This is a genomic window from Photobacterium profundum (genome assembly GCF_003026285.1).
GTDB lineage: Bacteria > Pseudomonadota > Gammaproteobacteria > Enterobacterales > Vibrionaceae > Photobacterium > Photobacterium profundum.
The window spans coordinates 1-57,671 of sequence record NZ_PYOD01000011.1 but is presented as its reverse complement, the minus strand read 5'-3'; the positions used below and the strand labels follow the sequence as shown (position 1 = coordinate 57,671).

The window sequence follows — 57,671 nt, the reverse complement described above, 5'->3', positions numbered from 1 at the left end:
CGATGCAATGATGCAGGGGTAAGATTATCCATTGACTGGGCTAATCCCATTAACTCTAACATCGCAACATTACTCTGTTGCTCATATTGCCCTTGTAAGGGTTTGAGCAATAGTTTTTTACCTAATCCAATAGCTTCTGAAGGTAATTCAAAACCTCCATTAGCAATCACCCCTGCGCATTGATGCAATCGATGATGAAAGCCTTCTCGGCTTAATCTTCTAAAACAAATATTTTCATCATCAAAATCTGACTCAATGCAGGGGTGGTAACAATAAAATTTCACATGGTTGAAGCGCGATAACAGCGCTTGTACTTGCACCACATTTTCAAAAGGAAGGTACACCAACACGCTACCATCATTAGTGATCTGCAGCTGTGTGGTTGATGGGACGATTGGAGGTAATATCATCTGCCCAAAATGATGCCAATGTAAACCTAACTGCTGCGAGGTCGGAGCAAAATAACGTGTTACACCGCGATCAAACCAAGATTCATTGACCTTGGGAATGGCATGAAGAAATGCACACTGGTGGCTAATGCCGATGCTGTGGACTTTTTGTTGCTTGGCTGCCCACGCTGTAATCGGTTCAAAGTCATTGAGAACTACATCGTAATGCCTAAGATCACACCCTTTCACATCACTTAAAAATTGACTTGGTTGACTCTGTATTACTGTTTTCCAACGTTCAACTTGCCCATTTTCTGAAACAAATGTTAGCCCCGCTGATGACTGGTAGTGACCAAAACAATCCATATCAAAATAGTGTTCTGACGCTCGTCCTGAAAAGTAGAAATCAACCTCTGCACCTAGCTGTTTAAACGCGCGAGCCATTTCCCTTGCTCGAGATATATGGCCATTACCAGTGCCCTGCACACCATACAAAATTTTCATAATGCCCCCTTTACAATATCAAAACAGACAACGCCCAATAACGCACCAGCAATAATATCCGAAATAAAATGCACGCCGAGTAATACCCGAGATAACCCAATCATTATTGCCCAAGGCCATACTATCCATGCCCATTCTGGATAATATGACGATATCAAAGAGGCCATAATAAACGCAGCTGCGGTATGCCCAGACGGTAAACTGTATTTATCTGGTGGCCTAATAAAGCTAGGTAACTCACTGGGACGGTCACGCTTGAATATATTTTTTAATAATAAATACATTGGCAATTCAAGCGTAAATGTTAGTAAACCAATCCCTAACACTTGTCCACCATGAGTGCGATCTATCATCCAGACCAATAAACCAAATATTGCATACAAAGGCCCATCCCCTGAACGCGAAACTAATAGGCTTAAGCTTGCCATTGGTTGATTGAACCGATGACATAAACACAAACTAGAAAATGCATAATCAAATCGCTGGATAGGCGCTAATACTGTCATGATCGTATTCCTTTCGTTCACGGTTCTAATTACCGTACTGGCTGTACGTTTTTTAGACTTATGACCCAGATTAGAAAATCAATATGACAAAGGGGTGAAGATTCAAAGGAGAGAAAATGACAATCCTCTCGAGGCATTAAGTCGTTAGCGTTAAATACCGAACTTTTGGATTAACCATATTGGCATTAACGATAAAAGCTAGCATAAAAAAACGAAGCATCACTTTCGTCATGCTTCGCTTCTTAATTGTTTTTTCGTGAGGTTTAAACCACTAATGTTTGATGTTTTTTCACTAAGCCAAAATCAGCTAAAATGGCGTAAGCCGCAGGTATCATGAACAGTACCAACAAGGTCGAGGTGAAAATACCAAACACAATGGAAATAACCAAAGGCTGTATCACCTGTGCCTGTAAGCTCGTTTCTAATAGCAGAGGTAATAAACCAGCAGCCGTCGTCAGCGATGTTAAAAAGACAGCTCTGAAACGTTCTCGGCTGGCTTTTACGACTGCATCATGCACTGAATCACCATCATCAACATGATGTCGAATGTATTGCACCAGCAAAATTGAATCGTTTACCACAACCCCTGCTAATGATACGAACCCCATAATACTTGGCATACTTAACGCGTGACCTAACAACCAATGCCCCCACAACACCCCTATCAAAGCTAATGGAATGGCTAGCAACACGATGAAAGGTTCAAGGTAACTTCGGAACTGAAAGCTCAGTATGACAAAGACACCAAAGATCCCCATCGCAAAACCAACCCCCATCGATTGTCCGGTTTCTGCGGTATCTTTTGCCTCGCCTTCAAAATTGAAACGTAAATTTGGGTACTTCAGTTTTAACTGAGGCATTAAATCGTTACGAAACGCTTTTAAAATTTCAGTCGAGCTTACTTTGCTACTTTCTAAATCAGCAAAGACACTCAAGGTTCGTAAACCATTTACCCGCTGAATTCGCACATAATTTCGTTGATATTCTAATATCGATATAGAAGCTAATGGAATTTGGCTTCCATCACTTAACATTATTGGAAAACTTGACAGGGTTTGTAAGTTCGCGGCTTCCTGTTTGTCAAACCGTACTTCGACCTCAATATTTTCAGGGCCGATTTGGATTTCATCTGCTGTTTGACCAAAATACGCAGCACGCAATTGGCTCGCAATCATTTGCCCGTCAACCCCAAAGCTTTCGGCCCCCGGACGCAGTTTTACCAGCACCTCTTGCTTGCCCATTCGCATGTCATCAAGAATGCCAAACACGCCATCAAATTGACTGAGATATTGCTGAATATCAATAGAGGCAGCTTTCAATTCAGTGAGATCATCGTTTTGCATCTGAATTTCAACCGCTCGCCCACCGGGGCCCATCACGGGTTGCTTAAACACCAAAGAAACAGGATCGGCAATGGTGCCTATTTCATCTCGCCACGCAGCAACAAACTCATCGATCACCGTATTTCGAGATTCTGCACCACGCAAATCTAGCCGTACGGTGGCAACATGTGGGCCGCTCTCATCAGCATCTGGATTAAAATTATATTGCTCGGTAATATGTTCGACAAGGGTATTGCCGCCCTCTTGTTTGTCGCTCCATTCCACATTGAGTTTTTCCGCGGCGGTAACAATTGTCTGTACGACCTTCTCAGTTTGAGCCAATGACGAACCGGGTGGCAATATCACCCTAGCTTCTGCTATATCACCATCAAGCTCAGGGAAACCGACAAACTTTAGCGCCCCACCAGCCAATAATGACAGCGAAATAAACAGCATCGCAATCACACTGCCTAAGAATAAATAACGCCAACGCACCACAGCTTCAACCGCAGAAACTAACTGATTATTACGAAAGGAATCAAACTTATTTAAAAACCACACTTTAAAAGCAATATCTGGTTTTTCATTCTCTTTTTGCTTTTGTAACGAATGGCTTAGGTGGCGCGGTAAAATTAAAAAAGCTTCCACAAGACTCAATGTAAGCACCAAAATAAGCACCTGAGGCACCACTTTCAACACTGCCCCCATTTCCCCTTCAAGAAACAATAAGCTACCGAAAATACACACAGTGGTTAAATACGACGATAAAACACCAGGGAAAACTTTTTTCACCCCATTTGTCACCGCATTGGTGATAGATTGCCCCCGCTCAAGGTGCGCCGCGATAGATTCAGCAATCACGATGGCATCATCCATCATGATCCCGATTGCCATCAGTAGAGCGACTAAAGACATGATGTTGATGGATAAACCAAGCCCAGCCATCAGAAATAAGCTACCAAGAAAAGCAACAGGTAAGCCAGCCGCCACCCAGAACGAATATCGGAAAGTGAAGAACAACCACATAGTGGCGAAAACCAGCACAACCCCTTGCCAACCATTACGTACCATCATGGTAAGCCGATCCCACAGCACTGATGACAAGTCGTTGGTCATACTCAGGGTAACCCCGGTGGGTGCTATTTTTCTTTCGTCTTCAACAAATTGCTGTACACGGTCTTTAATGCGCAATGCATCATCGGCTTTGTTTTTACTGACTTTCAAAATGGCGGATGGCTTACCATCAAATAAGATCTTTTGTTCATCAAGTTCGAAACGATCAGTCAGGGTGGCAATATCCCCCAGACGTAATACCCCACCATCGCTATCAGCACCAATCACTGTATTGGCCAAAGCGGTCGGCGTGATCTTTTGCTCATCAAAACGGATCAATAAATTCTTATCACCTAACTCAATGTTTCCACTGGGTAACTTGATGTTTTGCCGTGCTAAACGATCGGCAATATCACCCACACTTAATCCGAGTTGACGAATTGCCGCTTCTTTTAGTTCAATCCGGATCTGATGATCTGAAAAGCCCCCCACCGCAACCAACGACACACCATAATCCAATTTCAGTTTGCGCTTCAGATCTTCGGCATAGGCTTTAAGTTGTGGCCAGCTGGTATCAGCACTGATCGCCACATCCACAACGGGTTCATTCCAATCCAATTCACGTACGATCGGAGATTCGATTTCATTCGGAAAATCATTAATGGCGTTAATCTGTGTTTGCACATCCACTAACATTCGCGATACCACATCACTATTTGTTAATTTCAATACTAAGGAGGCAGATCCTTCAACAGCTTCACAGCGCGTTTCCACGATATTGGATAAGCCATCAACCGCATCTTCCATTCGCATACAAATACTTTCTTCGACTTCTTGGGGCGAAGCGCCAGGATAAATAACAGATGCAATAATATAAGCGGGGGAAAACTCAGGAAATGTCTCACGTTTAATTTGCGGCAGTGCCACTAAACCCAGCAGCAACAGCGCTAGCATTAATAAATTAGCCGCAGTGGGGTGGCGCGAAAAATAACGAATCATTGGGCTTTATCTCCTAATGCTTCGTTATTTTGGTCGATCTTTTTACCGTTACGTGTCACGACTTTCACAGCCATACCCGATACCGCTGGTAATAAATCATTGAGTATCAACAACTGCTGATCAACCAGATCGCCTCCAACTGCCACCATGCCATCACGACGGAATAAAACGGTCACCGTTTGAATTTTTAGCGCGTTATTATCAACGGTATAAATTTTATCGCCATGAAGCGCACGCTCAGGAATAACCCAATGAAGGTTAGCTTGCCCTTCAATTTTCGCCTCAACAAACATGCCATTGACTAAGGGAGGCGCCGACTCGGGCACTAATGCGCTATAGTCTTGTTTTACTTCAATAATCACTCCTACAGTAGCTTGAGTAACACTCACGGTATCACTAATGCGAGTGACCTTTGCTGGCCACAACTGCTGAAAACTACCGCTGGATAATTGAATACTAGCGGTGAGCGCCAGCTGATCTGCCCGCGGGCGTCCATCGGCATGGGCTGTATATTGGGTTAAGCTTGATGCCAAGACTTGCATATCGTGCAGAGCAACTTGCGCATCCACTTCGACCTTCTCAATGCCATATGCGACTAACATCGATTGCTGAAGATTAACCACTTGATTTTGTTCAATATCAACATTTGATATACGTACATCAATGGGTAAAGTGATCACCGTTTTTTCTAATGATCGTTTTGCCTCAGCAACGCGTGACTCATTCACATATAGCTGAGCTAACGTAACATTACGTTCATTAGGTAAAATAAATAATTGATTTTCAATGTCTTGAACTGTTTTTTGATTCGATAACCAAGATTGCTTTTCTAAATCCAGTTCAGATTGTGAGGTGAGCCCTTTTCGGCGTAACTCCTCTTTACGGGTCACTTCTTTCTTACTGATCACTAAACGATTTTTTTCAATTTTTAACGTGGATTTTAAGTTCACTTCCTCTTGCATCAGCTTGGCTAATTGCGCTTGGCTAGAACGTAAATCAGCCTCTGCTTGTGCTAATGTCAATTCATAATCAAGGGGATCAATTTTTACAATCACCGTTCCCGCATCCATCACTCGACCTTTTTCTAGGTTAGGGTGGCGATAAATTACTTTTCCGGTGACCTCAGCAATAGCTTGCCATTCAACTTTAGGCTTTATTCGTCCAAAACCACTGACTAAAGGCGCCATTGGTTGTTGTTGTAATTGGATAACATCGACAGCACGTTCTCGACTAGCTGCCGCTTTTACAGAAGGGGATGGACGCAACTTTATTGCCAACACTAAAACCATGATGCCAAATAAGATGGCTGGAACTAACAGTAACTTCCTGTTTAATTTCATGCTGAACTGTCCTCTATTTCAGCTAAGATCCCTTGCGTTAATACTCTTACATTATGGTCTGCTAATTCCATTAAGTACGCTTCATCTAATTTAATACCTTGCAATTCAAGCATGGCGGGAGGTGCTACAAATGGAAAGACCATCATGCTAATAAACGTCATTCTGGCTTTATCAGGGTTAATACCTTCTCGCAATTGCCCTTTCAACTTCATAGGCTTAAACATCAATTCCGTTGCCGAATCTGCAATATTACTAAACATATTTTCAATCGTTTGCCGCTGCAATGCACCGGGCTCCATCATCATGGCGCGAGAGATCAACTTAGGCAGGTCCGGGTTTGGTGCCATAATGCGGTAATAAGTTCGCATTAATTCACCAATACTTTCTATGTCTCCCTTGTTTAACACCTTTGCAAATTGACTTTGAATAGGCTCAACAGTTTCACGTAGCATGGTTTCAAACAACCCTGCTTTGTTACCGAAATAATAACGGATGAGGGCCACATTAACATCAGCACGGGTTGCGATCATACGCGTAGACACTTTACTGTATGGCAGTGCGACAAACAGTATCCTCGCTTGATGAATCAAGCGCTGTCTTGCATCAGATTCTCCCGTCGGACGTCCAGCCTTTCCTGCCATAATCTTTTATCTACCTTTTTGATATTCAAATGCATCAGTCGTTTATAATGTCGATATCACACCATAAAATGACGTCCCTGAATTTATTAATCACTTGATTAATAATTTACTCGATCAGCTGTAATTTCGTTCACTTATTTATTCACTCCAATTTAATCAAATGATTAATTAATGACTGTGACTCCCTTTGCACCCTGAAGATTCCTCACCACTTTCATCACTCAACTGTTACAAGAATGGAAACAATAAAATAAGGTATTCGTATCAAACTCGGATTCCGATTCATTAAAGTAATACCATGTCAAAATAGCCACCTGGTCGAACCTGAATTAAAAACATATTAAAATCATAAGATTAATCATAACCGACAAATAAATAATCAATTAATGGTTGACGACCGTCCTATCTATTTGGTATTCATTTGTTAATCAATTTTGTGGAAGTCATTTAAAAAATGAAAAATCGTTTCTCTTTACTCTTAAGCCTCCTCCTTATCGTGAATAATTCGCGCGGGTAGCTTATAGGTGAGAAACACCACATAAGAATCTAAAAACCCGCGCAGTCTGCGCGGGTTTTTGCATATTACAGAGCCAGCGCAAGCGGATGCAGACTAAGCCTTACACAGGCAGGCCAATAAAAAGGAAGTAGCAATGAAAGATCAGGTCATTATTTTCGACACCACCCTACGCGACGGTGAACAGGCTCTATCCGCTAGCTTAACGGTAAAAGAGAAACTACAGATTGCCTATGCGTTAGAGCGTTTAGGGGTTGATGTTATCGAAGCCGGCTTCCCTATTTCATCGCCAGGTGATTTTGAGTCGGTGCAAACCATTGCCAAGCACATTAAAAACAGCCGCGTATGTGCGCTGTCTCGTGCCGTTGCGAAAGACATTGATGTTGCCGCTGAATCACTAAAAGTGGCGGAAGCTTTCCGTATCCATACTTTCATTTCTACTTCTACTATCCACGTACAAGACAAACTGCGCCGCAGCTATGATGATGTTATCGAAATGGGTGTTGCCGCCGTTAAACGTGCACGTAACTATACCGATGACGTTGAATTTTCTTGTGAAGATGCAGGCCGTACGCCCATCGATAACCTGTGTCGTATGGTTGAAGCGGCAATCAATGCCGGTGCTCGTACCATTAATATTCCAGACACTGTTGGCTACACGTTGCCAAACGAATTTGGCGGTATTGTCGCGCAACTATTTGAACGTGTTCCGAATATCGATAAAGCCATTATCTCAGTACACTGTCATGACGACCTAGGCATGTCTGTTGCGAACTCAATGGCAGCAGTCCAAGCAGGTGCGCGTCAGGTAGAAGGCACAATCAATGGTTTGGGTGAACGAGCAGGAAACTGTTCACTAGAAGAAATTGCGATGATCATTAAGACGCGTTCTGATTTCTTGGGTGTCGAAACCAACATCAAGCACGAAGAAATTCACCGTACCAGTAAAATGGTTAGCCAACTGTGTAACATGCCAATTCAGGCTAACAAAGCAATTGTCGGTGCGAATGCCTTTAGTCACTCATCTGGTATTCACCAAGATGGCATGATTAAAAATAAGAACACCTACGAGATCATGACCCCCGAGTCGATTGGTCTTAAAAATCAAGCGTTGAACCTAACCAGCCGCTCAGGTCGTGCCGCAGTGAAGAACCACATGGACATACTGGGTTATATCGATGGTGATTATAATCTGGATACCTTGTATGCCGACTTCTTGAAGCTTGCCGATCGTAAAGGGCAGGTTTTCGATTACGACTTAGAAGCACTGATGTACTTCGCCAATCTACGTGATGAAGATGACCACTTTAAGTTGAACTACCTAAGCGTTCAATCTGGCAGCATCATGGCAACCACCAGCATTAAATTACAGTGTGGTGACGAAGAGAAATGTGAAGCCGCTGTTGGCAATGGTCCTGTAGACGCGTTATACCAATGTATCTACCGCCTAACCGGTTATGAGATTGCGCTAGATAAATTTGACCTTACCGCGAAAGGTGAAGGCGAAGACGGCTTAGGCCAAGCAGACATTATTGCGAACTATAAAGGTTGCAAGTACCACGGTACCGGTTTAGCTACAGATATCGTTGAAGCATCAGGCCAAGCACTGCTTCACGTAATCAATAGCATTTACCGCGCAGAACAAATTGCAGAAATTAAACAGAAATCAAAAATGGAGACAGTATAACCATGGCAGGTACATATAAAATTGCCGTTTTACCGGGTGACGGTATTGGTCCAGAAGTCATGCTACAAGCGCATAAAGTATTGGATGCGGTTGAAGAAAAGTTCGGTTTTACCCTTGAACGTTCTGAGCACGATGTCGGCGGTATTGCGATTGATAACCATGGTTGTCCATTACCAGAATCAACAATGAAAGGCTGTGAAGAATCGGATGCAATTCTGTTTGGCTCGGTCGGTGGTCCTAAGTGGGAACACCTAGCACCTAACGATCAACCAGAGCGTGGTGCGCTATTGCCACTGCGTAAGCACTTCCAGCTATTTTGTAACCTACGCCCAGCACAAATCCACAGTGGCTTAGAAGGTTTCTCACCACTACGTGCCGACATTTCTGAACGTGGTTTCGATATCGTGGTTGTTCGCGAACTAACAGGTGGCATCTACTTTGGTCAACCTAAAGGACGTGAAGGCGAAGGCCCGCAAGAGAAAGCATACGATACTGAAATCTACCACCGTTACGAAATCGAACGTATTGCACGCATTGCCTTTGAATCTGCAATGCTGCGTGAAAAGAACGTGTATTCAATTGATAAAGCGAACGTTCTGCAGAGCTCGATCTTATGGCGCGAAGTGGTTGAGGAAGTGGCTAAAGACTACCCAGAAGTCACGCTGAACCACATGTACATTGATAACGCAACCATGCAGCTGATCAAAGACCCGTCTCAGTTTGATGTGATGCTGTGTTCTAACATCTTTGGTGACATTATCTCTGATGAATGCGCCATGATCACAGGTTCAATGGGCATGCTGCCTTCTGCGAGCCTTAACCAAGACAAATTTGGAATGTATGAACCAGCAGGTGGCTCAGCACCAGATATTGCAGGCAAAAACATTGCTAACCCTGTGGCACAAATTCTATCAGCAGCGTTAATGCTACGTTACAGCCTTGACGAAGAAAAAGCCGCACGCGCTATAGAGCAAGCCGTATCTCAAGCGCTAGAAGCAGGCGAACTAACCGCTGATCTAGCAGGTAAAGCTGCAGCACTAAGTACTAGCGAAATGGGCGATAAAATCGCAGCTTATATTCGTCAAGCTTAAGAGTCATCGCTAAGTACTCGATATCAATTGTACCTGCCGTTAAACACGCATATAAAAAGTGAAACGGCAGGTATTAATGACAAGGAACATCGAACAATGTCAGCAAACACCGGAACATCAAAAACACTGTATGAAAAAGTCTACGATGCCCACGTCGCGGTAGCTGCAGAAGGTGAAAACCCAATACTGTATATTGACCGCCACTTGGTACACGAAGTGACGTCACCGCAAGCCTTTGATGGTTTACGTGAGAAAGGTCGCAAGGTTCGCCAAATAGGTAAGACCTTCGCAACCATGGATCATAACGTTTCAACCCAAACAAAAGATATTAATGCATCGGGTGAAATGGCACGTATCCAGATGGAAACCCTAGCAAAAAACTGTGAAGAGTTTGGTGTCACCCTATATGACCTAAACCATAAGTATCAGGGCATTGTGCATGTCATGGGACCAGAGCTAGGCATCACTTTACCGGGTATGACCATTGTTTGTGGTGACTCTCACACTGCCACTCATGGTGCATTTGGCTCATTGGCATTCGGTATTGGTACCTCAGAAGTTGAACATGTACTTGCAACGCAAACACTGAAGCAAGCACGTGCTAAAACCATGAAAATCGAAGTGGTTGGTAAAGTTGCAAGAGGCATTACCGCTAAAGATATCGTACTGGCAATCATTGGTAAAACAACGGCAGCTGGCGGTACAGGTTATGTGGTTGAATTCTGTGGTGAAGCCATTACTGATCTAACGATGGAAGGTCGTATGACAGTCTGTAACATGGCGATCGAGTTAGGTGCTAAAGCTGGCCTTATTGCCCCAGACCAAACCACTTACGACTACATTAAAGATCGTAAATTCTCACCGATAGATGCAAACTTTGATGCTGCCGTCGAGTACTGGAACACGCTGAAAACCGATGATGATGCCCAGTTTGATGCCGTTGTTACGCTAGAAGCTAAAGATATCAAACCACAAGTCACTTGGGGCACAAACCCAGGTCAAGTTATTGCTATTGATGAATTAATTCCTAGCCCTGAGAGCTTCAGCGAACAAGTTGATAAAACATCAGCTGAAAAAGCACTGGCCTACATGGGATTAGAAGCAGGCAAGAAATTGTCTGATTTCGATATTGATAAAGTCTTTATTGGTTCTTGCACCAACTCGCGTATCGAAGACATGCGTGCAGCCGCTGCGATTGCCAAAGGGCGTAAAGTTGCAGCAAATGTTCAGGCATTGGTTGTTCCAGGATCTGAGCAAGTAAAAGCACAAGCTGAGAAAGAAGGGTTAGATAAGATCTTCATTGAAGCAGGTTTTGAGTGGCGCCTACCGGGTTGTTCAATGTGTCTAGCGATGAATAATGACCGCTTAGGACCTAAAGAACGCTGTGCTTCAACAAGTAACCGTAACTTCGAAGGTCGCCAAGGCCGTGATGGTCGAACTCACCTAGTCAGCCCTGCGATGGCAGCAGCAGCAGCATGTGCTGGTCACTTTGTTGATATCCGCGACTTAGATAACACAACGGCTTAATCAGGAAGGAACAAACAATGACAGGTTTTAAACAACACACAGGATTAGTGGTTCCACTTGATACCGCCAATATTGATACAGATGCCATCATTCCTAAGCAGTTTCTGCAGAAAGTGACTCGTACAGGCTTTGGTCAGCACCTTTTCAATGATTGGCGCTTCCTTGATGATGCTGGACAACAAGAAAACCCCGACTTCATTATGAATGCACCCCGCTATCAAGGTGCAAGTATTTTGTTGGCACGTGAAAACTTCGGTTGTGGTTCATCGCGTGAACACGCACCGTGGGCACTGGCTGATTACGGCATTCAGGTGATGATAGCACCAAGCTTTGCAGACATTTTTTACGGCAACTCAATCAATAATCAAATGGTTCCGGTTCGTCTAACCGATCAAGAAGTTGATGAGCTGTTCCAATATGTTGAAGCTAACGAAGGTGCCAAGATCAACGTTGATCTTGAAACGATGCAAGTCACGGCAAATGATAAAACTTATTCATTTGAGATCGATGAATTCCGTCGTCACTGCCTATTAAATGGATTAGATAACATTGGCTTAACGCTACAACATGCAGACAAGATTGCAGAGTATGAATCTAAAATTCCTGCATTTTTGGTTTAACCATTTTTCTCGAAATACACTAAGCTAATTTCTATAATGAAAAATGAATAACAAAAAAGCACTTCTTAATCGAAGTGCTTTTTTTATACTTCATATTTTTATGCAATATAATCTTCTTATACAAGGTCTTATCAATAACGACTCTGCGAAATCGCACTTAATTATATGAACTTAGGGAAGAGAACGACAATGCGCTCACTTATTTCTATCACCTTATTACTGTTTTCAACCCTGACTTTTGCAGCCCCCAAAGCTGAATTATGGGCATATTGGCAACCCAGTAATAACGCCAATTCAGCTCAAATCTCTCATGCCCGTTGGCAACAGATATTAGATAAATACTTAGTCACTGAAGCCAAGCAAACCCTGTTCCGCTACAGTGCTGTTACCACAAACGACAAAGACAACCTTGATCGATACCTGCGCGATCTTGCCAGAATAGATCCTCGCCAATACAGCAAAGATGAACAATTTGCCTATTGGGTGAATTTATACAACGGCCTTACCGTCCAGCTGATCCTTGATAATTATCCGGTAAAATCCATAACCAAACTCGGTGGGTTCTTTAGTTTTGGTCCGTGGGATGACACGTTAATCACCATTGCTGGTCAGCAATTAAGCCTCAATGACATTGAACATCGGATTTTACGTCCGATCTGGCGTGATCCTCGCATTCATTACGCAGTGAATTGTGCCAGCTTTGGCTGCCCAAATTTATTGGATACCGCGTTTAATGGGCAAAATAAAAATACTCAACTCGAAAAAGCAGCGACTGATTTCATCAATAGCAGCAAAGGCGTGAGTATTACAGGAAACCAAGTACGACTTTCATCAATATATGATTGGTTCAGCAGTGACTTTGGTAATCAATCTGAGCTACAAACGCATTTAAACCAATATCGAAAAGGACACGATATCCAATTAAATTCGGTAAGTTATGGTTATGATTGGTCACTTAACCAAGCGAAATAACGATATAATCTAGCAAAGTAATCCAGAAAAATCGTACGATTAAACATCCATCTATCGCACTTTCACACTCATGTAGACGGTACGATCTCATCATTCCTGTGCAATCTACTAGCAACTGCTTACTTGCACGATTACAATAACAACCGTTCTCATTGGGGAGCCCGTATTTATACAGATGCACGTCGCAACTAAAGTACAGGCTGAGATTGCACTGCAGAACCCACAGAACCTGAACCAGGTCATGCTGGCGTAGGAATTGAGAAAAGAAGGTCGCTTCACTTTTTAGTGCGTGTTTTATGGTTTATCGTATTAAGCATAAAATACACACTTCAAAATAATCATACGTAAGAGCATGATGCTCATACCTTCTCACCCTACGCGCATTTGAAATATTTCCCCTCGCAGGATGCAAGGGCATCAGGAGCGTATCTTGAAAAAATCACTACCACTATTATCTCTAGCGTTAATTGCAATGCCAGCGCTAGCAAATGACAACACCCTAACGGTATATACCTACAGCTCATTTGCATCAGATTGGGGCCCTGGCCCTACAATCAAAAAAGCATTTGAAGCCCAATGCGACTGTACTATCGATTTTGTCGCATTAGATGATGGTGTTTCAATATTAAATCGCGTGCGTCTGGAAGGTAAAAACACCAAGGCTGATGTGTTATTAGGCTTAGATAACAACTTAATGACCGAAGCTAAAAAGACTGGATTATTAGCGGAACATAACATCAATACCAGCAAAGTGATTCTACCTAATGGCTGGACAGACAAAACATTTGTGCCTTATGACTATGGCTACTTTGCATTTGTCTACGATTCTGAAAAGCTAGCGAATCCACCCAAAAGCTTAGCTGAATTAGTAAAGCGTGATGATATTAGTGTGATCTACCAAGATCCTCGTACCTCGACACCCGGCCAAGGTTTGATGTTATGGATGAAATCAGTATACGGTGATAAAGCCCCTGCAGCATGGCAACAGCTGGCAAAAAATACCGTAACAGTCACCAAAGGTTGGTCTGAAGCATATAATATGTTCCTTAAAGGTGAATCTGACATGGTGCTGTCTTACACCACCTCACCGGCTTACCACATCATTGCAGAAAAAGACGCGAAATATAAAGCGGCTAATTTTAGCGAAGGTCATTATATGCAGGTGGAAGTCGCGGCTAAGCTAAAAGCGGCAAACAATCCGAAACTTGCCGATCAATTTATGGCATTCATTTTGAGTGATGATTTTCAATCAGCCATGCCAACGGGTAACTGGATGTATCCAGTTACCAAGCAAGCACTGCCAGATGGTTTCAATCAATTAACCGTACCAGCACAAGCACTTGAGTTCAATGCAGATGAAGTTGCAGCACAGCGCCGCTCGTGGATCCGTGAATGGCAGCAAGCATTAACCCAATGATGAATAACCGTTTTAGCACCACACTTCCCGGCGTATTCAGCGCCGGATTGATTCTTCTGTTGGTGATCAGTGCTATTGCAGCATTGATCAGCCAAGCATCCGAGTTGAACCCTTTCCTTATTTGGCAGGATCCTTATCTTCGACATGTCACTGTATTCAGTTTTACTCAGGCATTTCTCTCTACAGTATTAAGCCTGATCCCTGCGATACCCATTGCTTATGCCTTATCACGTCGCCAATTTGTTGGGCGTAACTTGTTGCTCCGTTTATTTGCGATGACCTTAGTTATTCCCGTGTTGGTCGCAGTCTTTGGCTTGCTCGCCATTTATGGAAAAAGTGGCTTATTGGCTGAACTTTTTGGTTTAATCGACCAACCGCTTCCCTTTAGTATCTACGGCTTAAACGGTATTTTACTTGCGCATGTTTTCTTAAATTTACCGCTAGCAACCCGTTTATTATTACAAAGCCTCGAAGGTATTCCAGCCGAACAACATAAGCTTGCCGCCCATTTAGGCTTAACCGGTTGGAATAAATTCCGTTTCATTGCTTGGCCACGTTTACGTCAGCAAATGCCCCATGTAATAGGCTTAGTGTTCATGCTGTGCTTTACCAGCTTCGCCGTTATTATGTCGTTGGGTGGTGGGCCAAAAGCCACCACCATTGAGCTCGCGATTTATCAAGCATTACGCTACGACTTTGATTTAGCAGCTGGCGCTATTCTTGCCATTTGGCAAATGTTGATTTGCTGTAGCTTAGTCTTGTTTACTCAACGCTTTACTAAACCCCTTTCAACGTTGTCAGGCTCAATAGAACAATCGCCACAGAATTACACCGATAGCAAATATGAAAAAATCTGGGATGGCTTCTGGATTAGCTGCGTTTTATTGTTAGTGATCCCACCACTTTTGGCCGTTATTGGGGCTGGCTTAAACAGCCAACTATTTCAACAATTAAGCCAACCAGCATTGTGGCAAGCTGTGACTAATTCATTAAAAATTGCCATGTTGGCGTGTTTTTTTGCAACCTCTGCGGGTATCGCTATTTTATTAGCCAGCCGACATTGGCGGATCCAGCAACAGAAATTTAAAGCTGATGGTATAGAGTTGCTTGGCACTATGATTTTAGTCACACCTAGCCTGGTGTTGAGTACGGGAATATTTCTTTTGCTACGCCAATATACCGATGTCTTTGCGACAGCATTCTGGGTGGTAGTTACAGTGAATGCATTGATGGCACTACCCTATGTGATTAAGACCTTAAGCCAACCCATGTTGCACGTTGCTCAACAATATAATCCTTTATGCCACAGCCTTGGAATGAGCGGCCTGTCACGCCTGAAGTTGGTAGAGTGGCGAGCCTTACGTAAACCCATCGCACAGGCATTAGCCATTGGTTTTGTTTTATCGTTAGGTGATTTAGGCGCAATCGCTTTGTTTGGTAGCCAAGATTTCCAAACGTTGCCCCTGTATTTATTCCAGTTACTGGGTAGTTATCAAATGGACGCTGCGGCTGTTGCTGCTTTGCTATTACTACTGCTGAGCTTAGGATTATTTAGCCTCGTCGAATACGCATTGATAAGCAGCCCTAAAGCACAGAACTCTCACCGTAATCCGTTTAAAAGCACTAAAGCAGGACATCGATAAGTGAATACGATCATGATACAGCTCGATCAACTAAATCATTGCTATACCCATCAGGGGAATGCCTCTCACAATGAATCATTATTGATGTCTTTCGATCTTATCGCCAATAAAGGCGATATCATCGCGTTAATCGGCCCCAGTGGTGCAGGTAAAAGTTCATTGCTTGCCATGGTTGCAGGTTTTCTTAAACCAGATAGCGGTGAACTGCACCTCAACGGTAGCCTCATCACCACACAAGCACCTGCCGAACGTCCGTTATCGATGTTATTTCAAGAACATAATTTATTCCCACACTTAACAGTATTTGAAAATATCGGTTTAGGTATTCATCCAGGATTAAAGTTATCACACCAAGAGAAAGAGAATATTGTGGTGGCTGCCTCAAGAGTCGGGGTCAGTAAGTACCTTGACCGTTTGCCGGAACAACTTTCTGGCGGTCAAAAGCAACGCGTCGCATTAGCGCGTTGTTTAATTCGCCAGCGCCCGTTGTTATTACTGGATGAACCTTTTTCGGCGTTGGATCCCGCATTGAGAAAAGAAATGCTGGAGTTGGTCAAACATATTGCACGAGAGCAAAAAATCACCGTATTAATGATCACTCATAGCCCAGAAGATGCGCTAAAAATATCGAACAAATGTGCTTTTATTCATAATGGACAAATTCGCGTGTTTGGCCCAACCCAACAAGTGCTGGGTGAGCCAAAAGATGAAGCTTTAACACAATATTTAGGATTTTAAATAAGAAACGTTGAGAGTATTAAAGATTTTCTTCCGCAAATTCAGCAAGACGACTGCGGACGACCCCGTTAAGGTAGATATTGGCACTACCTTCAAAATTCTTAAAGCGTTCAACAATATAGGTAAGACCCGAGGTAACGGGTGAAAGATAACTGGAATCGATCTGCGCTAAGTTCCCCGAGCAGACCAGCTTGGTGCCTTCACCACATCGGGTGATGATGGTTTTAATTTGAGAGGCAGTTAAATTCTGGCATTCATCCAGTAATACAAACGCATTCTGAATAGAGCGACCACGCATGAAGTTTATCGATTTGAACTGAATATTGGCTTTATCAAAAATATATTTCATTGAGCCATCAGTACACACATCATTTTTATGTAATGCTTCCATAGTATCGGTTACCGCCGCTAACCATGGCATCATTTTTTCTTCTTCAGTGCCGGGTAAGAAGCCAATCGACTCGGCTATTTCCGGCGTATTACGTGTAACAATTATCTTGTCATACATGCCTTTTTCAATGACCTGCTCAAGCGCGGCCGCCATCGCCAATATAGTTTTACCACAGCCCGCAGGGCCAGTAAGGATCACTAAATCAATGTCGGGATCTAACATGGCATCAAGCGCCATACCTTGATACACATTTTTAGGGTGGATTCCCCATGCTTGACGGTGCATCAACCGATCATGACCAATATCTTTAACGGTAACGCTATCATCATCAATACTTTGGATTCGACCAGTAAAATCACCGCCATCGTCTAATAAGTATTGATTAATAAACGGAGCTTCAAATAGATTACTCGGTAATGTGTGTACCGTTGAACGTCCTCTATTTTCAGAATGGCACTCCGCAACACCTTCCCAAAAACGCCCTTCAAAACGATGAAAACCTTTCGTCAGTAACTTAATATCATCAATTAGCTGATCAGAACGATAATCATCCACATGACAGACCCCCGCACCTTTGGCACGTAAGCGCATATTAATGTCTTTCGTTACCAGCACAACATCACGAGGGGCATGCTGCTCTTGTAAATATAAAACACCATTAAGAATACGGTTATCACCCGCTTTATCAGAAAAAGCCTGAACCGTTTGTTTTATTTCATAATCAGCAAATATCGCAACCGTGCCTTTTTTGCCTACTTGGTTAGTGAATGGAATACCGGCCGATATTTGTTCTGGGGTTGCGTCGTGGAAAATATCTTCTAACGCCCGAATGGCAACACGAGCGTCACGAGAGACATCTCGCTTACTGTCTTTGATACGGTCTAACTCTTCCAGCACGGTCATTGGAATGACAACATCGTGTTCTTGAAATGAATAAATAGCGAGAGGTTCGTGAAGTAGAATATTCGTATCTAGTACAAAGATTTTCCGTTCATAATCGTCCATAAGCACCTCCTTGGTAACAGTCTGATAGCAATCAAATTACTATCACTCTTAAAGCGTAAGCCAAAATGACTATTGTTAATAATCTAAATTTTGTAGTTACTATTAAAGACCGGAGATTTTAAATAAATGTGACAATAAAAACTGTAAGGTGGATTGATCACTTTCACCGTGACCTTACTCACATCATGCAGTACCATTACTTCCCTTTTTTACCGTAGCGGATTCTGGCTTACACTTAATACCAGTGTAGACCAAAAAAAAATTCGTGCCGGGTTACACATTCTCCGATATATCAAATAATTAGAAGGCTTTTACTACTATGCCATTTACTTTGGGCCAACGTTGGATCAGTGATACTGAAAGTGATTTAGGTTTAGGTACCGTTGTTGCTGAAGATAAGCGAACAGTTTCCATAATGTTCTCCGCCTGTGAAGAGAGCCGCCTGTATGCACGAAGTGATGCTCCAGTTACCCGTGTAATGTTTAATGTTGGTGATGTAGTTGAAAGCCATGACGGCTGGTCACTAGAGGTAAAAATCGTCGAAGAAAATGGCGGTCTTTTTACTTATATTGGAACACGTACGGACACTGATGAAGAAAACGTAAAGTTACGTGAAATCTTCCTAAGTCACCAAATCCGCTTTAACAAACCACAAGATAAATTATTTGCGGGTCAAATCGATCGTATGGATCGTTTTGCCTTACGCTACCGCGCTCTTACCAATCAATATGAACAGCATAAGAGCCCATTACGTGGTCTGTGTGGTATGCGTGCAGGTTTAATTCCTCACCAGTTATTCATCGCGCATGAAGTGGGTCGACGTTACGCACCCCGTGTATTACTCGCAGATGAAGTGGGGTTAGGTAAAACGATTGAAGCCGGTATGATCATCCATCAGCAAGTGCTTGCAGGGCGTGCTGAACGCATTCTGATTGTTGTACCTGAAACGCTTCAACATCAATGGCTTGTCGAAATGATGCGTCGCTTCAACTTACACTTCTCTATTTTTGATGAAGAACGTTGCGTCGAATCACTTGCAGATGCAACTAACCCATTTGAGACTGCTCAATACGTCTTATGTTCGTTAGATTTCTTGCGTAAAAGTCGCCGTCGTTTCGAACAAGCACAAGATGCCGATTGGGATTTATTAGTTGTCGATGAAGCACACCACTTAGAGTGGAGTGAAGATAAGCCAAGCCGCCAGTACCAAGTAGTTGAAGCATTAGCGGAAGCAACACCCGGCGTCTTACTGCTAACGGCAACACCAGAACAACTCGGTCGTGAAAGTCACTTTGCTCGTTTACGTTTACTCGATCCTGACCGTTTTTATGATTACGAAACCTTTGTTGAAGAAGAGCGCCAATACGCCCCTGTGGCAGAAGCCGTCACTCGTTTACTTTCTGGTGAGAAAATCGATGATGACGCCAGAAAAACGTTAATCGATTTACTGTCAGAACAAGATATTGAGCCAAAGCTTCGTCTTATCGAATCTAGCGATGTTGATGATGAACACGCGCAAACCGTGCGTCATGAGTTAATTGATAGTTTGATGGATCGCCATGGTACAGGTCGCGTATTGTTCCGAAATACACGTGCTGCGATTAAAGGGTTCCCTGAACGTCATCTCAACATGTACCCGTTAGAACTGCCTTCGCAATATAAAACGGCGATGCGTGTTTCTAGCATGATGTCAGGCTCTATATCGACTGAACAAAAAGCCATAAAACTGCTTTACCCTGAAGATATTTATCAAGAATTCGAAGGTGAGTCAGCAACATGGTGGAACTTTGACCCGCGTGTAAACTGGTTGCTGGATATGCTAAAAGCAAACCGTAACGAGAAGGTTCTCGTGATTTGTTCTCGCGCACAAACAGCCTTAACCCTAGAGCAAGCATTACGTGAGCGTGAAGGTATTCGTGCGACAGTGTTCCATGAAGGCATGTCGATTATCGAACGTGACAAAGCAGCAGCTTACTTCGCACAAGAAGATGACGGTGCTCAGGTCTTATTGTGTTCTGAGATCGGCTCTGAAGGACGTAACTTCCAATTCGCAAATCAGCTAGTAATGTTTGATTTACCGAATAACCCTGACTTACTTGAACAGCGTATTGGCCGCCTTGACCGTATTGGTCAGCAGCGTGATATTGAAATTCATGTGCCGCACCTAGAAGGTACGTCTCAAGCTTTGCTAGCGCACTGGTACAACGAAGGGTTAAACTCTTTTGAAGAAACTTGTCCTACTGGCCGTGCTGTCTATGAAGCCGTCAGTGACGATCTAATAGCGCTATTAGCATGTGAAAAACATGAACCTGCAGATCTAGAAAACTTGATTGAAAAAAGTGCAGCAATGCACTTCGAGTTGAAATCGAAACTAGACCAAGGTCGTGACCGTCTGTTAGAGATCCACTCAAACGGTGGTGATGCTGCCAATGAGCTCGTGACGAAAATATCATCAAAAGATGGCGATACCAACCTTGTTGCTTTCTCTCTGGGTTTATTTGATACCATTGGTTTGAATCAAGATGATAAAGGTGAAAACGCCATTGTCGTGACCCCTTCTGAGCACATGATGGTAGCAAGCTACCCAGGCTTACCTTATGACGGTTGTACTATCACCTTTGATCGTGAAACAGCGCTATCACGTGAAGACTTGCACTTCATTAGCTGGGAACACCCAATGATTCAAGGTGGTATTGATTTACTGCTATCTGAAGGCGTTGGTGCTACAGCCGTCTCGTTATTGAAAAATAAAGCATTGCCTGCCGGAACGTTACTGCTCGAAATGGTTTACGTGGTTGATGCACAAGCACCAAAATCATCAGGAATTGGTCGATTCTTACCGAAAACACCAATCCGAATTTTGCTGGATGCGAAAGGTAGCAACCTCTCAAACAAAGTCGCATTTGAAGGTTTCAACCGCCAGTTAAGCCCGGTAAATCGTCACCTTGCAAGCAAGCTTGTTAATTCAGTACAGAAAGAGATTCACGTTTTAATTGCTCAAGCAGAGCAAGAAGTCGCCAAAGAATTGGTGACCGTTCGCGAATCTGCACAGGCTGAAATGGAAAATAGCCTACAAGCTGAATTAAACCGTCTTCAGGCATTAAAAGCGGTGAACCCTAATATTCGAGATGATGAATTAGAGCTAATTGAAAGCCAAATTCAAGATCTCACGGGTTACATTGGTAAAGCACAAATACAACTGGATTCATTACGTCTCATTGTTGTTAGCCATAACTAATGCACCCCTTTTAATCTAGGTTCAAAAGCCGTGTACCAGTCTATTCTGACGCGGCTTTTGTATTTAATTACCTCTATTTTTCAGAGTAAATAATGAAACCGTTACCGCATTTAGACTACCACCCACCCACTGATCCTTGGTTAGATATTCTTCATCATGATGAAGACATTATCATGCTAAATAAACCGTCTGGCTTGCTATCTAATCCTGGTCGGAATCCAGAACATTACGACAGTGTGTATAGCCGTGTTTTACGTGATTACCCAGAAGCACACATTGTCCATCGCCTTGATATGTCGACTTCGGGTTTGATTATGTTGGCGGTAAACAAAGATGCTGAACGTCATTTGCATGCACAGTTTCGCGAACGTGCTACCCAAAAAGTCTATTATGCCCGCATATGGGGACATCCTGACCAAGACACGGGGACGGTTGATTTACCCTTGATTTGTGATTGGCCGAATAGACCTAAACAAAAAGTTTGTTACGAAGATGGAAAACCATCAGTAACGCATTACGAAGTAGTTGCTCGTGAAGCGCAGACCACACTAGTTCGTTTACACCCTATCACAGGTCGCTCACACCAGCTTCGTGTACATATGCAAGCTTTAGGTCATCCAATAATTGGTGATGAGTTTTATGCCAATGACGAAGCAAATGCGATTGCTGATCGTCTTCATTTACATGCCGCCGAAATTGCTTTTACGCACCCTGGCACCAAAGATCCCATTCACTTTTTTGCACCCTGTGAGTTATTTCCTGATGTGCCGATGAAAACCATCGAATTCCTCTCAGCAGATCAAGAAAAATAATATCAAGCCTTGTGAGTTCATCCAGATTTGGTCTTAATATGAATTATTCACCATTCATTACGATCAAATCGGATTTGCTCCCATGAAAAACCATTCATCCATTGAACAACCGTCAGTCTCTGAAACACCCCTCACTCAAGAAATAGTCTTTCTCGATCGTGCGACCATCCCCAAGCATATTCAACTACCATCGCCTAATTTCCCTCATGAATGGCAAGAATTTGCGACAACAAAACCCGAGCAAGTCATTCAACGCCTGCAACATGCGACTATCGCGATCGCTAATAAAGTCATTCTTGATGCCGATGTATTGAGCCAATTACCTCAACTGAAAATGATCGCGATCTCTGCAACAGGTACAAACAATGTCGATTTAGCGTACTGCCACCAGCACAACATTACGGTGGCAAACATTCGAGGGTACGCAACAGATTCAGTGCCAGAGCATGTGATCGCCATGATGTTCGCCTTAAAAAGAAACCTGATGGGGTATCACCAAGATATCCAAGCAGGTGTTTGGCAACAGAAGAAGCAATTTTGCTTTTTTACCCACCCTATTTCTGATATTTCGGGATCTACGCTAGGAATCATTGGTAATGGAGGCTTAGGACAAGCTGTAGCAAAGCTAGCTAAAGCGTTAGGTATGGATGTGTTGTACGCGGAGCATAAAGACAAAGAAACCTGTAGAGACGGCTACAGGCCTTTTAATGAAGTCATCGCTCATGCAGATGTCGTGACTTTACATTGCCCATTAAGTGAACACACTCAAAACCTGATCGGCAGCAATGAATTCAATCGTATGAAACCCAATAGTATTTTGATTAACGCAGGTCGTGGTGGATTAGTCGATGAAGACGCATTAGTGGATGCATTAAAGAATGGTGATATTGCGGGGGCTGGAGTCGATGTATTTACCCAAGAGCCTGCAGATATGAGCAATCCTTTAATTGCCAACGCCGATTTACCCAACCTTATTCTAACCCCGCATGTCGCTTGGGGTTCAGACTCTGCCATTCAAACACTAGCCAATCAATTAATTGACAATATGAATGCCTACGTCGCAGGCAAGCCTCAAAACCTAGTCTAACCTTTTCACTTAAAGGTTCTATATTCAAAAAAAACGAGAGCTAAAGGCTCTCGTTTTTCAGGTTATATTCGTTAATAACCATACTGTTGATTTGCTACACCGTTGATTAAAGTCTATTACTTAAAGCCTTTTTCTTTACGGATCATATCGTAAGCCGCTTGAAGCTCTTGCGCTTTTTGATTAGCGATTTCCATCATTTCTGGTGGTAACCCTTTTGCTGCAAGCTTATCAGGATGATGTTCATTCATTTGTTTACGGTAGGCACGTTTTACTTCTTGCGACGTTGCACTTTCCGTTACACCTAAGACTTCATAGGCATCTGCGAGTTGATCTCGCGTTGGTGCTTGGTTAAACCCACCACCATGCTGCTGATTAAATCCACCTTGCTGAAAACGAAATGCCGCTTCTTGCATGTGTAAACGCTGCTCTAACTGACGCTCAGAGAAACCTAAACTACGCGCAATAACATGTAATAGCTGGCGTTCATTCTGGTGCAACGAGCCATCAGCAAATGCTGCTTGAATTTGCAACTCTAAGAAGAATTGCAGTAAATCGGCTCGCCCCGCACAATTTTGACGGACCTTTGCTAAAGTTTCCTCTAGAGGGAATGCATCTTCTTTGCCTTCACGAAATGCATTTTGTGCCTGACGACGAGCTTCGCCATGCAAATTCATCCGATCCATAATGGCACTGGCAACACGAATTTCTTCTTCTGTTACATGTCCTTTGGCTTTTGCCATATGACCCATAACAGCAAAGCCAGCATAAAAGAATTCGGCTTGACGTTCCTCACTGTTCGCTCGGCTGGTGCCAAAACCACCAAAGCCGCCGCCACGATAAACATTTCTTCGTGCCTTATCGAACTTATGTCCTAAAAACAGACCTAATAGCAATCCAAACGGACCACCAAGAAGGAAACCAAAAAATGCGCCTAGAATTTTGCCCCACATCTGCATTCTATACTCTCTGGTAATTTGTTAAATTTATTCAAGGTTTACTCGACACTGTGGCTTGAAAAGATGCCGTCGAGATAAATTTGCATTATGATAGCTGTCATTTATCGGGAATGCTTGTAAAAAGCGCAACCAAATAGCTATGCGCCATAAACTGAGACAGGAATGTTAACCAGATGTCATTAACCTCCCGCAGCTTACTAGCCACCATGATCAGCCTCGCGCTGTATGGTCCGGCTATGGCAAATGAAAATAATAAATTAAGCGAAGATGTCAATGATGAGCTTGCTCTAACCAGTGACAACGTGGATGAGATCGAGTTAGTGCGTGGTGTTTGTATTGCGCCTCAAGATCGCTCGACAGATCCCAACAATGACCCCATAAAAGTCACAGCCGATCACGCAGAAGCTCTCGACAAAACAAAAGTCACCTACACGGGTGATGTCGTTGTACAGCAAGGAAACCGTACCATCGCGGCCGATCAGGCATCTCTTCGTCAACCTGAAAATATTGTCGTCGCTGAAGGCAACGTCTATTTTCATGACGGTACGCTGGAAGTCGACTCTGAACGCTTACAAAGCGATCTCGATACCGAAGATTCTGAAATGGATCACGCGGTGTATAATCTAACCTGTGAACCTGGACGTGGTGAAGCACGAAGAATCACCAAAACACACGCTCAAGGTACACAATTTTATCGCATGAAAGATGGTACTTACACCACTTGTCCTGCTGACGATAAAAGTTGGCGTTTCTCTGCAACCACATTGGAGCGAGAAGGCGATTCACCTTTTGCTAATCTATACAATGCCCGTTTTGAAGTGCTTGATGTGCCCGTATTCTATTTACCGTACCTTCGTGTTCCGGTTGGCAAAGAACGTTTAACAGGTTTTTTATACCCATCAGTCAGTTATGGTTCGCGTGATGGTTTCGAGTTTGAGACCCCATTTTATTGGAATATAGCCCCCAACTACGATTTAACCTTAACGCCAAAGTACATGAGTAATCGTGGACTGCAGCTTAATACTGATTTCCGTTATCTAACAGAATTTGGCCAAGGCTCACTGAAAGGCGAATACCTCGCCAGCGATAAGGCTGCAGATGATAACGACTCTCGCTGGGCATTTAACTATTCACACAATGGTACGTACAAAAGCCATTGGTTGTTTGACGTTGATTACAGTAAAACCAGTGATTTCGACTATTTTACTGATATTGATTCTAGTATCGGTAACCGTGAAGACAACAACTTATTACAAACAGCTGAAGTGTCTTACCGCGAGCAATATTGGGATTCAACCCTGCGGGTACGTGACTTCCAACCGCTGACCGAAACCGGCCAAGGTTCACAATACCGTTTAATGCCGCAGCTCGAGTTTAACTATTACCGCCCTAATCTACCCTACGAGTTAGATTTTTCGATGGCCAGTAGCATCAGTAGCTTTGCCAACGATGATGCAAATAAACCAGACGCGACGCGTGTTCATCTTGAACCGGCATTAACTTTACCGTTCGCAACACCTTGGTGGTCGTTAACCTCTGAAGCAAAATTACTTTATACTTATTATAATCAAGATCTTAAAAGCTACTCTCGTGACGGAATAGAAGAAACAGTATCACGAACTATTCCTACGGCGCGTATTCACAGTGGCTTATACCTAGAACGTGATACATCGATTTGGGGGCAAAATTACACCCAAAGCTTAGAGCCTCAAATTCAATATCTGTATGTTCAGAATGTCGACCAGGAAGGTATTTATAACCCTGTCGATGATAAAGATGACAATAACAATAATGTTGGTGGTTACGACAGCACCCGTTTACAACAAGATTACTATGGTCTGTTCAGTGATAAAACCTACAGCAGTGTCGATTACGTCGCCCCTGCGAATCAATTCACAGTCGGTGCATCAACACGCTATTTTGATGGTAACTTTAAGGAACGATTTACCCTTTCCTTAGGTCAGATATTCTATATCGACAAACCAACAGTGGATGACGAAGCAGAAAGCTATTCAGCCACCGCCCTTGAAACGGAATTTAATTATGATGACTGGCTCTTCTTGAAAGGCTCAATGCAATATGATGCCAGCGATAAAGAAGTGCAAATTGCCAACGGGGCGATTGAATACCGAGAGAATGGGGTGTATATCCAGCCCAACTACCGCTATGTATCGAGTAGCTATTTAGATAAATACGTTGCCAACCCTAACTCAACTGATAACGATGAGCAAGACGGCATATCTCAGTTGGGGCTTTCGACTGGGTTCCCATTACACGGCGGAATCAGCGTACGTGCTGATTACTTCCATGATTTGAATGTCAACAAGATGGTCGAAGGTCAAGTTGGTCTAACATACCGTTCAGCTTGTTGGTTAATCGGTTTGACGTACAACAAGTATGCTTCAAGTTCATTAGGTTTAAGTAATACCGAATACGACAATAACGTATCACTCACCTTCAGCCTGCTTGGTTTACAAGGGGCGAAACCATTTGGTGCAACCAGTGATACGAGTAATGCGATGTCGTACGGCAATTCATTTTCTTTAAATAATTAATTCAATTACGAACTGATTCGTAATTGCAAAAATAGATGGAACGTAGATGAAAAAGTGGAAAATTTCTTTGCTAGGTATAGCAATCTGGAGCTTGGCGGCAAGCAGTATGGCTGCTCCCAAGGAACTTGATAAAGTTGTGACACTCGTCAATGACAGTGTGATCTTGCAAAGTGATGTCAATGCGATGCTGCAAACGGTGCGCATCAATGCCGCAGAGCAGAATCAACCGCTACCTGATAATGCTTTATTGACTGAACAGGTCATGGAAAAGCTGATCATTGAAACACTGCAGCTGCAGCAAGCAGAGCAATTTGGTATTCGTATTGACGATACTCGACTTGATCAAGCCGTCGCTGAAATAGCCAAAGAACGTGAACTCACTATTCCTCAACTTCAGCAAGAGCTAGAGAAAAGTGGAATATCTTACTCTATCTTTCGCGAGCAAATGCGTCGTGATATGACCGCAAGTGAAGCTCGTACTATTCAAGTGCGTCGTCGTATCAATATTTTACCGCAAGAAGTTGATATGCTAGCTGAGCAACTCAACAAGCAAACATTACAAACAGTTCAATTCAATATTAGTCATATCCAATTACGAGTTGAAGAAGGGGCAACAAAAGTACAGCGCGAAGAAACCCAACAACAAGCCCAACAACTTGTTGATGAGTTGAAAAATGGTGCAGACTTCGCCAACCTCGCCTACAGCTACTCTAAAGGGCCTAAAGCTCTACAAGGTGGAGAATGGGGCTGGATGCGCCAAGAAGAAATGCCGACCATTTTTGCTGACCAAATAAAATCTAATGGCAAAGGCGCGATTATTGGCCCTTTCCGCAGCGGTGTTGGCTATCACATCATTAAAGTAAATGATGTAAAAGGCTTAGAAACGGTTTCTGTCACAGAGGTCAATGCACGCCATATTCTAATTAAAACGTCGGTTATTTTAAGTGATGACGGGGCAAAACGTCAGTTAGAAAAAGCCCGCCAAGACATCTTAGCGGGGCGACAGACCTTTGCTGATGAAGCTCAAAAATTGAGTTCCGATCCAGGCTCTGCAGCAAACGGTGGTGAACTAGGTTGGCAAACACCGGATCTATACGTACCTGAGTTTAAAGATAAAGTAGAAACACTACCTAAAGGTACCATCAGTGAACCATTCAAAACGGTTCATGGTTGGCACATCGTAGAAGTGCTTGAGCGCCGTAATGTCGATCGTACCGATGCAGCAGTGAAAAACCGCGCTTATCGCATTCTCTTTAGCCGTAAATTTAATGAAGAAGCGCAAGCATGGTTACAAGAATTACGCGCAGGTGCTTACATCGAACAACTAGGAACAAATGATGACCAAGGTTAAACGCATTGTTATTACCCCTGGTGAACCCGCTGGAATTGGTCCAGATTTAATCCTCGCATTAGCCCAACATGCTTGGTCACACGAGCTTGTTATTTGTGCTAACGCTCAGCTTATGGTAGAACGTGCAGCCCAATTGGGATTACCGTTAGAAGTGAAGCACTACGATGCTACACTTCCAGCGCAGCCACATCAGGCTGGTACTTTGGTTGTAGCTAATCACGAATTAAACGCGCCCGTTATTACTGGTGAGTTAAATGAACAAAATGGTCACTACGTACTGCAAACATTAGAGCATGCCGCACAAGGTTGTTTAAGTGGTGAATTTGCAGCACTAGTAACAGGACCTGTTCATAAAGGTGTGATTAACCGCGCAGGGGTATCTTTTAGTGGTCACACTGAGTTTTTCGCTCAGCAAGCGAATACTGCGCAAGTTGTTATGATGTTGGCAACAGAAGGATTACGCGTCGCATTAGTGACGACACATATTCCTTTGGCGTATGTATCTCAAGCGGTAACTGAAGACCGTTTACAACAAGTAACCCGAATATTGCATGCTGATTTAGTCAGTAAGTTTGGGATCGAAAATCCAACAATTTACGTTTGTGGCTTAAATCCACATGCGGGTGAAGATGGATGTTTAGGGCGGGAAGAAATCGAAGTGATTACTCCGGCTCTCGATAAACTTCGCCAACAAGAAGGCATGAATCTAGTAGGTCCATTACCTGCAGATACAATCTTCAATGAAAAATATTTAGCCGATGCAGATGCTGTATTAGCTATGTATCACGATCAAGGGCTACCAGTGCTGAAATATAAAGGCTTTGGTAAAGCGGTCAACATTACGCTAGGTCTGCCCTTCATCAGAACGTCAGTAGATCATGGTACCGCACTGGAACTCGCAGGTACTGGACAGGCGGATATCGGTAGCCTTTGGACAGCGCTATCGCACGCCCTCGAATTGGTAGAAAAACAAGCATGAGCAGCGATCAAGTCCACCTAGGTCACCGCGCCCGTAAGCGCTTTGGCCAGAATTTTTTGAATGACCCATACATCATTGACGGTATTGTTTCGTCGATCAACCCACTACCAGGTCAAAACCTGGTAGAAATTGGCCCTGGCCTTGGTGCAATTACTGAACCTGTTGGTAGGCTTGTAGATAAGTTCTCAGTTATAGAGCTCGATCGCGACCTTGCTAAGCGTTTACGTCATCATCCAGATTTGGCTGATAAGTTAACGATTTATGAAGGCGATGCAATGCGCTTCGACTTCACGCAACTTATTAAACCAAATAATAAATTGCGTATTTTTGGTAATTTGCCTTACAACATCTCAACACCGTTGATGTTTCACCTTTTCACTTTCCACGAACATGTGGAAGATATGCACTTTATGTTGCAAAAAGAAGTGGTGAACCGTTTGGCTGCGGGTCCTGGCTGTAAAGCCTATGGACGCTTAACGGTAATGGCACAGTACTACAGCCGAGTAACACCGGTATTAGAAGTACCGCCAGAATCATTTACACCAGCACCAAAAGTGGATTCTGCCGTTGTTCGTTTAACGCCATATGAAGTATTACCACACCCATGTACTAACCTTAAGTGGCTAGACCGTGTTTGTCGTGAAGGCTTTAATCAGCGTCGTAAAACGATTCGTAACTGCTACAAAGCACTATTAACCGTTGAACAGTTAGAGCACTTAGGCGTAAACCCTGGACTACGTCCAGAGAATATTACTCTGCAACAGTTTGTTAAGATGGCAAACTGGTTAGATGCGAATCACCAAAACGCATAAAACAACGAGGGAAAGTATCATGCACTCAGCGATACATTTTACTATTCCTCGGCTCATAGCTATTTAGCTCAGTTTTCTGTCTTTACAGATACTGTTCTAAATAGCTATGAGATAAATCGTTACCTCCGCCAGAAGAAAGGAAGCACTATCTTGAGCGCGAATTCCCCCCCAACAATTAAATGCAATGTCGTTACTCATTATATTGAGGAACAATCTGAACCTGACAATCAGCGTTATGTTTTCTCATATACCATTACGATTAGAAACCTAGGAAAAGGTTCTGCCAAATTACTAAGCCGTTATTGGCTAATAACCGATGCAAATGGGAAACGGCTCGTGATTGAAGGTGAAGGCGTGGTTGGCGACCAACCAGAAATAAAGATGAACGAAGAATATACTTATACCAGCGGTACGATCATTGAAACACCACTTGGTGTAATGCAAGGTCACTACGTCATGGACACTGAAGATGGTGAGACCTTTAAAGCTGAAGTATCTCCGTTTAGGTTAGCAATACCCAATATTCTCCATTAAGGAATTGTATGGCAACCTACCTTGTCGGTGATATCCAAGGTTGTTTAGACGATCTTCTTTATCTTCTTGAACAAGCTAAATTTAACCCTAAACATGATGAACTGTGGTTGGCTGGAGATCTCGTCGCGAGAGGGCCAAAGTCGCTAGAAACATTACGTTTTGTGAAAGGTTTAGATCGCTCCGCTACCATTGTTTTAGGCAATCATGACCTGCATTTATTAGCGACAGCTAACGGTATTACCAAACCAAAAAAGAAAGATAAAATTCAAGCCATTTTAGACGCGCCAGACTCAGTAGAATTGCTCGAGTGGCTGCGTAAACAACCCCTTTTTGCTAACCATCCAACATTACCTTTTGCCATGTCACATGCGGGGATTCCACCTCAATGGAACTTATCGCAAACGCAACAATACGCCCGTGAAGTGGAAGTCTGTTTACAATCCGATGACTACCTTTGGCTGCTAAAAAATATGTATGGCTGTGGTCCAGATTTTTGGTCTAACGAACTCATTGGGATTGAACGATACCGTTTTACGATTAATGCCCTTACTCGGATGCGCTTTTGCTACCCTGATGGACGATTGGATATGGCATGTAAATTATCCCCTAACGATCCTGACATAGGCGAACTTGTACCTTGGTTTGATCTTCCACGTCACCAAGTATTAGATAAAAAAATAATCTTTGGTCATTGGGCTGCATTATGTGGTCATGAAGATGAGAAAGTCATTGGGCTCGATACGGGGTGTGTCTGGGGAAATAGCATGACATTGTTACGTTGGGAAGATAATGCTCGCTTTGAAAAAGCGTGTCCAGCTCATGCGAATTAATCTATGCGATAACGATATTATCCAATGAAATAACTAGCTGTCAGTTTCATATGAATAACACTGACAGCAAATACCATTCTGAATTGATATAAAACCTTAAGTAAGATCGACGTTGCGATCTAAAATCACAAATTGCATATCATGCGCGTTCTTTTCATCAGAAGAATAGTGTTCAGTATAACTTTTAATCCAACCATCTCCCCAATCTGGGAAGCAAGTATCACCATCAACATCAAGATCGATAAATGTTAAATAAAGGCGATCAGCACTTGGTAAGCACGCCTCATAAATACTGCCGCCACCAATGATCATTAACTCTTCAATATCCCCAGCAGCATGCTTTGCCGCTTCTATATCGGCAACAACCGTAACACCTTCGACGCTAAATGCAGGGTTACGACTAATAACAATATTCAAACGACCAGGTAAAGGGCGACCAATTGATTCAAACGTTTTACGCCCCATCACAATTGGCTTACCCAAGGTAGATTTCTTAAACCATGCAAAATCTGCAGGTAAATGCCATGGCATCGCATTATCTTTACCAATAACGCGATCTTTAGCCATCGCTGCGATCATACTGATCTTCACTTCATATCTCCTTAAGTAATACCCATAGATAAATTTATACCACTGACCGGCGACGATAAAACAATAGCCCAGGCATTGCCAGTCCAATAGCTAAAGCAGCCACAATAAAGACAGCCTTCAGAACATTTTCTATCATCAAACCCCATAATTCGACACTGTAGCCACTATGATTAATTTCAACCAATGCAATCATCGCTTTAAACGCAAACACGCCGGGTACCATAGGAATCATTGCTGCAACGGTAAAGACTTTAGGGTGGGCAAGAAAACGATGTGACCAATGTACACCAATCATACCGACTAACGTTGCGGCACCTAACGTTGCCCATTCAATAGGTACACCCCAGTGCAATAATACAAAGCGACAGCCATGACCTAACGCCCCACCAATCGCACAATACTTTAAGGCTTTTTGAGGAACATTAAATACCAGCGCAAAACCAACGGCTGGGATCATCGAGAAAAACATATCGTTAAGTAATGCCATAAAAAAATCAAGATTGATCATGACAACCACCCCCATACACCGAGTACATTCATCGCAGCAACAATCCCCATACTGGTCGATAATGTTAACAAGCTAGCTAGAGTCCAACGTGCTATACCCATATTCGAATATCCCTTCACCATATCAGAAATGGCATTAATTAAAGGGAACCCTGGAACGAGCATTAATACTGATGATGCCATGGCCAAGAAGGGGGTTTCACCAATTTGGTATACTTGACCTAAGCCCGAAATCAAGGTTGTGACAAAGGCTGTAACACCAAAATTAACAAGCGGATTAAAGTGGCAATGGGCAATTTCTTGTCGCACAAACATGCCCACAGAAGAAGCAATAAACGTCAGAAGAAATACCGGCCAATCACCACCAGCTAACCGGCTAAATGAAGCACAAGACAAGCCGATCATCACAATAACAAGGAAACGGTTATACCTCAGAGGTTTGATCTTTTCTAAACGATGATGCACGCTGTCTATATCTAATAACCCTCGTTCAGCCATAATGCAAACTCGCTGGATATCGGTCACAACTTGCATATTTATCCCACGATCTTGGCAGCGACGTGTCGTTGTAATACAACGTCCGTGATTCAGGGTCGTGATGACCATAGAGCTTGCAGACAGCGACACCTCAACACTCTCAACGCCCAAGGCGACACCTAATCGACAGGTTACATCAGTGACTAGCGTGCTTTCAGCACCATGCTGGAGTAGCTTCTGTCCTGCAGCCACTGCCAATCGTGATACTTCTCTCTGTTCAGGCTCTGATAACCGCCTCAATCCCGTTGTCATGCTATTCCCTTAGTTCATTCATTGCAGCAGCTATAGTGACTCATCAATCACATTCTACTTAAAGTACCATTAAGAATAATTATCAGACAAATCAATTATAGCCTTGTTGATTAGACACAAAAAAACCGCTCATAAGAGCGGCTTTCATTAAGATAATCAGTGTAAGCTATTATGATAGCTAACGATTACGGCTTGTAGATGATCTCTACGTCGTAATCATCTTCATTCCAGTTATCCCAATCGTCATCATCGTCATCATCTTCTTCAGCTTTTTTAATTTGCTCAGCGTGATAATCGTCCCACTTGAATTCAACCTTCTCAACTTTCTCTTCAACTTCGTCATACTTATTCTGAGGAAGTGATTCGATCGTTGTCATTAGGTCGTAAGTTAGCTCTTTAGTACCGTCACGAGTAAGTGCAGAGATACAGTAGTAATCACCTTCCCACGCTAACGCTTCTAAGACTTCGCTAATTTTCGCTTGTGTATCTTCTTCTGACAACAAATCAACTTTGTTGAAGATAAGCCAACGCGGTTTATTTGCTAACTTATCACTGTATTTGTCCAGCTCGTTAATAATTGTAAATGCATTCTCAATTGGGTCAGAACCATCAGCAGGTAGCAAATCAATCATGTGCAACAGTACACGACAACGCTCTAGGTGCTTAAGGAAGCGTATACCTAGACCTGCGCCATCAGCAGCACCTTCAATCAAACCAGGAATATCAGCAACAACGAAACTACGCTCAGCATCAACACGTACAACACCTAAGCTAGGAATCAAGGTGGTGAATGGGTAATCAGCAACTTTCGGCTTAGCGGCAGATACAGAGCGAATGAAGGTAGATTTACCAGCGTTAGGTAAGCCAAGCATTCCTACATCAGCAAGTAACAGTAGTTCAAGACGTAAATGACGAATTTCACCTTTACTGCCCATTGATTTTTGTCGAGGAGCACGGTTCACAGATGACTTAAAGCGTGTGTTACCAAGACCGTGGAAACCGCCTTTAGCAACCATCACTTTAACGCCGTGATCCGTTAAGTCAGCAATGACTTCACCTGTTTCTTCATCGATCGCACGAGTACCAACAGGAACAGTCAAGATCTTATCTTCACCACGATGACCCGTACAGTTACCACCACGACCATTTTCGCCACGTTCAGCAGCATGGAAGCGCTCAAAACGGAAATCAATCAATGTATTAACGTTTTCATCTGCGAGTAGGTAAACATCACCACCGTCGCCGCCATCACCGCCGTCAGGACCGCCTCGAGGCACATACTTTTCAGTACGGAAACTAACGGTACCGTTACCACCGTCGCCAGCATCAGCTCGAATTACCGCTTCATCTACAAACTTCATCTTTTTCTCCGCACTGTGGCGTTTAACATACGAGTCTGACTTATTACATGCTTTACGCACATTAAATTAATCAGATTGTATTAACCATTGTAATGGACCTTGGCTATTTGTGCTGGCGAATAATTTTATGGCCAATTGCACAGAACATGGCACTGCTCACCACAACCATTGCACCGAGATACCCTAAAGTATTAAGGTCTGCTGCTACAAAGAATTGTGGCCAAATCAAACTAGCAAGGTCTACAAATAATATCGTAAACAAGGGAGCAAGGGTAATAACCGCACTCACTTGTGAAGCTTGCCAACGTGCCATTGCTTCAGCAAATGCACCGTATCCTACAAGCGTATTAATACAGCAGAACATCAACATGCCCAACTGTCTCGAATCCATTAATAAAAGCTGCTCTGGTTGAGCCATCGGCGTAAGCATTAGTGCACAGATCACATAGATCATCAGTAAGATCTGAGGTGAACTGAACTGCTTAAGCAAGCACTTTTGTGCCAGCGCATAAACAACCCAAACTAAAGCGGCAACGACTGCTAATAATACGCCAAGCGTATACCCTGTAAAACTCGTTAATAAATCAACTAGTTTTTCATTAAAAAACAGGAGCAAACCGAACACCAAGCATGACACACCAATTATTTGGTGTACGCCTAACTTTTCTTTAAACAGCCATACACTCGACAATAACAAAATGACGGGAGCCAACTGAATAATGACCTGAACCACTGAAGGATCTAGGAATTTTAATGCACTGTTATACAGTACAAAGTTACCAGCAAGACCAATACTACCCAGCAATAACAGACCAATATCTGAAAGCCTAGCAGATTTAACTTGAGGTAATTGCTTTCGCCAAAATAACCAAACACCTAAACCAATAGAAGCAGTTACAAAGCGATACCAAACGATGGTAAAGGGATCCATCACTTCTACAGCTTGTTTCATGGCAATGGGCAAAGCCCCCCAAAAAACAGCCGTTGTCAGTGCTAAAGCCATACCAGCAGCAGGGTTATGAGTAGACATAAACCCTCCATAAATAAAAAGCCCCGCCAATAGGCAGGGCTTTAATATTCGTTACGAGGCTAAATTAAGCAGCTTCGATAGTTACGAATTTGCGGTTTTTAGGACCTTTAACTTCGAACTTAACTTTACCGTCAGTAAGTGCGAATAGTGTGTGGTCTTTACCCAAACCAACGTTAGTGCCTGCGTGGAACTTAGTACCACGTTGACGAACGATGATGTTACCTGCAAGTACAGATTCACCACCGAAGCGCTTAACACCTAGACGTTTACTTTCTGAATCGCGGCCGTTATTAGTAGAACCGCCAGCTTTTTTGTGTGCCATCTTTAAATTCTCCTAGTTATTAAGCGCTGATGCCAGTGATTTTGACTTCAGTGAACCACTGACGGTGGCCCATTTGCTTACGAGAATGCTTACGACGACGGAACTTAACGACTTTAATCTTATCGCCACGACCGTGCGTTACAACTTCAGCAGTTACTTTACCACCAGTTACGAATGGTGCACCAACTGTTACTTCTTCACCGTTAGCAACTAAAAGAACGCAATCAAACTCAACGTTTGCGCCAGTTTCAGCTTCTAGTTTTTCCAAGCGCAAGGTTTGACCTTCGCTTACTCGGTGTTGCTTACCACCACTTTGGAAAACAGCGTACATGTCTTACTCCGCTTCTCCGCATAGGCCATTTGCCACGTAAATTTTGGGCAATGGGTATGCGCTTAATCTTGTCATCAATAGGGCGCGAATGTTACGTGAAAACGACGCTTCTGGCAACCCATTAAAGAAAGAAAATTGGTGGAAAGGTGTTCAATAATTTAAGCGGTCTCATTATGATTAATCGGGGTTATGAATAAAGATATAATTTAGTGTAAGATTCCATAACTGTTTTGAATAATTCTCCGCCTTAAGCGGCCAACAATTTTGCTGGATGTATAATGGATTTTAAAGCTATCCAAGCGCTCACCGCCAACGATATGGCGGAAGTTGACGCGAAGATACAAGCACAACTGAACTCAGATGTAGCTCTTATTAATCAACTAGGCTTTTACATTGTAAGCGGTGGTGGCAAACGCTTACGTCCAATGCTTGTCGTTCTTGCCGCTCGAGCTTTGGGCTATCAAGGAGACAAACATATAACGGCTGCTGCATTTGTAGAATTTATTCATACTGCAACATTGTTACATGACGACGTTGTTGATGAATCAGACATGCGCCGTGGTAAAGAAACAGCCAATGCTGCATTTGGTAATGCAGCGAGCGTTCTTGTCGGGGACTATATTTATACCCGTTCATTTCAAATGATGACGAGTCTTAGATCGTTAAAGATCCTTGATGTCATGAGTGAAGCAACAAATGTGATCGCTGAAGGTGAAGTTCTGCAGCTAATGAACTGCAATGATCCTAATACGACTGAAGATAACTATATGCAGGTTATCTACTCTAAAACGGCGCGTCTTTTTGAAGCTGCAACTCAGATTTCTGCGATTATCACAGAATCTTCTACTGAAGTTGAAGTTGCGCTGCAAGACTATGGCCGTTACCTCGGTACTGCTTTTCAGCTCATTGATGATGTGTTGGATTATGTCGCAGATGGCAAGGAGATGGGTAAAAACGTGGGTGATGACCTTTCCGAAGGCAAACCAACACTTCCACTGCTACATGCTATGCATAATGGTAATGAAGCGCAATCAGCCATGATTCGTGAAGCGATTGAAAAATCCAATGGCATGGACAAACTAAACGATATTCTTGCCGCCATGCGCGAAGCTGGCTCTTTGGAATACACTCAACAACGTGCGGAAGAAGAAGCAGATAAAGCAATCGCAGCACTAGCGCCCATTGCTGAGTCTGATTACAAAGAAGCGTTAATCCAACTAGCCCATTTAGCGGTTAAACGTACAAAGTAAAATCGATATTTCGATAAAAAGCCTGCCTCGTGCAGGCTTTTTTATATCCCGACGATCCTCACAGTGATCCAAACACCAACATCGGATCGTATCTATACTTATATTAATCGAAAATCGCTTTTAAGTAATAGGAGACGTTATGCAAATTAAAGATCTAAAGCAGGGAATGTGGATCGAATGCCAACGGGGTGTGGCTGAAATAATTTCAATTGATCAAGCGAACAATGTAGTGATCATTGAAAGCAAAGATGATCATACACGCAACACTATTCAATGCGATGACATTACCGATCAGCCTCAGCTTCATACTGGTTGCGACAGTTACTATTAACAATGTAAGCCATTACAAATATGAACGCATAAAAAAAGCGACATATAATGTCGCTTTTTGATGAGAGTTATATGCAGCTATTATTTAGCAGCAAACTCTTCACCTAGTGTAATATCTGAAGTCAGGGTATCTAGCATGTTATTTAGTGCTTCTTGTTCAAAAGTACTTAGTTTGCCGTAATCCATCACTTCTTCTACACCTTCTTTACCTAATAGAACTGGCTGTGCAAAGAAACGTGCATGCTTACCATCACCTTCAACATAAGCACACTCAACAATACCCTGCTCACCTTGTAGGGCGCGAACAAGTGAAAGACCAAAGCGATAAGCCGCTTGACCCATAGATAGTGTTGCAGAACCACCACCCGCTTTAGCTTCTACTACTTCAGTACCTGCATTTTGAATGCGTGGCGTTAATGCTTTAATTTCTTCGTCAGAAAACTCAACACCTTCAACTTGAGACAATAAAGGTAGAATAGTCACACCTGAATGACCACCAATGACTGGTACCTGAATGTCACTTGGATTTTTACCTTTTAATTCAGCAACAAATGTTTCTGAACGAATAATATCAAGTGTTGTGATACCAAATAAACGACGCTTGTCATATACACCTGCTTTTTTCAATACATCCGCAGCAATCGCTACCGTCGTATTTACAGGGTTAGTAATGATACCTACGCATGCTTTTGGGCATACAACAGCAATTTTTTCAGCTAAAGATTTAATGATGCCTGCGTTTACATTGAAAAGATCAGAACGATCCATTCCTGGTTTACGTGCAACACCAGCAGAGATTAATACAACATCAGCACCTTCTAATGCAGGTGTTGGATCGACACCACCATACCCCTTAATAGAAACAGGAGTTGGGATATGGCTAAGATCAGCCGCAACACCAGGAGTTACTGGAGCAATATCATATAGCGCAAGATCAGAACCTGCAGGTAAGCCGTTTTTCAACAGTAAAGCCAATGCCTGGCCAATACCACCTGCAGCACCAATTACAGCAACTTTCATTTTCGTTCTCCTTTACGATAGAAGTATAATTTCAGACCTGCTAAAGACGTTATAGCAAGCAATTGTTAAATACAATCGAACACAATCAGCTTTGCGAAGTCACGCACTCTCATCATAAGGTGGGCTTACTGCGTGCGACAAGGAAAAGAATAAATGAATGGCACTTACTCCACAAAATTTATTCATCGCAACAAATAACAATACTGCATAACAGATCAAATAAGTTGTATGAAAAGATATTGACCGAGCCTATAACAGTGATTGAAACGTCAATTTCAATGAACACTGTTTGCTACTAACCAATAGGTTATGCAAAAATACGTCACCTCGTCCCTGTACATAAAATTTACTTATGCGAAATTCAGATAAACAAGAACGCTTAATTAAAGCATTCAAATCTATTCTTAAAGAAGAAAAGTTCAGCTCCCAAGGTGAAATTGTTGATGCCTTGAAAGCTCAGGGGTTCGACAACATCAACCAATCCAAGGTCTCCCGTATGCTGACCAAGTTCGGTGCTGTCCGTACTCGTAATGCAAAAATGGAGATGGTCTATTGTTTACCAATTGAACTAGGTGTGCCGACTACTACAAGTCCTTTAAAGGAACTCGTAATGGAAGTGGGTCATAACAGCGCCCTAGTTGTCATTCATACCGGCCCAGGTGCCGCACAAGTTATCGCTCGCTTACTGGATTCATTAGGTAAAGCAGAAGGTATCCTTGGTGTTGTTGCAGGTGATGATACAATTTTCATTACCCCAACCAACACAACAACAACAGAAGAGCTCTTTAATTCTGTGTGTGACCTTTTCGATTACAGCATCTAATCAAAAATCGGGGGCTTTTAGCCCCCATTAAATGAGATAAAGCTCACAATCAAGAAAACTTATCCCCCCTCGAACAAAACATCACCAACCAATTGATAAAAAAGACAAATAACAAGAAATAGTCAACTATCCCCCTCCTTTTTATCAAACATTTTGTACATCTTTGTTAACACAGTTTTAAATATTTCCATCAACTTTGCTATTATCTGGCTGATTTACTTCCGCAAGGATGCCTTTCCATCGATGGAAAACATTTCCTAAATGGAGATAACTACAATCAATAAGGGACAAGCATGGCATTTAAAAAATTACTACAAATGAGTGCACTAGCAGGCGTTGTAATGACAGCAGGCATGGCTAACGCTCAAGAATTTGTAACCATTGGTACTGGTTCTGTTACGGGTGTTTATTACCCAACAGGCGGCGCTATTTGTAAACTAGTCAATAAAAGCAGCAAAGAGCACAATGTTCGTTGTTCTGTAGAATCAACAGGTGGTTCTATCTATAACGTCAATACCATGCGTGCTGGCGAATTAGATTTTGGTATTGTTCAATCAGATTGGCAGTACCACGGTTATAACGGTACGAGTAAATTTGAAAAACAAGGACCGTACAAGAAATTACGTGCTGTATTCTCATTACATACAGAACCATTCAACATCATCGCCCGTACTGATGCTGGTATTGATAGCGTTGAAGATTTAAAAGGCAAGCGCGTAAATATTGGTAATCCAGGTTCTGGTGACCGTGCAACAATGGGTGTTGTAATGGACGCCCTAGGTTGGACTAACGCTGACTTTAAACTCACGTCAGAATTAAAAGGTTCTGAGCGCTCACAAGCACTTTGTGACAATAAAATTGACGCCTTTGTCTATGTTGTTGGTCACCCAAACGGTTCAATCAAAGAAGCGACAACATCTTGTGATGCGAAGCTAATACCTGCAACAGGCGCTGCAATTGAAAAAATTGTTGCTGATAACCCGTACTACACAACAACAACAGTACCAGGTGGCATGTATAAAGGCTCAAACGAAGATGTAAACAGCTTCGGTGTTGCAGCAACGATGGTTTCTACAACAGATGTTTCTGATGAAGTCGTTTACGAAGTAGTAAAAGCCGTATTTGAAAACTTCAGCACCTTCAAACGTCTACACCCAGCATTTGCTAACTTGAAGAAAGAAGACATGATCAAAAATGGTCTATCTATCCCTCTTCACCCAGGTGCAATCCGCTACTACAAAGAAGCTGGTCTTCTTCCAAAATAATCAAGATTGACTACATTTAAGAGGCACTCCGTTGCCCCCATGCGCCGCGATTGCGGCGCATGTTATTTAACATGCCCATAAAAAATCATAAAAAACAGGATGCTGCATGACGAAAACAACAGACACGTCACCAGATGTTCAAGACATGGTGGCACAAGCAGATACTGGAGCACGAACCCCCGCAGGTATTGCTGGGCGTATTTTATGGTTAGTTCCACTGTGTTGGTCACTATTCCAATTATGGTACGCATCACCGCTCCCATTTATTTTTAACTTTGGCATCCTTAACGACACCGAAGCACGTTCAGTACACCTCTCTTTTGCTATTTTTCTGGCGTTTACCGCTTACCCTGCTCTAAAAAACTCGCCACGCGATCATATTCCAGTCGTTGATTGGATCCTGGCGTTAGCGGGCAGTTTTGCCGCTGGTTATATCTACATTTTCTATACCAGCCTCGCTGAACGTTCAGGCGCTCCTACTCAAATAGATATTGTGGTTGCGGTAATGGGCATGGTCCTATTACTTGAAGCAACTCGTCGTGCACTTGGTCCGCCTCTAATGGTTGTCGCAGCTGTCTTCTTGCTGTACACCTTTGGTGGCCCACATATGCCAGATGTTATTGCACATAAAGGGGCTAGTCTAAATAAGGCAATGTCTCATTTATGGCTAACTACAGAAGGGGTATTTGGTGTTGCACTTGGCGTATCAACCTCCTTCGTCTTCTTATTTGTATTATTTGGTGCAATGTTAGAGCGAGCCGGAGCTGGGGCTTATTTCATTAAAGTCGCATTCTCTTTATTAGGTCATATGCGTGGCGGGCCAGCTAAAGCCGCCGTTGTTGCATCAGGGTTATCAGGGTTAGTATCTGGCTCATCAATCGCGAACGTTGTTACCACTGGTACCTTTACTATTCCATTGATGAAGCGCGTCGGATTCTCCGGCGAAAAAGCCGGGGCCGTTGAGGTCGCAGCGTCAACTAATGGACAGCTTACTCCACCAATCATGGGTGCAGCAGCATTCCTAATGGTTGAGTATGTCGGTATTTCTTATGTCGAAGTTATTAAAGCGGCAATTTTACCTGCATTAATTTCGTATATTGCCTTGCTGTATATTGTCCACCTTGAAGCCTGTAAAGCAGGTATGACTGGGCTACCACGTCGTTATAAGCCAACCATGGCACAAAGCTTATTATCATTTGTGGTCACGATACTGGGTCTGATAGTGATCAGTGGTGCGGTTTATTACGGTATCGGCTGGACAAAAGATGTATTCGGCACAGCTGCAACGCCAATGATTGCTGTTGCGATTTTAATTGCCTATGTTGCTTTGATAAAAGTCTCGGCTAACTATCAAGATCATACGATGGAAAGCCCAGATGAAGAACTAACCGAAGTGCCAGACCCAGGCCCTACGATTAAATCTGGTCTGTATTTCTTATTGCCTATCGTTGTACTGGTTTGGTGCTTAACCGTTGAACGCTTTTCTCCTGGTCTTTCTGCATTTTGGGCAACCGTCTTTATGATTTTCATTTTACTAACACAGCGCCCATTATTGGCACTGTTTAATAAAGAGAAAACATTAACCGATGCCGCACGCGAAGGTGCTAATGATCTCATCGAAAGTCTTGTTTCTGGTGGCAGAAACATGATCGGTATCGGTGTCGCAACAGCAGCTGCAGGTGTCGTGGTAGGCGTAGTTACACTAACGGGTATCGGCTTGGTAATGACTGACTTTGTCGAGTTCATTTCAGGCGGAAATATCATGCTAATGCTGCTATTTACAGCAATTATTAGCTTAATATTAGGAATGGGGCTGCCAACAACCGCGAACTACATCGTGGTATCAACGCTAATGGCACCCGTTATTGTAACGCTTGGGGCACAAAGTGGACTCATCATCCCGTTAATTGCAGTACATCTATTCGTATTCTATTTTGGTATTCTTGCCGACGATACGCCACCTGTCGGTCTTGCCGCTTTTGCAGCCGCAGCGATTGCCAAATCTGACCCAATAAGAACAGGTATTCAAGGCTTTACCTACGATATTCGGACTGCAATTTTGCCATTTATGTTTATCTTCAATACGCAATTATTGTTGATCGACATTGATTCCTGGTGGCACCTCACCCTTACTATCGTATCAGCCGTTATAGCAATGTTAACCTTCTCTGCCGCGACACAAGGTTGGTGGTTTACCAAAACGAAATGGTGGGAAGTCGCATTACTCCTCTTAATTACCTTCTCATTATTCCGCCCTGGTTATTGGTGGGATATGGTCTACGATGCCAAGCATGAAATGCCAGGTACATTGATCGTCGACGCTGCAGATAAGTTAGCGGTTGGCCAACCTCTTGAATTACAAGTCAGTGGTGAAAACTTAGAAGGTAAGTTTATTACTAAGCATGTACTGTTACCATTTGATGAAGATGCCATTGATCCCAATGATCGCATTGCATCAACAGGGCTGATGCTACGTCAAGACGGTGAAAAAATGATTGTTGATATGATTGAGTTTGGTAGCTCTGCAGAAGCAGCAGGTATCGACTTTGATTGGGAAATCACGAAAGTGAGCCTTCCGGCAGTCAGACCAATGAAAGAATGGGTTTTTGTTCCCACTTTACTTCTTTTAGGTGCTTTAGGATGGAACCAACGCCGACGAGCAAAAGCTGAATTGACAAAATAACGACTCAGCATAACGGTCTAAACTCTAAAGGGAGCATCCACTTCCTTTAGAGCCATACAATTATAGAGAATAATATGTATAAGCAAATTTTGGTTCCTGTTGATCTAAATGAAAAAGGTTTTGCAGACAAGGCTGTTGAATTGGCTGTATGGCATGCAAAACAATCTAACGCGACGATTCATTTATTGAATGTATTACCAGGTATTCACATGTCATTGGTATCGAGCTACTTCCCCAAAGATGCAGCTCGTAAAATGATGCAAGATACTCAAAAGCAACTCAAAGCATTTGCAGAGCAATATATTCCAGATGAAGTATTACATCACCTGCATGTTTGTGAAGGGAAAACCTGGACAACAATCCTTGAGTATTCAGAAAAAATTGGTGCCGACCTCATCATCATGCCAAGCCATAAACGTTCGAAGCTCGATCGCGTTATGCTAGGCTCTGTTGCTTCAAAAGTAGTTGAAAACTCACCAATTAATGTATTGGTATTAAAGCCGCAGGCCCACCTTAAATAGGTCAAATAATACAAATAAAAAAGCCCACAGTTGTGGGCTTTTTTCAATAATAAGCGCTATTTTTTTCGCTGATCATATCCCCAACGAGGAACAAGACCTTGTTCAATACTCAAATGATCCAGCATTCTTGCGACCATAAAATCAACAAGATCATTGATGGATTCAGGCTGATGATAAAACCCCGGAGCTGCGGGCATAATCGTCACCCCCATTTTTGATAACTTCAGCATATTCTCAAGATGAAGAGTAGAGAACGGTGTTTCTCGTACCACCATTAATAGCTGCCCACGCTCCTTCATGACAACATCGGCTGCACGTTCAATCAAGTTGTCAGACATACCGTGTGCGACAGAGGCTAGCGTTCCAGTAGAGCAAGGGCATACAATCATTTTCTTCGGTGCCGCAGATCCTGATGCAACTGGCGAGAACCAATCATCTTTACCACATACTGATAATTGACTGGCGTCGCACTGTAAATGTTCAACTAAAATAGCCTTCGTAGCATCAGGGCCAGCTGGTAACTTCAAGCCATGCTCGGTAGCCAACACCACCCTTGCAGCAGACGAAATCAGCAAATACACATGATAATCAGCAGCAAGCAAGCACTCTAATAAACGCAAGCCATAAGGAGCACCAGAAGCGCCAGTCCACGCTAAGGTAATGCGTTTATCTTTCATTGTTCAAACCCTTAATCACCATTATTTAGCCGCTAGAGCAGCAAGTAGCTTGTCATGAATGCCACCGAAACCACCATTGCTCATCACTAGAATAGTGTCGCCATCTTTCGCTTCAGTGACAATTTTATCCACCAGCTTATCGAGGTCAATATCCGTTGCTGCTGGCTGTGAACAACCATCGGCAATTTCATTAACTGACCATGGAATAGTGTCTGGTTGATAGATAAACACGTAATCAGCTGCATTTAATGCAGGGGCGATATCCCCTTTATGCACCCCAAGTTTCATCGTATTTGAACGCGGCTCTAGTACTGCCAAAATACGTTGTTCGTCGCCTACTTTTGCGCGTAATCCACCTAAGGTCAGCTCAATCGCGGTTGGGTGATGGGCAAAATCATCATAGACCTTAACGCCTTTCACTTCGCCTTTTAATTCTAGGCGGCGCTTAGTATTAATAAATGTTGCTAATGCTTCACAGCCCAGATCTGGCGTAACACCAACATGACGCGCCGCTGCGATCGCCATTAGTGCATTACTCACATTATGATCACCGACTAAATCCCAACGTACTGTACCGATCATTAAGCCATCAAGGTACACATCAAATACACTACCATCAGTCATTTGCTTTTTCGCAATCCAATGACCATCGTCTCCGGTAAATTCAAGCTCACTCCAACACCCCATATCAAGGGTCTGCTGAATACTCTCTACACCTTTGGGTGCCAAAATGCGTCCATTACTTGGCACTGTTCTCACTAAGTGATGAAACTGACGTTGAATGGCTTTCAAATCATCAAAAATATCAGCGTGATCGAACTCCAAATTATTCATAACAAGCGTTCGAGGGTGATAATGAACAAACTTAGAACGTTTATCAAAAAAAGCACTATCGTATTCGTCCGCTTCGACAACGAAAAACATACTTTCACCTAAGCGGGCAGAGATACCAAAGTTGCCAAGTACTCCCCCCACTAGGAAGCCCGGTTCATACCCACAATCTTCAAGGATCCACGCTAACATGCTGGCAGTTGTCGTCTTACCGTGTGTGCCAGCAACAGCTAAAACCCAACGATCATGTAATAGAAACTCTTGTAGCCATTGGGGGCCAGAGGTATAGCGCAAATTGCTATTCAGTACATGTTCAACGCACGGGTTACCACGGCTCATTGCATTGCCGATAACCACCAAATCAGGCGCAGGGCTTAATTGCGCAGGATCATACCCCTGAATAATCTCAATTCCCTGAGATTCAAGCAAAGTACTCATTGGAGGATAAACATTGGCATCACTGCCAGTCACTTTATGGCCCAATTGTCTGGCTAGGGTTGCAGCCCCGCCCATAAATGTGCCGCATATACCTAAAATATGAATGTGCATAACGTCTGGCTCACTGGCTAAATTAAGGTCATTTCACGCTTTTGTATTACTTCGTTACCATAAAAAAGATCTTTCTATACAATTTGTCATATACAAACAGGTAACACTTTATAAAACAGGTACGCAAAATTGTCCATTCGAGACATTGTACCTGACATAAACGCCCCAGTGACAACTTGATGCAAGGATTGTACATGCCCAATATGAAAACTCTTGGTGAGTTCATCGTAGAGAAACAAAATGACTTCCCCCATGCTAGCGGTGATCTATCATCACTGTTAGGCTCGATAAAACTTGCAGCAAAGATCGTCAACCGTGAAATCAACAAAGCTGGATTAGTTGATATTACTGGTGCCGTAGGCAGCGAAAATGTTCAGGGTGAAGAACAACAAAAACTTGACCTGTATGCCAACGATAAATTCAAGGCAGCAATGGAAGCTCGAGACCAAGTATGTGGTGTGGCGAGTGAAGAAGAAGATGAAGCGGTTACGTTCAATAAAGATCTAAATCGCAATGCTAAATATGTCATCTTAATGGACCCACTTGATGGGTCTTCAAACATTGACGTCAATGTCTCTGTCGGTACTATTTTTTCTATTTATCGTCGTGTTTCACCGATTGGCACTACACCCACCCAAGAAGATTTCTTACAACCAGGTAATCAACAAGTTGCCGCAGGTTATGTGATCTATGGTTCATCAACCATGTTGGTTTACACCACAGGTAATGGCATTCATGGCTTTACATATGATCCATCATTAGGTGTATTCTGCTTATCTCATGAAAGTATGCAGATTCCAGAAGATGGTCAAATTTACTCAATAAACGAAGGGAACTACATTCGTTTTCCACAAGGTGTTAAAAAGTACATTAAGTTCTGCCAAGAAGATGTACCTGCAGATAACCGCCCTTACACTTCTCGTTATATTGGCTCTTTAGTCTCAGATTTTCACCGAAATCTGTTAAAGGGGGGTATTTATATGTACCCAAGTACGGCAATGTATCCAAACGGAAAGCTCCGCTTATTATATGAATGCAATCCAATGGCATTTTTAATGGAACAAGCCGGTGGTATTGCTTCAGATGGTAAAAATCGCATCTTGGACATCATACCAACTGAGTTGCATCAGCGTGTTCCCTTCTTCGTTGGCTCAACCAATATGGTTAAGCAAGTTGAATCATTTATAGAAGAATACCCAGAGCAATACTAATAAAATAACAGCAGGTTGTGCATTGCAACCTGCTGTACTTCATCATAATACATGTTCAATGAAAGCCTCTTCATCGAATAATATAGAGATAGGTCAGCCTTTTTACTTGTTTCTGTCTAAAGGTAATAGTGAACCACCAATTTTCTTTTTATTTTAGATTCACTGGTTATAATTCTTATATCTACAACATTTTATTAACGTAATATAAGGAAGTTAATCATGAGCCTTAATCAGGTACCTGCAGGAAAGGATATTCCTGAAGACATTTATGTTGTTATTGAAATTCCAGCCAATGCAGATCCAATTAAATACGAAGTCGATAAAGATACTGGTGCCATTTTTGTCGATCGCTTTATGTCATCTCCAATGTTCTACCCATGTAACTATGGCTATGTTAATGACACGCTATCGTTAGACGGTGATCCTGTTGATGTATTAGTACCAACACCTTATCCATTAGTACCAGGCGCCGTTATTCGTTGCCGTCCTGTTGGCGTGCTAAAAATGTCAGATGAATCAGGTGAAGATGCAAAAATAGTGGCCGTTCCACATAGTAAATTAAGCAAAGAGTATGATCATATCCAAGATGTAAATGATCTACCTGAGCTGCTTAAAGCACAAATCACCCACTTCTTTGAACGTTACAAAGAGCTCGAAGTCGGTAAATGGGTAAAGGTCGACGGATGGGAAGATGCCGCAGCTGCCAAAGAAGAGATAATGACATCTTTTAAACGTGCTCAAGAAAAATAATACTCATATCATTTTCAAGTAAACGCTTCTATTAAGAGGCGTTTATATTCTCCCTTAGCATTACAGAAAGAGCATTCCACGTGAGAGTATATTCCTCTTTTATATCGGCATTATTGTTATTAACCAGCCTCACGATAACAAACGTGCATGCAGAAGTCGTTACAGCTAAAGAATTTTGGCAGCATTACAATACAGGAAACCCACTGCTAATTGATGTTCGTTCTAATGACGAATTTATGGCAGGTCACCTTCCTCAATCGATTAATATCCCTTTCGATAAAATAGGATCAATAACATCTTTCTCTGATGATAAATCTCAAATAATTTTATTATATTGCCGTTCAGGTCGGCGAGCCGAGATAGCAGAGCAAGCATTGAAAAAGTTGGGGTATAACAATATTTATAATGGCGAGAATTACGAAAAACTTCTTGTCGCGATGCCAGAATCTATCAGTCAGGATAAAAAATAAGGCACGATAACTAACGCTATCATGACTTTAAATTACTGATTATTTATCCGTTAATTCTGTACAATTTTACTGACGGTGCTTTACATACACATTCCAATCACCCGTCATTATCTGTGGGCGACCTTGAATAGATAATTGGTATGTATATACCCATGCTTCACCCCATACCGTCGATACGAGGTGCCGCTCGTATAACGTCGGATATCCCTCTAAACGATCCAGTGCTTGTAACGTCAAATTATCAACTTTATACACCTCGCCATATAAAGGTAAGGTGCAGTCATGATTTTCAAGTAAAGCCGGATATAGCCCTAAATCATAAAGGGCATATCCACTATCTAGTTTACAGGCACCAAGAAAATCCGCTGTTTTCAACCAATGATGATTACTTTGACCCGCTCTTAACGTGCCATAAACCAGAACTTTACACGACATAACCTTTACCACATCCGTTACATTAGCCAATACTATTAATTAAATTCAAATTGATATAATAGATCGACAGCGCTGTCGAGTCCCGATACTGCTTCAACGTATAGATCAGTCATTAAACGATAACGAACGGTAAATTCACCAATAGAATCAAAGATCCCGACACCGTATTTCACTTGAAGACCAGGAGCAATATACCCCCCAATAGTGACTTGTGAATCATCACCGGATCCTGCCGTCGAGACACTCAGATCTTGAACCCCTACCGCTTTGCCTACATCACCCACCAGCTGACCACTTTGCGCTAACCCCATGCCAATCAAAGCGGTTGTCATGGCATTATTATTGTCTCCACCTTCACTATCGATATCTTTACCTTGAAGGATATATGACAACGCATTTTGTTGAGGCATTGCTGGGTCTGAGAAAATATCAACTTTAGGTGCATCTGCTGGACCCGTTACTCGAAGGCCAGCAATAACATCATCTTCAATATTATCGGGGTCACGAATGGCTTCAATAGATAGATAAGGTTGATCAGCAGGACCATTAAATAGTATTTGCCCTTTACGAATCACTAACTCTTGACCAAAAGAACGATAAGACGACCCTTTAGTGATATTTACCTCACCATAAATCAGTGGGCCTTTACCTGCTTGTCTAACGCTCAGCTTACCAATAAGGCCCGCTTTAAGTCCAAAAGCAGACAATTTCACATCATCACCGATCTTCACTAAAACATTGGTTTTAATATCAAAGGGAATGCTTTCTTCATTTTTCACTGGTTTAAGGTTATCGCCAAGAATGATTTCATCATCAGACACTGAAACAGCTGACTGTGGTAATTGCTTAACATTAATACGTCCCCAAGGAATACCTACATTACCGGTAATTTCAGCGCGTCGAGGCGATGCTGAAATCATCAAATCTGGCGATACTTTTAATGCGACCATGGGAGGAACACTCACTTGAAGTTCCTTACCATTGACATGTAATTCCGTTTTCCAGGCCGCCATATCTTGCCAATCACCCGAACCTCGGATAAGCAACTTACCATCAGGTGTTTGCACATTACCCTGTAAGGTGGCGTTATACCCAGCAAACGATGCTGTTATATCGGCATTGGTAACATCTAAAGGGACTTTTCGCCCTGTCGCCGTTACTCGTGTAACCTTAAATAGACCATTAATTGCAGGGTGTTTTATGGGACCGGTGACCGTTAAGTCTGTATCAACCTGCCCACCAAATTTATGATAATCCTTAATTACAGGCTCAAGAAAATCAAGCGTAAAACGATCTATCTTAACGTTCGCATTTAGCTGTTGATCACTTGTGAGCTGTGTAACCGTTGCTTTACCACTTAAATCACCGTTATTTTTTACAGCGACTAACCAATCCGCATTCAGTACATCATTTTTAACTTCAGCATTTAATGAAACGCTATCCCACCCAACAATAAGAGGATCTTCATCACGAGCAATTTGTTGTAAAACAGAGCCAGAAGGGAGCTTAATTTGAGCCTTTATATAAGGTGATGATTTGGGGGCCCATGTTGCTTCTAAGTTAGCACCCACTTTACCTGTTAACGTTGTTTCTTCTGGTATAAATGGCTTTATTAAATCAAAATCAAAATCATTAACTGCGACTTTTGCATGACCAGAAGCGCCTGCCTCTAGGTTTTCAACTAAGCACAATGATGATTTATCTTGCTGCCAACAATGTGCGGCAACATTTGCTAATGCTGTTTTTAAATTATACCCCAAGGCTGTTGGCTTATTCAGTTTCCAAGGGCCTACAGGCGTCTCGATTTTGGCTTGATTGAGCAGTCCTTGCCAACCAGTACTACGATCAAGCTTACCGGTTAATGCTAAATCAGCACTTACAGGATCAGCATTTAAATCAAGCAACAGCTTATGCTCATCCTCCGTTCCCCGAAATGTAAGATTTAAATCATTGAGCTTAAAAGTATCAAATGTTCCATTTTTGGCATTTAAACGAATATCCGCTTTTAATTGGGGAACGGGAGTCACTTCACCAGCCAATTCAAAAGACTCTAAAGCCGCTTGTTCTTGCCAACCTAGTGTATTTCCGCTTAAAGCTAAATCAATTTTAGGTTCTGCCATCTTTCCAGATAAATTAACCTTACCTTGCACTCGACCACGAAGCCCTGGTAATGATTGTGCTAAATCTGGCGCATCTATTTGTGCCGACATCGCCCACTCTTTGGTTAACTTACCTTTTGCCGTTAAGCCATTTGGTCCATGCTTTAAATTCAGCCCATCGGTTTCTAACTGAACATTGCCCTTGCCACTTCTGTCATTGGCATCAAGCTGACCGTTTAAAGTAAAAGATTGATCCATAACGACACCATCAATGGCTAACTCAGGTAGGGAAACAAACCAACCACCTTGTTTAGTTAAACCACCCGAGGTGCGAAAAGTCCCACTCAAGTCACCCTGAGCATCTGGCCATTCAATACCAGGTTGAATATGGCTAAAATCTAATTGACCTTGCCATTTGACAGCATCTTTCCAACTTGCATTTGCATTGCCCGTAATCGAACCACCTAGCGTATCGACCTTCAGGCTTTTCAATGCCACCTTATTTAAGTCACCGTCACCTTGAAGGTTTACAGCAACCGCAGGCATTGGATCCCCATCGATTTTACTTTTCACATTAAATGTAAAGCCATCCAAACTACCTTTCGCATTGAGCGTGGTATTTTCTACGTCAAACTCAGCTTTAGTATCAATCGGCCATTGAATGTGCTTACTCGACACTTTCAAATCAAACGGTAATTTAGAGTCTAATGGTGATAAATTGCCAGCAACAATTGCATCAATAGTGCCTTTTAAGCTGGCATTTAATGCCAGTTTAGCTAATGATCCAGATGCTTTAAGAGTAAGGTTATGCCCTTGTAAAGGCTCCAATGCTATATCGGTTACAGCATCAAGCAATAATGGATAATCGCCTGTTAACGAGACATTTGCGGTTGCATCTAGCTTTGCTTGAGGCACAACTAACGCAAGCTTACTTACATCAATATCACTGCCCTTAGCGGTTGCTACCAATTCCAACAAATTAACGGCTTGTGGGGTATCACCATTGAGTTTGAAGTCTTTTATTGTAAAACGCTCAATATCAAAAGACATTGGTAGTACGACTTCCGGCAATACAATTGGCTGAGAGGGTGAATCTGTAACACTTTTTTCTGGCTCGCTACCTTCAGCTTCAGATGGTGATGCTAAAGTGAGATCTATCCCTTGCCAGTCTGTTGGCTTCAAGATGACATGGCTACCTTCAAGCTCAGCAGCAGTTGAAAATTGCTCCCAAGCAACTTTATTGCCGAGAATATCGAATTTAATATCATCAAGTCGAACTCGATCAATACGGATCGGTAATGGCATTACTATTTCAGTAATTGGATCGGTTTCAGGTTCAATATCAGTGTCTGGCTGAGAAGCAGGCAGTTCTGGCATCGAAAAACGTACACCTGTTAGCCCTAAATCTGTCACACAAATTTCAGGTATTAGTAGGCAACTATCATCTAACGTCAAATTCACGTTATCAGCCGACAGGTCGACGATGTCGTCTTTGTATTGAATTTTATTTAACTGAAACCCCTTAAGTAACGCCCCACTGCTACTTTCAACAGATAATGCAGGTAACACTTTCATTGCCCCCCATACCGCTATTTTCACACCCGCAGGAGTATAAAGTAGGGATGCTATAGCAATAATAAGTAAGAGAATAAAAGCTAATAATCCTAATGATACGCGCTTCAGCCAGATCATAATTCAGGTCCCAGAGTAAAGTGGAGCTGGAACTTGTCTTTTTCTTTCTCAAGCCCCCAAGCAAAATCAAGACGAATAGGACCCACAGGGGACGCCCAACGTACACCCACACCTGTACCACGATACCATTCAGGGTTACTGATCCATGCCGAACCATAATCGTAGAATACAGCCCCCCACCAATCCCCATAAACGCGGTATTGATACTCTAGCGTTGAGGTTGCCATGTATTGCCCACCGACTAACAGACCACCATCATTTCGCGGAGCTATAGATTCATAACCATACCCGCGAATACTGTTATCACCACCAGCAAAGAAACGCATGGACGGTGGTACATCTTCAATGCTCTCCGCTATAACAGCACCGCCATCAAGGCGTAAGATACCTCGATGATTTTCACCAGCACTGCGAATCCAAGCACTACGTCCACGAAATCTGGCTAAACGCGTATCAGAACCTAAAGCAGGATCAGCATACTCAATCGATATTAGTTGCTTATCGCCCCACGTTGGCATTGCACCACCTCTCGCGCGGGTCTTGCTGTAAGTAATACCTGGAATGATCATGCTCAGAATACCTTTTTCACCATTCCCTTTATCGTCCACCCCTTGCTTATAGTCTTCGTATAACCAACGCAAGGAAGCGACACGCTTCCAATCCGATTCAAGCCGCCAATGCCTTTCAAGACCAATGTTATACTCTGTACTTTTTGTATCATGGTTATCAACATAACGAATACCGCCAATGATCTGATAATAATCATTTAGTACATCATCAAGTGGAATTTTATACGCCGCCTCAATTTTAGGCTGCACCTTTGATAGTTCAGTTTTAATACTCAAACTATGCCCAGCACTATTTAGCCAAGGCTTCTTCCAGTTAAGCTTTAAACGTGTACCGACATCTGTTGAGTAACCAATACCCGTTTCAATTTGATTACGTACTTGAGGGGCTAAATTTACAGCGATAGGCACCGCTCCATCATCTAAATGCTGTACATCTCCACCAACAAAAATCGAAGAAAACCAACCGACAGTGGATAAACGCTGATTAAATTCACCCAATTTAGATGCTAAATACGGGTCATCTTTTTCAAATGGGATCAACGATTGCAATCGATCTTCATCAATTTGGCTACCAGTAAACGTCGTGTCACCAAAGTTATACCGTCGTCCACTGGAAAATTCGATTGAAATAAAAGCCTCATTACGAGAGGGAGCCACTTCCATAACACTCTTAGTTAAAGATGCATCGAAGTAACCTTTACGCAAAGCTAAACTTGAAAGCGATGATTTAAGGGATTCATATTTACCGTGATTCAGCGATTCGCCTAACCCTAAGCCGCTACCTTTTACCAATGCAATAAAATCAGGATCACTTTCTGCCATACCTGAAAGTACAATATGACTTTTCGCAATACGTGTTATAGGCCCTTGTTCAACCGTAACGATAATGGATGACTTCTTATCGTCGTCTTTAATCTCATAGCTAAAAATCGGTTGATAGTAACCTAACGCTTTTAATGCTTTTTCAATTTCATCTTCCAATTGCTCTTGAAAACGCAGCGTTGTACTGTAGTCATCTTTAGGGATCGCCGATACATAAGCATCCACATTATCCTGAAGATTCCCTTTTAATCCTTTAATGGTTAGCGACGTATTTGCGAACACTGGTGTAGCTAAAACCATTGCAACAACGGTCAAACCAAACCGTTTTAAAACATCATTCATTATTATTTAGCTTCATTGGTAAAGTTTCATCTCAATCAGATGCCGAAATTATTGTGACAAAACAAAAGACCATAGCCAATCTCTCATCCCTGAAAAGCATTGAATATTGATTGTTGGTAAACAATCCTCTATTTTCTATCTAAAAGGCAGTGTAAAAAGGATATAACAATGTCATCAAACAAACATAATTTAATCGCACCTGAAACAGCTTTAATTGGGCGAGCAACATCCATTACCCCATCATTGCCACATGCAGTGAATGGTACGATATTAAATGATGAGAAGCCTAATAATTACAGCGAAATCATCATCGGCATGGGCTGTTTCTGGGGAGCTGAACGCTTATTTTGGAATCAACCAGGCATCTATAGTACTGCTGTTGGTTATAGTGGTGGTTTCACTCCTAACCCTACCTATGAGGAAGTTTGCTCAGGTAAAACAGGGCATTCAGAAGTTGTCAGGATTATTTATGATCCTTTAATTATCTCTTTAGAACAGATTTTAACTTTATTTTGGGAAAGTCATAATCCAACTCAAGGTATGCAACAAGGTAATGATATTGGCACTCAATATCGCTCAGTTATTTATACAACGACACCTAACCAGCTCACATATGCTCAGCACAGCAGGCAATGTTATCAACAATCTCTTGAACAACAACAATTAGAAAGCCTTATTACAACAGAAATAGAGCCTGCTGGTACATTCTATTTTGCAGAAGATTATCATCAACAATATCTAGCAAAAAACCCTAACGGCTATTGTGGGTTAGGCGGTACAGGGGTGTGTTTCATACCTTTATAAGCACAAGCAATCTATATATGTAGCCAGAGACCCATAAGCTCTGGCTACATAGCGCTTTCTAACGCCAAGCACTGAATCTCACGATTTACTTCTGAAAGTGTGCTCAATGCTTTCAAATCGTGTTTTGTTGACGGTAATAAGCGACCATAATCAAACTCAAAAGCGCCAATACCGACAATGAATAAACGTCCTCGGAAGTAGCTTTTCACATAACGGGCAATTTGATTCGGCCTGTATTGCTTAAATATTCTAAGCATAAATCCCTCACTTAATGATCATAATAGTAGACCTTTAATCATCACTTTTGTTTCAATCAATATAACGATATATGCAATTTTTTCGCCAGTTTGCTTTTTGAGGCAGCGACGAACAAAGCATATCAATAAGCAAAAACTCGTTGATACAATAGCTAAACGTTGTTTGTCATGTGTCAGCCCTTCGTTATTTGAATAGAATTCATACCTTTTAGTGATAAAGATCGATTATTCCGTACTGGTTTAACCAGATCACGATAAGTTAACTAAGATAATGGTGCGTCTAACAAAAATGGAATTAATACAATGAATAAGAAGCCAATGATTGCGCTATTAGCTGCCGCCTTATTACCAGGAATGGTAAGCGCACATAACATTCAATTAGGGCAAAAAACACCTAGCGTCTCGGTAACAGACAAAGGTGAAATTATACTGAACAACGATAACATCGCGTATCAAGAATGGGATAACTCAGCTCTAGTCGGAAAGGTACGTGTGATTCAAGCAATAGCCGGTCGCAGCGCAGCCAAAGAAATGAACGCTGAATTTATTGAAGCAATAAAGGTTGCTCAATTACCTAACGAAAACTATCAAACAACCACAATAATCAACCAAGATGATTCTATGTGGGGCACTGGTGGATTTGTAAAGTCATCAGCTGAAGACAGCAAACGAGATTTTTCATGGTCATCGATGGTGCTAGATGCTTCGGGCTCTGTGCAGTCTGCTTGGGATCTACAGAAAGAAAGCTCTGCAATTATAGTGTTAGATAAACAAGGTAATGTTTTGTTTATTAAGGAAGGAAAGCTAACATCAACTGAAGTGAAGCAAGCAATAACGTTAGTGAAAGAAAATATATAATTGCCCACGACTCCACTTTTATTTAACAAAGCCATGAACAGCACAGAAAGTAATGTTATATTATTACATTACTTTTGTTCGTGGCGATTTCATACGTGATTAAACGTCGATACCTTTACTTTTTGCGTGCAACAATAAGTGTATTGATTGTCCTAATCTCAGTGATTGGACCGCTTTCGGCTTTACATAAATTAGAAGCACTAAGCCCCGAGCATCAGATTCAAGATTGTAATACCTGTCATCTCGCGCATATTGCGACACCGACAGAAACTAATGGTCTAATTGAGAAATATCCCCCTCCTATCTCGCCACTCATCCTTCCTACTCAGCAAGGCTTCTATACGCCAACAGTTCAACAGGCAAGAGCACCACCGTTGAATTCCTAATCAAAAATAACCTCGTTAATTTTAAACTTAGGAACCATAATGACTTTTCCATCAAACATTTCAGCCTGTGCAATCGCCGTTAGTACTTTAGTTTCAACTGCAGCTTTTGCTAATGATAGCTTTCGTCAACACGACGCTCATGTCCATGGTGTAGTAGAACTCAATATTGCCCAAGATGGTAATGACCTTCTTTTAGAGATCACAGCACCAGGATCCGATATTGTAGGATTCGAGCATGCCCCTCAAACCCAAGAGCAAACTCAAGCCATACAGCAAGCAATGTCAACGCTGAAAGAAACGGCGTCTCTTTTTGAAATTAATTCCGATGCAAATTGCGAATTAACGGATAGCTATGTCAATCAATCTCTCTCCAAACAGAGTGACGATGATGACCACGACCACAACAATCATGATGACCACGACCACAGCAATCATGACGACCACGACCACAGCAGCCATGACGACCACGACCACAGCAATCATGACGACCACGACCACAGCAATCATGACGACCACGACCACAGCAATCATGACGACCACGACCACAGCAATCATGACGACCACGACCACAGCAATCATGACG

The 57,671-nt window shown here is 42.5% G+C and carries 51 protein-coding genes and 1 riboswitch (1 of these 52 running past the window's edge); of the genes, 30 read left to right on the top strand and 21 right to left on the bottom strand.

Translation table 11 applies throughout. The annotated features are described in order from the left end of the window. The 5 genes from C9J48_RS20120 to C9J48_RS20100 all read right to left on the bottom strand — a co-directional run. Nucleotides 1-893: the 5' portion of an MJ1255/VC2487 family glycosyltransferase gene (locus C9J48_RS20120; protein ID WP_006228363.1), read on the bottom strand. It extends 220 nt beyond the left edge of the window; the window shows 893 of its 1,113 coding nt (coding positions 1-893); it begins with the start codon at nucleotides 891-893; the stop codon falls past the left edge of the window. Then, the gene (locus C9J48_RS20115) at nucleotides 890-1,399 is read right to left on the bottom strand and encodes a phosphatase PAP2 family protein (protein WP_006228364.1); all 510 of its coding nucleotides are present in this window, start codon (nucleotides 1,397-1,399) and stop codon (nucleotides 890-892) included. The genes C9J48_RS20120 and C9J48_RS20115 overlap by 4 nt, the downstream gene beginning before the upstream one ends. Before the next feature lie 263 nt (nucleotides 1,400-1,662). Beyond that, nucleotides 1,663-4,773: an efflux RND transporter permease subunit gene (locus tag C9J48_RS20110; protein WP_006228365.1), complete on the bottom strand. Its 3,111-nt coding sequence runs from the start codon at nucleotides 4,771-4,773 to the stop codon at nucleotides 1,663-1,665. Continuing rightward, entirely contained in the window at nucleotides 4,770-6,113 is a 1,344-nt protein-coding gene (locus tag C9J48_RS20105; RefSeq protein ID WP_006228366.1) for an efflux RND transporter periplasmic adaptor subunit, read from the bottom strand. Before C9J48_RS20105 ends, C9J48_RS20110 begins: the two co-directional genes overlap by 4 nt. Next, complete coding sequence (locus tag C9J48_RS20100) at nucleotides 6,110-6,754, bottom strand: TetR/AcrR family transcriptional regulator (protein WP_006228367.1); 645 nt, start codon at nucleotides 6,752-6,754, stop codon at nucleotides 6,110-6,112. The genes C9J48_RS20105 and C9J48_RS20100 overlap by 4 nt, the downstream gene beginning before the upstream one ends. 650 nt (nucleotides 6,755-7,404) lie before the next feature. Between C9J48_RS20100 and leuA the strand changes: the two genes are divergently transcribed. From leuA to thiQ, 8 genes are all read left to right on the top strand, one after another. Then, entirely contained in the window at nucleotides 7,405-8,955 is a 1,551-nt protein-coding gene (leuA, locus tag C9J48_RS20095; protein ID WP_006228368.1) for a 2-isopropylmalate synthase, read from the top strand. Between the two features lie 2 nt (nucleotides 8,956-8,957). Then, on the top strand, nucleotides 8,958-10,046 hold the full coding sequence (gene leuB / locus C9J48_RS20090) for a 3-isopropylmalate dehydrogenase (RefSeq protein WP_006228369.1): 1,089 nt from the start codon (nucleotides 8,958-8,960) through the stop codon (nucleotides 10,044-10,046). A 96-nt stretch (nucleotides 10,047-10,142) separates the two neighbouring features. Then, nucleotides 10,143-11,573 carry a 3-isopropylmalate dehydratase large subunit gene (gene leuC, locus C9J48_RS20085; RefSeq protein ID WP_006228370.1) on the top strand — a complete coding sequence of 477 codons (1,431 nt, stop codon included), beginning with the start codon at nucleotides 10,143-10,145 and terminating at the stop codon, nucleotides 11,571-11,573. Nucleotides 11,574-11,590: 17 nt separating this feature from the next. Beyond that, entirely contained in the window at nucleotides 11,591-12,193 is a 603-nt protein-coding gene (gene leuD, locus C9J48_RS20080; RefSeq protein ID WP_006228371.1) for a 3-isopropylmalate dehydratase small subunit, read from the top strand. A 189-nt stretch (nucleotides 12,194-12,382) separates the two neighbouring features. Beyond that, a complete protein-coding gene (locus C9J48_RS20075) occupies nucleotides 12,383-13,165 on the top strand; it encodes a DUF547 domain-containing protein (protein ID WP_006228372.1) in 783 nt (260 codons plus the stop codon). 143 nt (nucleotides 13,166-13,308) lie between these two features. After that, nucleotides 13,309-13,438, top strand: a riboswitch (TPP riboswitch). 157 nt (nucleotides 13,439-13,595) lie between these two features. After that, the gene (gene thiB, locus C9J48_RS20070; RefSeq protein WP_006228373.1) at nucleotides 13,596-14,582 is read left to right on the top strand and encodes a thiamine ABC transporter substrate binding subunit; all 987 of its coding nucleotides are present in this window, start codon (nucleotides 13,596-13,598) and stop codon (nucleotides 14,580-14,582) included. Continuing rightward, nucleotides 14,582-16,225, top strand: a complete 1,644-nt coding sequence (thiP, locus tag C9J48_RS20065) for a thiamine/thiamine pyrophosphate ABC transporter permease ThiP (RefSeq protein WP_036802338.1) — start codon at nucleotides 14,582-14,584, stop codon at nucleotides 16,223-16,225. The genes thiB and thiP overlap by 1 nt, the downstream gene beginning before the upstream one ends. A 12-nt stretch (nucleotides 16,226-16,237) precedes the next feature. Then, the gene (gene thiQ, locus C9J48_RS20060; RefSeq protein WP_181320827.1) at nucleotides 16,238-16,963 is read left to right on the top strand and encodes a thiamine ABC transporter ATP-binding protein; all 726 of its coding nucleotides are present in this window, start codon (nucleotides 16,238-16,240) and stop codon (nucleotides 16,961-16,963) included. Between the two features lie 19 nt (nucleotides 16,964-16,982). Here thiQ and C9J48_RS20055 read toward each other — a convergent pair whose 3' ends face one another. Beyond that, complete coding sequence (locus C9J48_RS20055) at nucleotides 16,983-18,359, bottom strand: PhoH family protein (protein WP_006228376.1); 1,377 nt, start codon at nucleotides 18,357-18,359, stop codon at nucleotides 16,983-16,985. A gap of 319 nt (nucleotides 18,360-18,678) precedes the next feature. Between C9J48_RS20055 and rapA the strand changes: the two genes are divergently transcribed. The 3 genes from rapA (at nucleotide 18,679) to C9J48_RS20040 (ending at nucleotide 23,496) form a co-directional block, all read left to right on the top strand. Continuing rightward, on the top strand, nucleotides 18,679-21,597 hold the full coding sequence (rapA, locus tag C9J48_RS20050; RefSeq protein WP_006228377.1) for an RNA polymerase-associated protein RapA: 2,919 nt from the start codon (nucleotides 18,679-18,681) through the stop codon (nucleotides 21,595-21,597). 92 nt (nucleotides 21,598-21,689) lie between these two features. Beyond that, complete coding sequence (rluA, locus tag C9J48_RS20045; RefSeq protein WP_006228378.1) at nucleotides 21,690-22,409, top strand: bifunctional tRNA pseudouridine(32) synthase/23S rRNA pseudouridine(746) synthase RluA; 720 nt, start codon at nucleotides 21,690-21,692, stop codon at nucleotides 22,407-22,409. Between the two features lie 82 nt (nucleotides 22,410-22,491). Then, entirely contained in the window at nucleotides 22,492-23,496 is a 1,005-nt protein-coding gene (locus tag C9J48_RS20040) for a D-2-hydroxyacid dehydrogenase (RefSeq protein ID WP_006228379.1), read from the top strand. 116 nt (nucleotides 23,497-23,612) lie between these two features. Here C9J48_RS20040 and djlA read toward each other — a convergent pair whose 3' ends face one another. After that, nucleotides 23,613-24,452: a co-chaperone DjlA gene (gene djlA / locus C9J48_RS20035; RefSeq protein ID WP_006228380.1), complete on the bottom strand. Its 840-nt coding sequence runs from the start codon at nucleotides 24,450-24,452 to the stop codon at nucleotides 23,613-23,615. A 173-nt stretch (nucleotides 24,453-24,625) separates the two neighbouring features. Between djlA and lptD the strand changes: the two genes are divergently transcribed. The 6 genes from lptD to C9J48_RS20005 all read left to right on the top strand — a co-directional run bounded on the left by lptD (nucleotide 24,626) and on the right by C9J48_RS20005 (nucleotide 31,513). Then, entirely contained in the window at nucleotides 24,626-27,007 is a 2,382-nt protein-coding gene (gene lptD, locus C9J48_RS20030) for an LPS assembly protein LptD (protein ID WP_006228381.1), read from the top strand. A gap of 46 nt (nucleotides 27,008-27,053) precedes the next feature. After that, nucleotides 27,054-28,358, top strand: a complete 1,305-nt coding sequence (gene surA, locus C9J48_RS20025; protein ID WP_006228382.1) for a peptidylprolyl isomerase SurA — start codon at nucleotides 27,054-27,056, stop codon at nucleotides 28,356-28,358. Continuing rightward, on the top strand, nucleotides 28,345-29,337 hold the full coding sequence (gene pdxA, locus C9J48_RS20020) for a 4-hydroxythreonine-4-phosphate dehydrogenase PdxA (protein WP_006228383.1): 993 nt from the start codon (nucleotides 28,345-28,347) through the stop codon (nucleotides 29,335-29,337). The genes surA and pdxA overlap by 14 nt, the downstream gene beginning before the upstream one ends. Next, the gene (gene rsmA / locus C9J48_RS20015) at nucleotides 29,334-30,149 is read left to right on the top strand and encodes a 16S rRNA (adenine(1518)-N(6)/adenine(1519)-N(6))-dimethyltransferase RsmA (RefSeq protein ID WP_006228384.1); all 816 of its coding nucleotides are present in this window, start codon (nucleotides 29,334-29,336) and stop codon (nucleotides 30,147-30,149) included. The genes pdxA and rsmA overlap by 4 nt, the downstream gene beginning before the upstream one ends. Before the next feature lie 150 nt (nucleotides 30,150-30,299). Then, on the top strand, nucleotides 30,300-30,683 hold the full coding sequence (gene apaG, locus C9J48_RS20010) for a Co2+/Mg2+ efflux facilitator ApaG/CorD (RefSeq protein WP_006228385.1): 384 nt from the start codon (nucleotides 30,300-30,302) through the stop codon (nucleotides 30,681-30,683). An 8-nt stretch (nucleotides 30,684-30,691) separates the two neighbouring features. Next, complete coding sequence (locus C9J48_RS20005; RefSeq protein ID WP_006228386.1) at nucleotides 30,692-31,513, top strand: symmetrical bis(5'-nucleosyl)-tetraphosphatase; 822 nt, start codon at nucleotides 30,692-30,694, stop codon at nucleotides 31,511-31,513. A 96-nt stretch (nucleotides 31,514-31,609) separates the two neighbouring features. On the opposite strand, the gene folA is transcribed toward C9J48_RS20005, so the two are convergent. The 7 genes from folA to rplU all read right to left on the bottom strand — a co-directional run bounded on the left by folA (nucleotide 31,610) and on the right by rplU (nucleotide 36,444). Next, nucleotides 31,610-32,104 (bottom strand): type 3 dihydrofolate reductase, encoded by a 495-nt coding sequence (gene folA, locus C9J48_RS20000; RefSeq protein WP_006228387.1) that lies wholly within the window; start codon nucleotides 32,102-32,104, stop codon nucleotides 31,610-31,612. 34 nt (nucleotides 32,105-32,138) lie between these two features. Then, a complete protein-coding gene (locus C9J48_RS19995; RefSeq protein WP_006228388.1) occupies nucleotides 32,139-32,612 on the bottom strand; it encodes a threonine/serine exporter family protein in 474 nt (157 codons plus the stop codon). After that, nucleotides 32,609-33,400, bottom strand: a complete 792-nt coding sequence (locus C9J48_RS19990; protein ID WP_006228389.1) for a threonine/serine exporter family protein — start codon at nucleotides 33,398-33,400, stop codon at nucleotides 32,609-32,611. Before C9J48_RS19990 ends, C9J48_RS19995 begins: the two co-directional genes overlap by 4 nt. Before the next feature lie 185 nt (nucleotides 33,401-33,585). Continuing rightward, complete coding sequence (gene cgtA / locus C9J48_RS19985; protein WP_006228390.1) at nucleotides 33,586-34,761, bottom strand: Obg family GTPase CgtA; 1,176 nt, start codon at nucleotides 34,759-34,761, stop codon at nucleotides 33,586-33,588. A 103-nt stretch (nucleotides 34,762-34,864) separates the two neighbouring features. Beyond that, nucleotides 34,865-35,791, bottom strand: a complete 927-nt coding sequence (locus C9J48_RS19980; RefSeq protein ID WP_006228391.1) for a DMT family transporter — start codon at nucleotides 35,789-35,791, stop codon at nucleotides 34,865-34,867. Nucleotides 35,792-35,855: 64 nt separating this feature from the next. Next, nucleotides 35,856-36,113 (bottom strand): 50S ribosomal protein L27, encoded by a 258-nt coding sequence (gene rpmA / locus C9J48_RS19975; RefSeq protein WP_006228392.1) that lies wholly within the window; start codon nucleotides 36,111-36,113, stop codon nucleotides 35,856-35,858. Nucleotides 36,114-36,132: 19 nt separating this feature from the next. Next, the gene (gene rplU, locus C9J48_RS19970) at nucleotides 36,133-36,444 is read right to left on the bottom strand and encodes a 50S ribosomal protein L21 (protein WP_006228393.1); all 312 of its coding nucleotides are present in this window, start codon (nucleotides 36,442-36,444) and stop codon (nucleotides 36,133-36,135) included. A gap of 278 nt (nucleotides 36,445-36,722) precedes the next feature. On the opposite strand from rplU, the gene ispB reads away from it, so the two are divergent. Both ispB and C9J48_RS19960 read left to right on the top strand, forming a co-directional pair. Beyond that, nucleotides 36,723-37,694, top strand: a complete 972-nt coding sequence (gene ispB, locus C9J48_RS19965) for an octaprenyl diphosphate synthase (RefSeq protein WP_006228394.1) — start codon at nucleotides 36,723-36,725, stop codon at nucleotides 37,692-37,694. A 139-nt stretch (nucleotides 37,695-37,833) separates the two neighbouring features. Further along, entirely contained in the window at nucleotides 37,834-38,025 is a 192-nt protein-coding gene (locus C9J48_RS19960; protein ID WP_006228395.1) for a hypothetical protein, read from the top strand. An 80-nt stretch (nucleotides 38,026-38,105) separates the two neighbouring features. On the opposite strand, the gene mdh is transcribed toward C9J48_RS19960, so the two are convergent. Beyond that, nucleotides 38,106-39,044, bottom strand: a complete 939-nt coding sequence (mdh, locus tag C9J48_RS19955) for a malate dehydrogenase (RefSeq protein WP_006228396.1) — start codon at nucleotides 39,042-39,044, stop codon at nucleotides 38,106-38,108. Between the two features lie 352 nt (nucleotides 39,045-39,396). Here mdh and argR point away from each other — a divergent pair, with 352 nt between their 5' ends. The 4 genes from argR to C9J48_RS19935 all read left to right on the top strand — a co-directional run bounded on the left by argR (nucleotide 39,397) and on the right by C9J48_RS19935 (nucleotide 44,336). Then, nucleotides 39,397-39,867 (top strand): transcriptional regulator ArgR, encoded by a 471-nt coding sequence (gene argR, locus C9J48_RS19950; protein WP_006228397.1) that lies wholly within the window; start codon nucleotides 39,397-39,399, stop codon nucleotides 39,865-39,867. A gap of 293 nt (nucleotides 39,868-40,160) precedes the next feature. Continuing rightward, nucleotides 40,161-41,132, top strand: a complete 972-nt coding sequence (locus C9J48_RS19945) for a TAXI family TRAP transporter solute-binding subunit (protein WP_006228398.1) — start codon at nucleotides 40,161-40,163, stop codon at nucleotides 41,130-41,132. A gap of 106 nt (nucleotides 41,133-41,238) precedes the next feature. Beyond that, complete coding sequence (locus C9J48_RS19940) at nucleotides 41,239-43,815, top strand: TRAP transporter permease (RefSeq protein WP_006228399.1); 2,577 nt, start codon at nucleotides 41,239-41,241, stop codon at nucleotides 43,813-43,815. Between the two features lie 74 nt (nucleotides 43,816-43,889). Next, on the top strand, nucleotides 43,890-44,336 hold the full coding sequence (locus C9J48_RS19935; RefSeq protein ID WP_006228400.1) for a universal stress protein: 447 nt from the start codon (nucleotides 43,890-43,892) through the stop codon (nucleotides 44,334-44,336). Between the two features lie 56 nt (nucleotides 44,337-44,392). Here the strand turns inward: C9J48_RS19935 and C9J48_RS19930 are convergent, their stop codons facing one another. Further along, nucleotides 44,393-45,013, bottom strand: a complete 621-nt coding sequence (locus C9J48_RS19930; RefSeq protein ID WP_006228401.1) for a flavin prenyltransferase UbiX — start codon at nucleotides 45,011-45,013, stop codon at nucleotides 44,393-44,395. Between the two features lie 21 nt (nucleotides 45,014-45,034). Further along, nucleotides 45,035-46,393: a UDP-N-acetylmuramate:L-alanyl-gamma-D-glutamyl-meso-diaminopimelate ligase gene (gene mpl / locus C9J48_RS19925; protein WP_006228402.1), complete on the bottom strand. Its 1,359-nt coding sequence runs from the start codon at nucleotides 46,391-46,393 to the stop codon at nucleotides 45,035-45,037. A gap of 194 nt (nucleotides 46,394-46,587) precedes the next feature. Here mpl and fbp point away from each other — a divergent pair, with 194 nt between their 5' ends. The 3 genes from fbp to C9J48_RS19910 all read left to right on the top strand — a co-directional run bounded on the left by fbp (nucleotide 46,588) and on the right by C9J48_RS19910 (nucleotide 48,824). Beyond that, nucleotides 46,588-47,604 carry a class 1 fructose-bisphosphatase gene (gene fbp, locus C9J48_RS19920; RefSeq protein WP_006228403.1) on the top strand — a complete coding sequence of 339 codons (1,017 nt, stop codon included), beginning with the start codon at nucleotides 46,588-46,590 and terminating at the stop codon, nucleotides 47,602-47,604. A 219-nt stretch (nucleotides 47,605-47,823) separates the two neighbouring features. Further along, nucleotides 47,824-48,354 carry an inorganic diphosphatase gene (ppa, locus tag C9J48_RS19915; protein ID WP_006228404.1) on the top strand — a complete coding sequence of 177 codons (531 nt, stop codon included), beginning with the start codon at nucleotides 47,824-47,826 and terminating at the stop codon, nucleotides 48,352-48,354. 80 nt (nucleotides 48,355-48,434) lie between these two features. Continuing rightward, the gene (locus tag C9J48_RS19910; protein ID WP_081450063.1) at nucleotides 48,435-48,824 is read left to right on the top strand and encodes a rhodanese-like domain-containing protein; all 390 of its coding nucleotides are present in this window, start codon (nucleotides 48,435-48,437) and stop codon (nucleotides 48,822-48,824) included. 66 nt (nucleotides 48,825-48,890) lie between these two features. Here C9J48_RS19910 and C9J48_RS19905 read toward each other — a convergent pair whose 3' ends face one another. The 3 genes from C9J48_RS19905 to tamA are packed head-to-tail and all read right to left on the bottom strand — an operon-like array spanning nucleotide 48,891 to nucleotide 54,783. Further along, the gene (locus C9J48_RS19905; protein WP_006228406.1) at nucleotides 48,891-49,259 is read right to left on the bottom strand and encodes a gamma-glutamylcyclotransferase family protein; all 369 of its coding nucleotides are present in this window, start codon (nucleotides 49,257-49,259) and stop codon (nucleotides 48,891-48,893) included. 35 nt (nucleotides 49,260-49,294) lie between these two features. Then, the gene (tamB, locus tag C9J48_RS19900; protein ID WP_006228407.1) at nucleotides 49,295-53,050 is read right to left on the bottom strand and encodes an autotransporter assembly complex protein TamB; all 3,756 of its coding nucleotides are present in this window, start codon (nucleotides 53,048-53,050) and stop codon (nucleotides 49,295-49,297) included. Next, nucleotides 53,047-54,783 (bottom strand): autotransporter assembly complex protein TamA, encoded by a 1,737-nt coding sequence (tamA, locus tag C9J48_RS19895; protein ID WP_006228408.1) that lies wholly within the window; start codon nucleotides 54,781-54,783, stop codon nucleotides 53,047-53,049. The genes tamB and tamA overlap by 4 nt, the downstream gene beginning before the upstream one ends. A 168-nt stretch (nucleotides 54,784-54,951) precedes the next feature. Here tamA and msrA point away from each other — a divergent pair, with 168 nt between their 5' ends. After that, entirely contained in the window at nucleotides 54,952-55,587 is a 636-nt protein-coding gene (msrA, locus tag C9J48_RS19890) for a peptide-methionine (S)-S-oxide reductase MsrA (protein ID WP_006228409.1), read from the top strand. A gap of 44 nt (nucleotides 55,588-55,631) precedes the next feature. On the opposite strand, the gene C9J48_RS19885 is transcribed toward msrA, so the two are convergent. After that, entirely contained in the window at nucleotides 55,632-55,844 is a 213-nt protein-coding gene (locus tag C9J48_RS19885) for a DUF1107 domain-containing protein (protein WP_006228410.1), read from the bottom strand. A gap of 303 nt (nucleotides 55,845-56,147) precedes the next feature. Between C9J48_RS19885 and C9J48_RS19880 the strand changes: the two genes are divergently transcribed. The 3 genes from C9J48_RS19880 to C9J48_RS19870 all read left to right on the top strand — a co-directional run. Further along, on the top strand, nucleotides 56,148-56,702 hold the full coding sequence (locus C9J48_RS19880) for a YtfJ family protein (RefSeq protein WP_006228411.1): 555 nt from the start codon (nucleotides 56,148-56,150) through the stop codon (nucleotides 56,700-56,702). 95 nt (nucleotides 56,703-56,797) lie between these two features. Beyond that, nucleotides 56,798-57,088: a hypothetical protein gene (locus C9J48_RS19875; protein WP_242610767.1), complete on the top strand. Its 291-nt coding sequence runs from the start codon at nucleotides 56,798-56,800 to the stop codon at nucleotides 57,086-57,088. 39 nt (nucleotides 57,089-57,127) lie between these two features. Continuing rightward, on the top strand, nucleotides 57,128-57,671 hold a 544-nt coding region (locus C9J48_RS19870; RefSeq protein ID WP_107281226.1), incomplete at its 3' end, for a ZrgA family zinc uptake protein.

Coding starts and splice junctions, on each gene's coding strand:
- C9J48_RS19960 (WP_006228395.1), top strand. CDS start 37,834: ATGCAAATTAAAGATCTAAAGCAGGGAATGTGGATCGAATGCCAACGG.
- C9J48_RS19990 (WP_006228389.1), bottom strand. CDS start 33,400: ATGACAACGGGATTGAGGCGGTTATCAGAGCCTGAACAGAGAGAAGTA.
- tamB (WP_006228407.1), bottom strand. CDS start 53,050: ATGATCTGGCTGAAGCGCGTATCATTAGGATTATTAGCTTTTATTCTC.
- C9J48_RS20115 (WP_006228364.1), bottom strand. CDS start 1,399: ATGACAGTATTAGCGCCTATCCAGCGATTTGATTATGCATTTTCTAGT.
- leuC (WP_006228370.1), top strand. CDS start 10,143: ATGTCAGCAAACACCGGAACATCAAAAACACTGTATGAAAAAGTCTAC.
- tamA (WP_006228408.1), bottom strand. CDS start 54,783: ATGAATGATGTTTTAAAACGGTTTGGTTTGACCGTTGTTGCAATGGTT.
- C9J48_RS19995 (WP_006228388.1), bottom strand. CDS start 32,612: ATGATCAATCTTGATTTTTTTATGGCATTACTTAACGATATGTTTTTC.
- C9J48_RS19940 (WP_006228399.1), top strand. CDS start 41,239: ATGACGAAAACAACAGACACGTCACCAGATGTTCAAGACATGGTGGCA.
- leuD (WP_006228371.1), top strand. CDS start 11,591: ATGACAGGTTTTAAACAACACACAGGATTAGTGGTTCCACTTGATACC.
- ispB (WP_006228394.1), top strand. CDS start 36,723: ATGGATTTTAAAGCTATCCAAGCGCTCACCGCCAACGATATGGCGGAA.
- surA (WP_006228382.1), top strand. CDS start 27,054: ATGAAAAAGTGGAAAATTTCTTTGCTAGGTATAGCAATCTGGAGCTTG.
- C9J48_RS19945 (WP_006228398.1), top strand. CDS start 40,161: ATGGCATTTAAAAAATTACTACAAATGAGTGCACTAGCAGGCGTTGTA.
- C9J48_RS19905 (WP_006228406.1), bottom strand. CDS start 49,259: ATGTCGTGTAAAGTTCTGGTTTATGGCACGTTAAGAGCGGGTCAAAGT.
- C9J48_RS20040 (WP_006228379.1), top strand. CDS start 22,492: ATGAAAAACCATTCATCCATTGAACAACCGTCAGTCTCTGAAACACCC.
- rsmA (WP_006228384.1), top strand. CDS start 29,334: ATGAGCAGCGATCAAGTCCACCTAGGTCACCGCGCCCGTAAGCGCTTT.
- leuB (WP_006228369.1), top strand. CDS start 8,958: ATGGCAGGTACATATAAAATTGCCGTTTTACCGGGTGACGGTATTGGT.
- C9J48_RS20055 (WP_006228376.1), bottom strand. CDS start 18,359: ATGGACGATTATGAACGGAAAATCTTTGTACTAGATACGAATATTCTA.
- argR (WP_006228397.1), top strand. CDS start 39,397: ATGCGAAATTCAGATAAACAAGAACGCTTAATTAAAGCATTCAAATCT.
- mdh (WP_006228396.1), bottom strand. CDS start 39,044: ATGAAAGTTGCTGTAATTGGTGCTGCAGGTGGTATTGGCCAGGCATTG.
- C9J48_RS20005 (WP_006228386.1), top strand. CDS start 30,692: ATGGCAACCTACCTTGTCGGTGATATCCAAGGTTGTTTAGACGATCTT.
- C9J48_RS19935 (WP_006228400.1), top strand. CDS start 43,890: ATGTATAAGCAAATTTTGGTTCCTGTTGATCTAAATGAAAAAGGTTTT.
- C9J48_RS19880 (WP_006228411.1), top strand. CDS start 56,148: ATGAATAAGAAGCCAATGATTGCGCTATTAGCTGCCGCCTTATTACCA.
- msrA (WP_006228409.1), top strand. CDS start 54,952: ATGTCATCAAACAAACATAATTTAATCGCACCTGAAACAGCTTTAATT.
- lptD (WP_006228381.1), top strand. CDS start 24,626: ATGTCATTAACCTCCCGCAGCTTACTAGCCACCATGATCAGCCTCGCG.
- mpl (WP_006228402.1), bottom strand. CDS start 46,393: ATGCACATTCATATTTTAGGTATATGCGGCACATTTATGGGCGGGGCT.
- rpmA (WP_006228392.1), bottom strand. CDS start 36,113: ATGGCACACAAAAAAGCTGGCGGTTCTACTAATAACGGCCGCGATTCA.
- C9J48_RS20110 (WP_006228365.1), bottom strand. CDS start 4,773: ATGATTCGTTATTTTTCGCGCCACCCCACTGCGGCTAATTTATTAATG.
- rplU (WP_006228393.1), bottom strand. CDS start 36,444: ATGTACGCTGTTTTCCAAAGTGGTGGTAAGCAACACCGAGTAAGCGAA.
- thiQ (WP_181320827.1), top strand. CDS start 16,238: ATGATACAGCTCGATCAACTAAATCATTGCTATACCCATCAGGGGAAT.
- C9J48_RS20105 (WP_006228366.1), bottom strand. CDS start 6,113: ATGAAATTAAACAGGAAGTTACTGTTAGTTCCAGCCATCTTATTTGGC.
- C9J48_RS19930 (WP_006228401.1), bottom strand. CDS start 45,013: ATGAAAGATAAACGCATTACCTTAGCGTGGACTGGCGCTTCTGGTGCT.
- thiP (WP_036802338.1), top strand. CDS start 14,582: ATGAATAACCGTTTTAGCACCACACTTCCCGGCGTATTCAGCGCCGGA.
- cgtA (WP_006228390.1), bottom strand. CDS start 34,761: ATGAAGTTTGTAGATGAAGCGGTAATTCGAGCTGATGCTGGCGACGGT.
- C9J48_RS19885 (WP_006228410.1), bottom strand. CDS start 55,844: ATGCTTAGAATATTTAAGCAATACAGGCCGAATCAAATTGCCCGTTAT.
- pdxA (WP_006228383.1), top strand. CDS start 28,345: ATGACCAAGGTTAAACGCATTGTTATTACCCCTGGTGAACCCGCTGGA.
- C9J48_RS20100 (WP_006228367.1), bottom strand. CDS start 6,754: ATGGCAGGAAAGGCTGGACGTCCGACGGGAGAATCTGATGCAAGACAG.
- C9J48_RS20075 (WP_006228372.1), top strand. CDS start 12,383: ATGCGCTCACTTATTTCTATCACCTTATTACTGTTTTCAACCCTGACT.
- rapA (WP_006228377.1), top strand. CDS start 18,679: ATGCCATTTACTTTGGGCCAACGTTGGATCAGTGATACTGAAAGTGAT.
- leuA (WP_006228368.1), top strand. CDS start 7,405: ATGAAAGATCAGGTCATTATTTTCGACACCACCCTACGCGACGGTGAA.
- fbp (WP_006228403.1), top strand. CDS start 46,588: ATGCCCAATATGAAAACTCTTGGTGAGTTCATCGTAGAGAAACAAAAT.
- ppa (WP_006228404.1), top strand. CDS start 47,824: ATGAGCCTTAATCAGGTACCTGCAGGAAAGGATATTCCTGAAGACATT.
- C9J48_RS19980 (WP_006228391.1), bottom strand. CDS start 35,791: ATGTCTACTCATAACCCTGCTGCTGGTATGGCTTTAGCACTGACAACG.
- rluA (WP_006228378.1), top strand. CDS start 21,690: ATGAAACCGTTACCGCATTTAGACTACCACCCACCCACTGATCCTTGG.
- djlA (WP_006228380.1), bottom strand. CDS start 24,452: ATGCAGATGTGGGGCAAAATTCTAGGCGCATTTTTTGGTTTCCTTCTT.